Consider the following 57,671-nt stretch of genomic DNA (forward strand, 5'->3'; position numbering starts at 1 on the left):
GGCTAGTAGATGGTGCTGCGATTATGAACCAGGTAATGTTGATGGGGAACTCTTACGGTCCTTATTCAAGAGCCATGGTGAAGATTTGTAAAGAAGAATCTTTCCACCAAAGACAAGGCTATGAAATTCTAATGGCATTGTGCCGTGGTACAAAACAACAGAAAGAAATGGCCCAGGCTTCCTTAAACCGTTTCTGGTGGCCGGCTCTAATGATGTTCGGACCTAATGATGACAGTTCGCCAAACTCTAAAATTTCTATGAATTACAGAGTGAAAAGAGAAAGTAACGACAGTCTTCGTCAGAGATTTATCGACGTTACGGTTTCTCAGGCTGAATTCTTAGGATTAACCATTCCGGATAAAGATTTAAAATGGAACGAGGAAAGACAACATTACGATTTCGGTGAACTTCCTTGGGGAGAATTCATGGAAATCTTAAAAGGAAACGGTCCTTGCAACAAAAAGCGTATCGAAACCAAGAGAAAAGCGCAAAGAGAAAATTCTTGGGTAAAAGAAGCTGCGGCAGCTTTTGCAGAGAAACAACAAAAAGAAGTAATATAATAATGTAACAATATACCAATGTAGAAATGTAACAATCATTGTCATGCTGAGCTTGTCGAAGCATCTCATTGTTAAACTGGTACATTGATACATTGTTAAATTAATTTGACTATGGCAAATTTAGATATGTGGGAAGTGTTTATTCAGACTAAACCGGGATTATCTCACAAACACGTTGGAATTGTACAGGCACCAACAGCAGAAATGGCTTTGCAGAACGCAAGAGACGTTTATACAAGAAGAAAAGAAGGAACTTCTGTTTGGGTAGTTCCAAGCAAATATATTGTGACTTCAGAAGGAATTGATAAAGAAGCATTCTTCGATCCGGCTGATGATAAACTATACCGTCATCCAACGTTCTACGACATTCCAAACGACGTAAAAAATATGTAAAATAGCTAATGGCTGTTAGCTGCTTGCAATTTGCTAAAAGCTATATGCCAAAAGCCAAAAGCTAAAATAATGAACCCATTATATAATTATTTATTAAAACTAGCAGACGACAGTTTCATTATGGGACAACGTTTGTCTGCGTGGTGCGGTGAAGGTCCTTACTTAGAGGAAGATATTGCATTAACGAATATTGCATTGGATGAGCTAGGTCAGGCGAATAACTTTTACGTTTACGCTTCAAGAGTGATCGACAACGGAAAAAGTGAAGATGATATCGCATTTTTGAGATATGAGCATGAATATGTGAATGCACATTGGGTGGAACTTCCTAATGAAGATTATGCACAAACTATTCTTAAAGTATATGTATTATCCGTATACCAGAAACTGATGTATGAGGCATTATCCAATTCTGCTAATGAAGAACTTTCGGCAATTGCTCAAAAATCGTTGAAAGAAGTAAGATATCACTATACGCATTCATCATCTTGGATGAAAATCTTCGCTCAGGGAACAGAAGAAAGTCGTGAACGTTTGGTAAAAGGCATTGAAAATATCTGGGAATATACAAAAGGTCTTTTTGCTAAGACAGAAGGTGAAGACGATCTTGTTGCTTTAAATATTGTTCCCAATGCAGACGCTCTTTACGAAGAATTTCTTGCCATTACGAAGAAAGATTTTGCAGATTTCGGTTTAGAATATCCTGAAAACCCGTTCATGCAGCCAAAATCAAGAACAGGATACCATACAGAGTATTTTGGATTTATCCTTTGTGAACTTCAGTATATGCAGAGAGCGTATCCTGGATGCACGTGGTAATGAAAAATCTATGAAGCGGTTTTTGTTTTTTTTATTATTTAGTTTAATACTTACATCTTGTTCAAAAGAGCAAGGAAAAACGAAAATAATTAAAAATATCTCAGATTTAAATGATCTGTTTAATTTAAAAAACTATAAGACTCAGGTTAGGCTAAAAGTTAATGATTCTATAGATCATATAACGGCTCAATGGCATAATTTCACTTTAGCAGGTAATTTCGACACTAAAATGAATAATAGAACAGGAATCTGGACTTTGAAAAATAAATTGAATTCTAAGGAAATTCTGATTGATTATATTATTTTTAGTAAGGGTGATATCTTTAAAAATCAAATTATTTTTAAAGAACACAATAAAATTGATTCTTCAAAAAGTAAATTTTATATAGCAGAAGAAAAATCTTTTAGACATATACTACTAAAGTTCTTTTCACCTAAAATGGAGCAGGAAGTTTCAAAAGAAGCAAAAGTTGGATATAGAATATTAAGAGGTTCAAAAGTTCTAAAAGATGATTCTTTAACTTACAAAAACAATAAAGATGGAATATATCTTACTAATATAAAATTTGACTTTCAAAAGGGAGATGAACTTGCGGGCGCTTTTAGTGAATTTGTAATGGCAAAAGATCCTATAAGTAAGGATAGTCTTATAATGGGAAATAATTCAATATATTTTATAGAAAGATTTTGAAAAACCTTTTAGATTTATTAAAAACAATTCCCGATCCGGAAATTCCGGTCATTGATATCGTGGAGTTAGGAATTGTAAGAGATGCACAAGTCACAGGAGAAAATACCTGTGAAGTCATCATTACGCCTACTTATTCTGCCTGTCCTGCCATGTTTACCATTGAGGAGGATATTATCAAAATGATGAAAGAAAATGGATGGGATGCGAAAGTATTAACCAAGATGTTTCCGATCTGGACAACAGACTGGATTACTGATGAAGCGAGAGAAAAACTCCGGGTGTACGGAATTACACCTCCCGAAAAAGGAGCAGACGAACATCACATCGGGAAACCGAAAAAATGTCCGCGTTGTGGTTCCGAGCATACCAAGCAGATCAGCAGATTTGGATCTACCCTGTGTAAGGCATCTTACCAATGTTTAGACTGCCTGGAACCTTTTGATTATTTTAAATGTCATTGATGAGTTATTCATCAATCCAAAACAAATTTTACGGCTATGCAAAGCATAACGAAGGAATTGTTAGAATGTTAAATTATTAGACGGTTACGTTAATTTATATTGTTAAATTAGTGCGTTGTTAAATAATAAATTAATAAAAACTATGTATACACAACTTGATATTGAAACGCATTTTGACGGGAAGCTTAAAATCGCCTATCTTAATCAACCGGAAACCATGAACGCCCTTACCAAGCCGGCTTTAGCAGATCTTAAAGATTTTGTTAAAGAATGCAGCGAAGACGAAACGGTAAGATGTGTGGCCATTTCCGGAAGAGGAAGAGCATTTTGCTCAGGTCAGAATCTGGATGAAGCTTTTGTAGTAGGCAAAGAACACCACGATCATGACATCATCAGAAAAATTGTGGTAGACTATTATAACCCTTTGGTAATGGAAGTTACCCGTTGCAAAAAACCGGTTATTGCATTAGTAAATGGTCCTGCAGTAGGAGCTGGTGCGATGTTGGCTTTAATTTCAGACTTTGTTTTAGCCAATGAAAAAGCATATTTTGCACAGGCGTTTTCAAATATCGGATTGATTCCTGATACAGGAGGTACCTATTTCTTACCGAAGCTTCTAGGCAGACAATTGGCCAATTATTTAGCATTTACAGGTAAAAAATTATCTGCAGAAGAATCTAAAGCTCATGGTCTTGTAGCAGAAGTTTTCACAGAAGAAGAATTCGTTCCGAAATCTATGGAAATTCTTGAAAGAATGGCAAATATGCCAACAGCAGCCATTAAGCTTACGAAAAAAGCTTTTGCCAATTCTTATAACAACACCTTGAAAGAACAGCTTGAGTTGGAAGGAGATCTTCAGCAGGAAGCAGCAGAAACAGAAGATTTTTTCGAAGGGGTAAATGCCTTTTTACAGAAAAGAAAACCTAATTATAAAGGAAGATAATTAATTTGAAATGAGTTAATTTGAGAATTTGAAAATGAGAAATGACAAAGAAAATATTATTGTAAATAAGACTTTTGATTTTGCACTCAATATTATTGAATTTTCAGAAGATTTATACGAAGCGAAAAAATTTCCTTTGGCAAATCAAATTTTTAAATCAGGAACTTCGATTGGAGCCAATGTTAGAGAAGCTCAAAATGCAGAAAGTAACGCAGATTTTATTCATAAATTAAAAGTTGCAGCTAAAGAAGCTGATGAAACAGAATATTGACTTTTGCTATGCTTAAAGTCTCCATATTTGAAATCTCCAAACGAAAAATTAATATCTGATTTAAAAGAAATGCTATTAATTCTGTCTAAAATTATTTCAAGCTCAAAATTAAAATAATTTTCAAATTAACTCATTTTCAAATTTTCAAATTTAAAATATGAATGTAGGAATTATCGGTGCCGGAACGATGGGAATCGGCATTGCACAAGTAGCCGCAACGAACGGATGCAAAGTATGGGTGTATGACGCCAACGCAAAACAAGTAGAAACGGCAACGGTAGGTTTGGAAAAAACCTTGACCAAATTGGTTGATAAACAAAAAATTTCGGCAGAGAAAATGACTGAAATTTTGGCTAATATTTCCATTGCTACAGAATTGAAAGATTTCAAAGATTGTGAGCTCATTATAGAAGCCATTATCGAAAACAAAGAGATCAAAACCAAAGTGTTTACAGAGCTTGAAAACTATGTTTCAGAAAGCTGTGTGATCAGTTCGAATACCTCATCCATTTCTATCACCTCTCTGGGTGCAGAACTAAAGAAGCCGGAGCGTTTCATCGGAATTCACTTTTTCAATCCGGCTCCATTGATGCCTTTGGTTGAGGTGATTCCTTCTTTATTAACAGAAAAATCATTACCGGAAAAAATTTATAATCTCATGAAAGAATGGGGGAAGATGCCTGTTATTGCCAAAGATATTCCCGGATTCATTGTCAACAGAATCGCCAGACCTTATTATGGAGAAGGACTGAGGATTGTTGAAGAAAACATTGCTACACCAGAACAGGTGGATGAAGCCATGAAAACGTTGGGTAACTTCAAAATGGGACCTTTCGAATTAATGGATCTTATCGGAGTAGATGTCAACTTTGCCGTAACAACAACAGTTTACAAAGATTATTTCTACGATCCGAAATACAAACCATCATTATTGCAGCAAAGAATGTCTGAAGCAAAACTTCACGGCAGAAAAACTGGAAAAGGTTTCTACGATTATAGTGAAGGAGCCGAAAAACCTGTTGCTCAGAAAGATGATGCTTTATACCAACAGATCTTTTTAAGAATCATTTCTATGCTGATCAACGAAGCGGTTGAAGCTAAAAGATTAGGAGTTGCCAATGACGAGGATGTCGAACTGGCAATGCAGAAAGGAGTTAATTATCCAAAAGGATTATTAAGTTGGGGTAAAGAAATAGGGTATGCAAAAATTTCCGAAACTCTTCAGAATCTTTACGAAGAATATCAGGAAGAAAGATACAGACAAAGTCCTTTGCTAAGGAAAATGAATTAGATAATTTGAAAATGCCCCAATTTGAAAATTGATTATAAAAGGTTTTCATTTTCAAATTTTCAAATTTATTTAATTTTCAAATTAAGATTATGAATATAGATGAATTCAGAGAAGAGCTGGAGACCAGGCTTTTAATTGAGAAACAGTATTTAACTCAGGAAGCTTCCTCTGTTGATGAGCAGGAAAGACTTGAGTTATTAGGAAAGTTTAATGAAAAATATAAAGAGCTGATTAAAAGATTAGCCAACGAGAACGGAATTGATTTAAACGAATCCTATCCCTCTGAAAATTCATCAGATTCACAAAACCTTTCATACGGGCAGATCATTCTGGGGAAAACCATGAACGTTTACGACAGATTATCCGATGAACTGTATGAAGAAATAACAAACATATAATTAACAGAAATGAATCCAAGACAAGTAGCAGATTATATGTTCAATCAGGATGAGTTTTCCCAGTGGATGAATATCAAAATGATTGAAGTAAAAGAAAATTACTGTTTAATAGAAATGCCAATCAAGAAGGAGATGCTGAATGGGCTTAAAACAGTTCATGGTGGAGTTACCTTTGCGTTTGCAGACTCTGCGCTGGCATTTTCTTCCAACAATACCGGAGATGCTGCCGTGGCATTAAACTGTATCATCAATTTTACCAAAGCAGGAAAAGAAGGTGATGTTTTCAGGGCAGAAAGTATTTTGGTGAATGATACGAGAAAAACAGCTGTTTATGATATTCAGATTACCAATCAAAATCAGGAGCTGATTGCAAAATTTGTAGGAACAGTCTACAAAATCGGGAAAAAAGTAACCGACTTATAAAAAACTAAAACCAGACACCAGATTAAACAGAATGAAAAAAATAGTGGCACTGCTTTTCGGAATTTCAACGCTTCTGATCAACGCTCAGCAGAAAGTAAACGAAACTTTAAAAAAAGAGCTGGATGGAATCATGAAGGAGGATCAGGGCTTCAGAATGCTTTACACTTCTGATACAACACCTGAGAAACGAAACGAGATTCTGAAAGATTTAAATATTGATCAAAAAGAATTTGAAAAGAGAGGATGGGAAATGGTAGCAGAACATGATAGCCTGAATATAAAGACAATCGAACGTATTATTTCTCAATATGGTTATCCTGGGAAAACACTTGTGGGTGAGCCTACCAATACAGCTGCCTGGTATGTGATTCAACATTCTACCAAAATTGGAAAATATCTGCCTCTCATTAAGGAAGCCGGAAAAAAGAAAGAAATTCCTTTTACCTTGGTTGCGATGATGGAAGACCGGTATCTGATGAATCAAGACAAAGAACAGATCTACGGAACACAAGGAAAAGGCGAAATGACAAAAGATAAAGACGGAAAACAAATCTTTGTGAATTTCGTATGGCCGGTGGAAGATCTTAAGAATGTTAATAAAAGAAGAAAAGAAGCAGGGTTTGATGTCACCTTTGAAGAAAATGTCAAAAGAATGTTTGGCCCAGATTTCAAATATGAACCTTATACTTTAAAACAGGTTTTAGAATTAAGAAATAAAAACAAATAAATCTGGAATTGTTACACGGTTACATTACTGGATTATTATATTAAAATATTTATGAACAACGTATACATCATAGACTATGTCAGAACTCCCATCTCAAAACTGCAGGGAGGGTTATCAGAAGTAAGAGCCGATGATCTGGCTGCTATTGTGATTAAAGAAGTAGTAGCAAGAAATCCTGAAGTTCCTGTAGAGGAAATTGAAGACGTTATTTTCGGATGTGCCAATCAGGCAGGTGAAGATAACAGAAACGTTGCCAGAATGGGACTTTTATTAGCTGGTCTTCCTTACAAAATTGGAGGTGAGACTGTTAACAGACTGTGTGCTTCAGGGATGTCAGCTGTAGCGAATGCGTTTCGTTCCATTGCTGCTGGAGAAGGAGAAATTTATATTGCAGGAGGTGTAGAGCATATGACGCGTTCTCCTTATGTGATGTCAAAACCAAGTGCAGCTTTTGGTAGAGACAGCCAGATGTTTGATACTACTTTCGGATGGCGTTTCATCAACCCTAAAATGAAAGAATTATACGGGGTTGACGGAATGGGTGAAACTGCAGAGAATTTAGCAGACATGCACCAGATCAACAGAGAAGATCAGGATAAATTTGCCCTTTGGTCTCAGCAGAAGGCTACGAAAGCTCAGGAAAGTGGTAGGCTGGCAGAAGAAATTGTAAAAGTTGAAATTCCTCAGAGAAAAGGGGATCCAATCGTTTTTGAAAAAGATGAATTCATTAAACCTAATTCTTCTATGGAAGGATTGGGGAAACTTCGTCCGGCTTTCAGAAAAGAAGGAACAGTAACAGCAGGGAACGCTTCAGGAATGAATGATGGTGCTGCAGCTTTGATTTTAGCAAGTGAAGAAGCTGTTAAAAAATATGGTCTAAAACCAAAAGCGAAAATTCTGGGATCTTCCGTAGCAGGTGTGGAACCAAGAATCATGGGAATCGGACCTGTAGAAGCAACTCAAAAGCTATTGAAAAGGTTAAACCTTTCTCTGGAAGATATGGATATTATCGAATTAAACGAAGCATTTGCTGCACAGGCACTGGCAGTAACCAGAAGCTTAGGGCTGAAAGATGATGATTCAAGAATCAATCCAAATGGTGGTGCTATCGCTATTGGTCACCCACTGGGAGTTTCCGGAGCTAGAATTGTAGGTTCTGCCGCAATGGAACTTCAGAAGCAGGATAAAAAATATGCATTGTGTACCCTTTGTATCGGAGTTGGACAGGGGTATGCAATGGTGATTGAAAGAGTTTAATAGGAAAATGTGCTAATTTGAGAATTTGAAAATGATATTCAACATGCTTCAAATTAGCTCATTAATTTTAACATTTTACGTTTTTTGAGTAAAATGCTTTTGCATACGGAAAATATGCAGAAATATTTTCAAAAAGCTCAAAGAACCTCGTGTTAAAAATAATTTTCAAATTATTCCATTCTCAAATTTTCAAATTTAAAAAAAATGAACATCTACTCATACCACGGGATTCGTCCCATTATAAAACGAACTGCTTACATTCATCCGCAGGCAGTGATTATCGGGAATGTAGAAATAGGCGAAGAAGTCTATATTGGTCCCAATGCGGTAATTCGTGGGGACTGGGGGAAAATTATCATTAAAGACGGAGCCAACGTACAGGAAAATTGTACCCTTCACGTTTTCCCAAATATAGAAACCATTTTGGAAGAATCTGCACACATCGGGCACGGAGCAATTATCCATTCAGGACATATTGGAAAAAACTGTCTGATCGGAATGAACTCTGTGGTAATGGACAAAGCCTATATCGGTGACGAAAGTATTGTCGGAGCATTAGCCTTTGTACCTGCCAATTTCAGATGTGAGCCAAGAAAACTGATTGTAGGAAGCCCTGCAAAAGTGATCCGTGATGTTTCTGATGAAATGATTCACTGGAAAACAGAAGGAACAAAACTATATCAGGAGCTGGCAAGAGAAGGAAAAGAAGCTATTCTGCCATGTGAACCTTTTACAGAATATGTTCAGCAAATCCCAACCAAAATTGTGGATTACAGCATCTGGGATGATGTAAAATAATAGTTCAAACCTTATAGGTTTTAAAAACCTATAAGGTTTGAACTTACCAAAATAAAAACACACAAAATGAAAAATAAATGGCTAATAATACAGAAAATTTTGAATTTGAAGGTACATATCACATTTTCTCTCATGTAAATGGGATTGAAGTTATTTTTCGTGAACCATCAAATTATCAATTTTTTCTGGAAAAGGTAGAAAAATATATTCTTCAGGTCGCTGATATTTATGCTTATTGTCTGTTACCTAATCATTTTCATTTGTTGTTAAGATTTAAGAATTTTGATGATGTGAATAGTGAAAATGAACATCAGTTTTTAATGAAGCATTTTGGTAATTTATTGAATGCTTATGCTAAAGCTTACAACAAAAAATATAATAGAAATGGAGCTCTTTTTCTGAATGCGGTAAAACGAAAGAAAATATCTGATGAAAAATATTTATTGAAAGTTTTCCATTACATCCATAATAATCCAATAAATCACGGATTTGTAAATAAAATTGATCAATGGAAGCATTCTTCGTATAATTCATATTTGAATCCTAAAAAAGAAAGTAAATTGAATAGAAAGGAAATCATGCAGTATTTTGATTCGCTAGAAGTTTTTAGAAATTATCATAAGTCGACTATTGAATATGATTTTTTAAATTTTGAATAATTGCTAATAATCAAACCTAACGGGTTTTTAAAACCCGTTAGGTTTAATAAAATTAAATATGATTAAAAAAATTGCACTTGTATGCAGCATAATGTTTGCGGTGGGTTGTACGCTGTCAGCACAGACGGTTACGACAAAACCGCTTACCATAGGAGAAGTGAGGACTATTAAGTCCAAAACGTTAAATGAAGACAGAACACTGAATATTTATCTTCCACAGGGATATGATAAAACAAAATCATACCCGGTGATCTATCTGTTAGATGGAAGTATGAATGAAGATTTTATTCACGTAACAGGATTAGTACAATTCTTTAATCAAATGTATTCCATGCCGGAAACCATTGTGGTGGGGGTAGCTAATATAGATAGAAAAAGAGATTTTACCTTTCATACAGATTTGAAGGATTTACAGAAAGACTATCCTACAACAGGACATTCTGATAAGTTTATTACATTCATGGAAAAAGAACTAAAGCCTTATGTGGAAAGTCAGTTTAAAACTACAGACAAATATCTTTTCGGTCAGTCTTTGGGAGGACTTTTGGCAACAGAAATCCTTTTGAAAAAACCGGAAATGTTCAATAACTATTTTATCATCAGCCCAAGCTTATGGTGGGATGATGAAAGCCTTTTAAAGCAGGCTCCTCAATTACTTTCTAAATCTGCAGATACAAAAAAGTTTGTTTATGTCTCTGTAGGAAAAGGAGAACATCCGGTGATGATAAAAGATGCTGAAGCTTTCTATGATGTTTTGAAAAAAGCAGGAAAGAAAAACTGGACATTAGAATATAAAATGATGGAAACAGACAACCACGCAACCATTCTTCACAGAAGTTTGTATGAAGGATTGGTGAAAATGTTTCCTTATCAGGAACCGAAATAAATCAGTTTCAGTTAATGAACATTCTGAAGAAGTACTGGATCGTAATATTGATTTTTATAATCATTATGAATGTTCTTGCACTTTATCTGGTAAAAGAATCAATAGGAATTTCAGATGTTTTGGAACATGTTGAATCAGATGAGGTAATTGCTAAATTAAAGCAGAAAGACAATTTTTACATGTTGTTTGTTGAAATTGTTATCATTTTAGACGGCTGGCTGGCACTATTTATCCCTTATTTGATTATTAGAAACTTTATTAAAAAGAATAATATAAGCAAAAAGTAAAAAACTATATGGAAAAGTTAAAAAACTATATCTACGGAGAATGGGTAGAAGGTACAGGAAGCGGAGTTCCTTTGTACAATGCCGTTACAGGAGAGCAGGTAGCTGTTTCTGATACTGAAGGGCTTAATTTTGAGCAGGCTCTTGACTACGGAAGAACCGTAGGATATAAAAACCTTTCTTCAATGACTTTCTACGATCGTGGGGAAATGCTGAAAAAAGTAGCACTTTACCTGTTGGAAAGAAAGAAAAAATACTACGAACTATCATACAAAACAGGAGCAACTCACGTAGATTCTTGGGTGGATATTGAAGGAGGTTTCGGAACTTTCTTTACTTATTCCGGATTGGCAAAAAGAATGCTTCCTAATACTTCGTTCTGGGTAGATGGAGACACTCAGAAGATTTCCGCAAACGGAACTTTCTTGGGAACTCACATCTTAACACCTAGCGAAGGAGTTTCTGTACAAATTAATGCCTATAACTTTCCGGTGTGGGGAATGCTGGAAAAACTCTCTACTTCATTATTAGCAGGTGTTCCTTCTATTGTAAAACCATCTCCTTTCGGATCTTATCTTACGAATGCTGTATTCCAGGATATGATTGAAAGTGGAGTTTTACCTGAAGGTGCCGTGCAGTTAGTCTGCGGAGAGCCGGGAAATATTTTAGATTATGTACAGGACGGAGACTCTGTATTATTTACAGGTTCAGCCCATACAGGACGAAAATTGAAATCACTTCCTTCTGTGGCAGGAAATGCAGTTCGTTTCAATATGGAAGCAGATTCTTTGAACTGTTCTATCCTTGGATTGGAAGCAAAACCGGGAACACCTGAATTCGATCTATTCATCAAAGAAGTTCGTAACGAAATGACGACAAAAGCAGGGCAGAAATGTACTGCGATCAGAAGAATTATCGTTCCGGAACATTTAATAGGTGATGTACAGAATGCTTTGTCTAAAGCTTTGGATCAAACGAAAATCGGAAACCCATTAAGCAGAGAAACCAAAATGGGATCTTTGGTGGGAAGACAGCAGTATGAAGAAGTTCTGAGAAAAGTAAACATCTTAAAATCAGAAACAGAACTTGTCTATGACGGAAAACACGAACTGGTAGATGCCAGCTATGAAAATGGAGCATTTATGAGTCCAAAATTATTCCTGAACGACAAGCCTTTCGAAAAAAATATCTCTCACGATGTAGAAGCTTTCGGGCCGGTATCTACATTAATGCCATATAAAGATGCCGAAGAAGCAGCTGCATTGGCAAAAAGAGGAAAAGGAAGTCTGGTAGGATCTATCATATCTCATGACGAGAACTTTATCGCAGAAACTTCCTGGAAAATGGCTTCCCAGCACGGAAGAATCTTTGTGTTAAACAGAGATAACGCCAAGGAAAGTACAGGCCACGGTTCACCACTTCCGACATTGATGCACGGAGGTCCGGGTAGAGCAGGTGGAGGAGAGGAAATGGGCGGACTGAGCGGTCTTCATTTCTTCTTACAGAAAACTGCTATTCAGGGATCACCGGATGTACTTAAGGCAATTACTAAAATTTATCAACAAGGAGCAGAGAAGAAATTCTCAGACAAACATCCTTTCCAAAAATATTTTGAAGAAGTAGAAGTAGGAGACTCTTTAGAAACAGCAGGAAGAACAGTTACTGATGCAGATATCGTCAACTTCTCCAATGTTTCATGGGATCATTTCTATGCACATACCGATGCTACAAGTCTTACAGGGACCATTTTTGATAAAACCGTAGCTCACGGATATTTCATTCTTTCAGCGGCAGCAGGATTATTTGTTTCAGGTAAAAAAGGACCTGTAATTGCCAATTACGGACTGGAAGACTGCAGCTTCTTCAAACCTGTATACGCCGGAGATACCATCACGGTTTATTTAACAGCAAAAGAAAAAATCAACAGAGGAGTAAAAGGAAGAAACATTCCTTCCGGTGTTGTAAAATGGCTGGTTGAAGTCGTTAATCAAAGAGATGAGGTGGTTTGCGTAGCAACGATCTTAACATTGGTGGCAAAACAATCCCCTTTCATCGACCTGAATGTGAAAAATATTCAAAAGATGCTTAATGGATTAACAGAAAGTACTTCTCCACAATGGGGCAAAATGTCTCCGCAGCAGATGATTGAGCATTTGGAGCAGGCAGTATTGGTAAGTTTTGGAGAACCTGAAGCTGAAAAATGTTTCACTCCTGAGGAAAACCTTGAAAAATGGCAGGATTCTCTTTACAACCACAGAACAATGCCAAAAGAATTTACGGCTCCATTCTTACCAAAAGACGGATCTCTTCCGGAACCTACCCACAAAAACCTGGAAGCTGCAAAAACTTCTTTCATGGATAACCTGAAGAAATTTGTAATCTACTACAAAGAAAATCCACAGGCAGAACACATGAATTATGTATTCGGGAAACTGAATAAAGAAATGTGGGAATTGATGCACAGAAAGCATTTTACGCATCATTTCCAACAATTTGGATTGATTTAATTCAAAATTATAATAAAATTTCCCCTTCAGGTTCATTCTGAAGGGGATTTTAATTTGGCAGGAAATAGTTAAATTCATACATATTCTTTTAATCATGAAATCTTTAAAAATTACGTTTGTCTTTTTTGCTTTTTCATTTTTACTCTTTTTGTCCTGTTCCGGAAATCCGAAACCTGATAAAGAAGGCTATTTTTCTGAAGAGAAATTTGTTGATAGTTTGAATACTGGAGTAAAAGGAAAAACTAAAGTTGAATTTGAGAAATTCAGGCATACAGGTAACGGAGATGTATTTGTGTCAATTAATTTTTATAAATTAGAAAAGAAGTGGGTAAAAGGTGAAAAAACTGATATTGACATCTGGCGACTGACGAACGGTTTTAAATTTGATAAAGATGGAATATCTGATCTGGATGTTCAAATCTGTGACTTCAATAATGATGGTTTTAATGATATAACCTATCAAAGTGCTATCGCTGGAAGAGGAGGGAATATAGTGATGACATTATTTGTCTATGATCCGAATAATAAAAACTTTATTCACATTAAAAATTCTGAATCCTATCCGAATTTAACCTATAATAAAAAATTACACTGTATCAATTCTTTAATTTTAACAGGTACTACTATAACCGCTTTTCTGAAAATCAGGAAAGATTCTCTGGATGAATTTGCACGAGTTGATGTTTCCGATAAAATAATAATAAAAGAAAAAGATTCCACAGGTAAGTTCAAGATTCTCGAAGAAAAACCATTCAAAGGAAATGATGAAGACTTTTATAAGACTTTTAGAAACTATAAACCTTTAGAATATTAACTTTACACAAGTAAGGACTGAATAGTTCTTGATATAATAAATAAAATAGTATGGAATTACAATTTTTTAAAGACTTTGATTTTACAGGCTTCTGGGATGAAAGCAGCTATTCACAAAGAGATTATATTGAAGAATTTCCGGATGATGAAATGATCGCTTCTGTTGAAGAAGAGCTTGGCTATAAACTTCCTGCATCTTATATCGAACTGATGAGAATTCAAAATGGAGGATTGGTAGATAAATGTTGCTTTCCAACTACAGAAGGTACTTCCTGGGCAGACGACCATATTGCGATGACAGGAATTATGGGTATTGGAAGAAAGAAAACCTATTCTGTTTGTGGAGAATTAGGAAGTCAGTTTATGATTGAAGAATGGGGATATCCCAATGATGGTATTTATGTGGGGGATTGCCCTTCTGCCGGACATGATATGATCCTTCTGGATTATTCCAATTGTGGGAAAGACGGAGAGCCGGAAGTAGTACACATAGATCAGGAAGATGATTATAGGAAAACCTTCCTTGCCAAAGATTTTGAAACTTTTATCAAAGGATTAAAAACAGAGGGCGATTTTGACGATGAGTAAATGAATAGTATCTTTAAACCTCAAATCATAAAATATAAAAATAATGAACGAAAATTGGATGCAAAAGTGGGAAGAAGTAAAAGACATTTTGACTTGTCCTACAGATCTGGAAACCTATTTTACTTCTGATAAAATTATGGGACAGAAAATGGAAACGATGGCAATCGGAAATGTTTCTCTTCCATCAGGAAAAGTAATTGTAAGAGATCCGTTAGTCTTCCTTAAGGTAGGAGAGCAGCCTTATTTTGTAGAAGTTCCCAAAGGAAATTTCCCTGTAACTGTTGCTGTAGTAAAACTTGAAGAATGGGGCGATCGCTATGCTGCTGTAAAAGTAGAGTTTTCAAAAGAAAAACCTGTTGTGTACAGAGAAGCATTGATTGGTGTAGAAAAACTGGAAGACATTAATGAAGGAGATTATTTTGGATTTTCTGTAGATGCAGGATTAGGATGTATTACCGACCCTGAAGTTCTTCCATATGTGGATAAGTTTAGGAAGGAACTAAATGTAGACAATATGTATGACAACTATTTTGCAGATCTTTTTGCCAAAAGCTATAAAGAAAACCCTGCAAATCAGAGAGAGTTGGGGGATTGGATCAGCTGGACCGTTCCCCATACGGAATACCAGATTCCAATGTTTGCTAGTGGAGTAGGAGACGGGACGTATCCGGTTTACTTTGCTTATGATGCACAAGGAAAAATATGTGGTCTTTATATTCAATTTATTGATATTGAATTAGCACTGTCCGAAGAGGACGAAGAAGAGGAAGAGGAAGATGAAGACGATGAGGTTTCTGATCAGCCGGATAATTTTATCTTTTTAAAATAATTTTTTCATGAATAAAACTTTTGCAGATCAAGTCATTGAATTCAATACAACATTGAATTATTCAGGAGCTCTACCTGAAGGCTTCGAAGTCCTGAATCCGTATCTGGATAATCCTGAAACGATGGAAATCATGCAAAAGTTTTATCATAAATATTACCATGATTCCCAGAAAAGGAAATTTATTGTAGGAATCAATCCAAGCCGCCATGGAGCAGGTGTTACGGGAGTTCCGTTTACCGATACAAAAAGGCTTGAAAGCATTTGTGGAATTAAAATGCAAACGGCCCACACCCACGAAGTTTCTTCCGTGTTTATGTATGAGATGATTGAAGAATACGGCGGCGCAGAAATCTTTTACAAGGATATTTATATCAATTCTCCGTTTCCGTTGGCGATCGTTAGAAAAACAAAAAGCGGTTGGCTTAATGCCAATTATTATGAGGACAAAAAGCTGTTTGAAGCCGTAAAGGATTTTATGATCGAATCTTTAAAGAAACACATAAGTCTCAATCTGGATACCTCTGAAGTTTTCATCCTTGGTAAAAAGAATGCCGAGTTTATTTCAAAATTAAACAAAGAAGCAAAGCTGTTTGATAAGATGACAGTTCTGGAACATCCAAGATATATTCAACAATACAAGTCCAAAGAAAAGCAATTGTACATAGACAAATATATTCTGGCTTTGAAGAAGTAAACCATTTCTTCAATGACCTTCATGATCATGTTTTTTATTAAATTGACCTTATGAACGTTTTCCCCACAAACACTGCTTTTAAATACAGTTGGCGGACTTATCAACAAAAATTTCTGGATCACCTTGATGAATATCTCGTAGACAATCATCTTCACATTTCTGCACCTCCGGGTTCGGGAAAAACGGTGCTGGGACTGGAAATGATGGTCAGACTCGGGAAACCTACTTTGATTGTTGCTCCCACATTAGCCATAAAAAACCAATGGATTCAAAGGTTTTGCGAACTATTTCTGGATACAGAATCGATCCCGGAATGGATTTCCTCAGATATTAAAAACCCAGGGATTATCACTGTCACAACCTATCAGGGACTTCATTCTATTTCAGAATCTAACGAATCAGAAGAATCGTCGGAGAAATCTACGAGAATTTCTGCTGCAGAAATGCTCAAAAGGCTTACAAAGCAAAAAGTAGGCACTCTCATCCTGGATGAAGCTCATCATTTGAAAAATGCCTGGTGGAAAAGTTTAATGGAAGTGAAAAGCAACATTAACCCTACCGTTATTGCACTTACCGCAACTCCTCCTTTCGATGTTTCAGGTACAGAATGGCAGAAATATATCCAGCTAAATGGCCCAATTGACGTTGAAATATCCGTTCCCGAGTTAATGATTGAAGGAGATTTGTGCCCTCACCAGGATTTGGTTTACTTTACCCTTCCATCAGAAGAAGAACAGAAAAAAATTGAGTATTACCATACACAGGTCTCTTCTTTTTTTGAAGAAATTAAAAAAGATAATACCTTTTTAAACGCTATTGAGCAGCATCCAATCTATCAAAATCCTATAGAGCATTTGGATTGGATCTATGAAAATATATCTTCTTATACTTCCGGGCTGGTGTATCTTAATTTCAGAGGAAAAGTAATTCCTGAGATTCATTTCGAAATTATTGGCGATCAGCAAAAATATATCCCTGAATTCGATTTCTTCTGGATGGAAGAACTTCTGGATTTTTACCTGATCGTAGATGTGATAAACTTTAAAAACTTTGAAGAACATCGTACCGATCTTGGGAACAGATTAAAAAGAAAAGGCTTTTTTGAACAGAAAACGATCAGCTTTTATAATACTAAAAACCTGAGCCAAATTCTGAACTCAAGCATTGGTAAACTTCAGGGAATAAAAGAAATTACCGACTTTGAGTTTTCAGTCTTGAAGGAAGACCTCAAAATGGTAATCCTGACTGATTTTATTAAAAAAGAATATCTGAATAATGAATCTCAGAATCATCTTCTTCTCGATAAAATAGGAGCTGTCCCGATTTTTGAAAAACTCAGAAGAGAAAACACTCAAAATAAAAAAATAGGAGTGCTTACGGGCAGTCTCGTTATCATCCCCGTGAGTGCAAAAAAGATATTTGATGATTTATCTTCAAAAAAAGGAGTTTCACGTGTCTCATGCATTCCGCTTACCTGTGATGAGAATTATTTGATCGTCAGTCTTTCCGAGCAGATAAAACATGATATTGTACATATCATTACCGAGCTTTTTCAAAACGGTGAAATTCATGTTTTGATCGGTACAAAATCCTTACTCGGAGAAGGATGGGATGCGCCCAAAATGAATACACTGATTCTTGCCAGTTTTGTAAGTTCTTTTGTGCTTTCCAATCAGATGAGAGGACGAGTGATCAGAACAGAGCAAGATAATATCCATAAAACCGGGAATATCTGGCATTTGGTATGTTTCGATTCTCATAATTCCAGTGGTGGACAGGATTTGAATATCATGAAAAGGAGATTCAAAACTTTTGTTGGAATTTCCAATAAAGAAAATCCTACCATTGAAAATAATTTTGAAAGGCTGAATAGCGGTATTATCGAAAATAAAGAGCAGATTGCCAAGATCAACCGGGAATCTTTTGCTCTGGCAGAAAACAGACCTGCACTGATTCAGCGTTGGAAGACTGCTTTGGACAAAGGAGATATCTTAGTGGAGGAAATAAAAATTCCTTCAGGAAATATGACTGAAATGGATGAGATGAGAATGGATTATCTGGGGAAAATGACCGGAAATTTGAGTAAAGTGATGATCTCTTCATTTATTTTATTCTGGCAGGACCTTTTGTTAGGTTTATTGAGAAACGTACAGTCAATGGGGTCTATAAAGAGCTTTTCTATATTTGCATCTCTGTTAGGAGGAGTAGGTTTTCTGGTGTATGGAGTGAAATTCTACAGATCTTTCAAACTATATTTAAGATATAAAGATACTGCCAAACAGATTGATTCTCTGGCTGAGGTAGTTGTATCAGCACTTATTTATGAAAGAATAATCCGAACCCCATTTGAAAAACTTAAAATTGTAAGTTCCTCAGATAATCATAAAAACGCGTTCTGCTATTTGGAAGGAGGAAGCCAATATGAGAATTCCCAGTTTATCCAAACCTTACAGGAATTGATTTCCAAAGTGGATAATCCCAGATATTTAATAAAACAAAAGAGAAGACGTTTTTTTAAAGCAAAAGATCAATATTTCCCGGTACCCGAGATTTTTGCCAAAAACAAAAAAAGTGCAGATTTTTTTAAGAAATCATGGGAAAAAGCTGTTGGAGAATCTGAACTGGTATTTACAAGAACAGTGGAAGGCAGGAAAATTTTGCTTAAACTAAGATTTGAAACATTACTAAAGAGAAACGGAAGGATAGAACATTTGCACAAATGGACAAGATAAACCCTGAAAAATATCTTTCAAAACTTTAAAAAACAAGGCTGCTTCGTAATGAGGCAGCCTTTAAGGAGTTATAAATTAAAATCTTTAAATGGGGAACAAATATCGGGGTTTCTTTCCTGGTCTTAGTCTTTAATAATTTTGGTTGATTCTGTTGCTGTTCTAATGATGTAAACTCCTTTTGGAAGATCCGAAATATTGATTTCATTATTTCCTTTCTGAGTTTGTACCGTTTTCAGCATTTTACCATCCAGACTGTAAACTTTAGCTTCATTAGCTTTTTCTGTGATGATAGAAACAGGTCCATTGGTTGGGTTAGGATAAACAGCCAAGTCTTTTTTAGTGCTTTTAGCCTCTGAAGTGCCCAATACCAGATTGCTGTCTTTTACCCAAGTGAAGGCATCCAGTGCTACATATCGGAAACCTCCGTTTGCCGTAATTTGAAGCTCGTCAATAATAATGTTTGAGTAGTTTTGTCCGTTCAAATTAGTCAGATCAATCAATGTATATCCGTTGGTTGCACCTAAGCTTGTTGCAAATCCGGTTGTTTTAGTTTGTGTGAATTTTGTTATTCCACTCAATTTTCCTGTAACGGTGATGCTTCCTGTTACAGAAAGATCAAGATTCAATGCGGATAGATACATCCAGAACCTGTTTACCTTAAACAGATTGGAAGTAGTCTTAATACTGAATGATGGTGGAGATTGTGAATCATTAGAATTATCAATATATCTATTGTCATTTGCTGTTCCGCTCCAGCCCGTTCCCGGGAAGTTTGCCTGAATATCAAAAACACTTACATGAGAAATGATGTTGAACGTCACACCATTGTCAGTAAAGTTTGTGCTTCCATTTTGTTCCGTTTCAAAAGTCTCTGTAGAGGCCTGCCCGAATGAAAAAATTGAAATGAGCAGACTACAAATTGTTAAAAAAGTAGTGCTTTTCATGATTTTGGTTTTAAATGTTAGGTTATTATGATAAATATTAGCTTCTTGGAGGATAAACACCTTCCACGCAGATAATATAGTTTAAGCCAAGGTATGGTGGCATATTGTTTACGGGTATATTTTGCCCTACAAAAGCAATACTTTGACCATTAATAGCAGTGTCAGGATTGGCATTGTTTACATAGCTTGTAACAGCATTGAAATCTCTTCCTACCTGATTTCCTGTAATAGCGATAGATGTTGCCGCACTCGGAGTTGATGAATTGGCATTCTTGTTAGCCACTTTCAGTTGAAATCCGCTTCCGATACTTGGCATATTGGATGCTAAAAGTGTGTTTTGTGTGGTACCAGCCACTACTCCCAAAGGATAGAATTCGTTAGCATTTACATTTCCAGCTCCCAAGGCCATTCTTCCTTTAAGGTTGGGAACTGCGAAAGTGGTGATTCCATCACCTCCATAAGTCGTTCCTAGTATAGAAAATAAAGCGCTGTTATTGGCGATTCTTAATAAGCTTCCGTCGCAAAACATCCATCCTCTAGGGGCAAAGTTTCCTGCAAATAGCTTCACAATTCCAATGTATTCGTCCATGGTAAATTTTTTTTAGTGTATAGTTTCTTACTCTTTTCCGGCTTTTCAGATTCCGCCTTTGGTTGTTGATTTCTTTATCCAAAGGAACAAATTATCATAAAGTGATACTAGCGTAGAAAATACCAAATTAAACACTCCGTATTTCTACGTAATTTTGTAAGAGGAAGCCTAATTAATTTACAATTTTATCTTCTTTAAGTTTCTCGGAACGAGCGGTATTTCGTATTTTTGTAAGAATCCAATAAAAATGAAAATGAGCGAATTTGTAGCATCAGAAATTAAAAATAATATTGCCGAAATCAGTTTCGGAACTCCTAAAAGTAATTCTCTTCCAGGGGCTATTTTAGAAAAACTTGCCCAAACTATTCTTGAAGAAGGTGCAAAAGATGAGGTGAAAGCCATTGTAGTGAAAAGTGAAGGTGAAAAAGCCTTTTGCGCAGGAGCCAGCTTCGACGAACTTTTAGCGATTGAGGAACTGGAAGCGTCCACTCAGTTTTTCGGAGGGTTTGCCAAAGTTTTGAATGCCATGAGACAATGTGGAAAAATAGTAGTAGTTAGAGTTCAGGGAAAAACGACCGGTGGGGGAGTTGGTATTGCTTGTGGAGCAGATTATTGTTTTGCAACCAAAGATTCTGCGCTTGCTCTTACTGAAATTAATTTGGGAATTGGACCTTTCGTTATTGGTCCTTATGTAGAAAGAAAAATCGGAAAGTCTCAATTCTCAGCGATGGCTATTGATGCTGATTTCAGATCTGCAGATTGGGCAGAGCAACACAATATTTATCATTCTGTTTCAGATACTATTCAGGAAATGGATGAAAAACTGGAAGTATTTTTGCAGACATTGGCTTCCAGAAGCAGTGATGCTTTAGCTTTAATCAAAAAGGTATCATGGGAAGGAACGGATCATTTCAATGACCTGATGCCTGCAAGAATTCATATGAGCGCAAGCCTTATCTTAGAAGATTCTGCCAAAAAGAATATCGAATCTATCAAAGAAAGACTGAGAGCAAAATAATTTTCATCTCATAAAAATACAAAGCCGTTGATTTGTTCATCGGCTTTTTTGTTTTTCTAAAAATATTATTTCTTTCGAGTGATGGCTCAACTGCAAAAATTTCTTGAGAATTTTTATAAAATTATTTTGTTGGTTGATAAAAAACAATAACTTTGTAATTCAAAGTTCTTTTTATGAATTCAAAAAACTATCACGAAGACTTATCACATATCCGATCTATGATGGAACGGTCTTCAAGGTTTATTTCGCTCAGCGGTCTATCGGGAGTGGTTGCCGGATTGGCGGCTATTATTGGTGCTGTTTATGTGTATTATGTTTTTCAGAGGGAAGGGATCAATTATTTTGATGGCGACAGAAATATTTTTAAACCTGCTTTAGTCAGAGAACTTGTATGGATAGGAATCATAATTCTTATTGCAGCAGTTCTTAGTGGATATCTCTTTACGGCCAATAAAAGTAAAAAGAAAGGGTTGAAGATCTGGGATGCTACTACAAAACGTCTGCTGATTACTTTTGCAGTGCCTTTGGTTGCTGGAGGATTTTTTTGTCTGGCACTTCTTTACCATCATCTTTTTGTTTTTGTAGCACCAGCTACCTTGATTTTTTACGGATTAGCACTAGTGAGTGCAGAACGATACACCTTAACAGACCTGAAGTATCTTGGATATCTTGAAATTATTTTAGGATTAATTTCTTTATTCATCCTGGGTTGGGGATTGGTTTTCTGGGCAATAGGCTTTGGTGTTTTGCATATCGTATATGGGTTGATCATGCATAAAAAGTATAAATAGTGGGGGTAGGCTTTGTCATTGTTCTGCACCTTTTCTTATTGTCTGTTGTTGGTTTTATTGTTGGTATTGTAAGTTCGGTGGTTACTTATTTTGCTGGTAAAAAAGAAAGACGCAGATCAAAAGTAGTAGTGGCATTCATGGCACCGTTTGCCTTTTTGTATACTTTTTATATTGGCGGCCTTATTGGGGTATCAATACTTGCTGATAGGAAAAATGTTGATATAGGAATTGGAGATGACTGGCACGTTCCTTTAGAGAATAACCATATTCTTTCATTTCTGGAATTGGATGAACCGGGAGCTATTGTTGAAAAGAGTGGGAGATCTGTAGTTTGGGATGTTGTGGCAATTGAAGAAAAAGGAAATCAGGTTGTAGGGAAAAGAGAAAACAATCAGTATTTTTCTTATGACACCCAAACAAATGAGGTTCATGAGTTTAATACGGAGTCTGAACTGAAAGCAGCCAGCAATGATAAAGAAATTAAACTGATGAATGTTTCCAAATTTTATTCAGAGAAAAAAAGTGGATTGATCAGTACCTGGGAATATATATCAATTGCAGTTTTTTCATTACTGATAAGCGTTGGTGCAATTAATATGACCAAACATATTGTCTTTTTCACCGGTGAAATGTTCGCCAGGAAATTAAAATAAGCGTATGAGAAAATGGACTGTTTTTTTATCCTTATTTTTGCATGGTTTTTTCGGAAAGTCTATTCTGTGATAGAGAAAAAATTGAACTGTAACCATGATTATATATTACTGAGAATTTAAAAATAAATGATAATTTCTGCTGTGTAAATTGTCTCAATATAAATAAGATAAATTTAAAATGATCAAAATCAGCCAACTTAATAAAGAATTCGAAAGCCGTGTAAGATTGGGCATTATGTCCGTTCTTATGGTTAACGACTGGGTTGATTTTTCCGAAATGAAAGCTTTACTAGAAATTACGGATGGTAATCTGGCCAGCCATAGCAATGCTCTTGAGAAAGTAGGCTACATAGAAGTGAAAAAAGAATTTGTAGGGAAAAAACCAAGAACCTCTTACCGTGTTACACAAAGTGGAAGACAGGCCTTTACCGAACATCTGGATGCTCTGGAAAAATTATTGGGACGCTAGTCCTATATTTTTTTGAAAATTTACTTTGAATTACAAAGTGCTTTTTATTTTAAAATTAAATAATATGATGACGCAAAAACAAAAAACATGTACAGTATATGCCATTCCATTGGTTGTACTCAGTATTCCATTGCTTGGAAATCTATTTTCTAAGGAAGTTAACTCGTCTGGAGCAGATTTTCTGATTGCAGAAGTGTTGCTTTTTACAACAGCTTTTCTCATCAATCTGGTCAGAAACAGGATAAAGAAACAAAGTCAGAAAGTCTTGATTACTATTTTCATTTTGCTGGCTCTCACATTAATTTGGCCCAAGCTGGCAGTAGGTATTTTCGGAAGTCCGTTTGCAGGAAGCTAAAATTAAGTTTGCTATTAATTCTAAATAATAATGATGAAAGATTCAAAAATAATAAATCTAGGCAAGGCAGTATTCGCAGTATTTTTTTCAGTGGGAACTTTTTGCCTTTTAGGAGCATTAATTACAAAGGATGATTGGTTTGCCGGAGCAGGCTATTTTTTAATCTTTTTTGGAGCGCCAGCCAACTTATTGTGTATACTTGGACTTTTGATATATAGTGCTATAGATACATCAAAATTCAAAGAATGTATGACCGCCATACTCATTTTGACTGCCAATATTCCTATCGCATTTATTTACGCTGTTATAGGTATTAGTCTTTTCTTTTAATATCCATACTATTATGAAAAAAATACGCGTTCAGTTTCTGCTTTTTGTGTATGATAAAACTCAAAGGTTATACAGAAAATACTTTAAAAAGAAAAAAAGACAATGGCAGTTCAATGAAAAACAGCTGCTTGAATTCCAGGAAGATTCTCTGGGAAGAAAATTGGGAGAGTTCTATAAAAAACATGGGTTTTCTATGATCCCTAAAATGGAAAATCATGATGTTCATCATTTGATCACGGGTTGCGGAACCAACTTCGAAGACGAAATCGCGATGCAATATCTTTTGCTGGGGAACGGAAAGCTTAATGCCCATCTTTTGGCAGCAATTGTTTTAGGAACAGTAATCTTACCTGAGTATGTGTCAATTTATATCAAGGCTTATCGAAAAGGACAAGGCATGAGAGCTTTTCATCATTGGGATTTTGAAGGTCTTTTGTGGCAGAATTTTGATCATGTGAAAGATTTTATTTTCCAGAAAGATACTGCTGTACTTTATTAACACTGATTCTATGAAAAAAATACAATTCAGCCCGTTAGGAGAAAAAACATTTTTGATCTCCTTTTTAGCCGGAAGCTCTTTACTATTCCTGTACTGGATTACAAAGGCCAACTTTCTGGTCATAGTGGGCTTTTATTATGTCATTATTGCAGCAGTTGTTAATCTGCTTATTCTTCTATATGAACTGATGGAGTTTCTTGGCAATATATCCGAAAAGAAAAGCTCCGGAAATTCGGTTTTGCTGATGCTGGTCAATATTCCTATTGTACTGGTATACCTGAACCTGTTTTTCAGTTTTTGCTAAGCTTCATTATAATATGTCATTAACCCTTTAATTTTTAAATATTATGAAAACACATCACTATATATTTCTTACAGCCTTTCTTTTTGTTATTCTTTTCTATGATCAGGATATTGGGCTGAACCTTGGAATTCTGGGAATCATTTATGCTGTCCTGACTTTGTTTAAAACACCAAAGAAAAACAGAACCAGGTTGGTGTATATTCTTTCTGCCACAAGTATTCTTTCGGGGGCTGCTTTTGCATGGTACGGAGACTTTCCTTCTTTTCTGGCAGTGGTAAGTTCACTTCTTTTGCTTGCTTATAAATCAAAAAATAAAAGAATGAAAATCCTCCTTCTGGCTCCTGTTTTTATTGTAAACAGCTGTATTTCGCTCTGTCGCTTTTTAAATTTTGATAGTTGGCTTCCTCAAAGAAAAATTCCAGGATTGTGGCAGAAAACATTGGCTTTCATCTTGATTCCGCTATTGCTGGTTTCTGTATTCTTTGGAGTGTATTCTGTAGGGAGTAATCATTTTGCCTCACTTTTTACCGATTATGAGTTGGATATTAACCTATGGCAGGTATTCTGTCTTTTTGTTTTAGGATTTTTTATCGCTTTTAATTATTGGAATTATGCTGTAGAAAGAATGATTTATAAAACTAATCATATGATAAGCAATAATTTTCAGAAAGATTCCCAAATTCCAAAGGCTACCTATTCTTTTCTGGATCTGGATTCTGAAAGAATGAGTGGCGTAATTTCCTTTCTTTGTCTGAATATTTTATTGATTTTCTTCATCATCACTTACAATTATGAACAGTTTTATGAAGTATCTAAAACACCGGCCCAGCTTTCCGAAGAAACTCATGAAAGGGTAAAGGCGGTTATCCTTTCAATTATTATGGCCATTTTGGTAATCATGTTCTATTTCAAATCGGGCTTTAACTTCGATCCTAAAGCAGGATTGATGAAAATTTTGGCAAAAATCTGGATTTTCCTGAATGCTATTCTTGTATTATCTGCCGCAGTGAAAAACTATGAATATATCGTTCATTATGCTTTTACCTACAAAAGGCTGGGCGTTTTTGCTTTCCTTGCGTTATCGCTGATTGGTCTTGCATTGACTTTTATTAAAATTCAGAACAAAAAAACAAATGCATTTCTGTTCAATACCATGGTGTGGTATTTCTACGGAACTGTTTTGTTATGCAGCTATATCAATTGGGGAGGTTTTATCATTTCCCAAAATATGAAACGGAAAAATTTTGTGATCGATTACTATTTTTCGACCGTCAACTTCAGCGAAAAAGATTTATTGAAATATGCTGAAGCCAAGAATGATCTGCAACTTAAAAAAACGATACAGGCGAAGATAAAAAGAGAGCAAAACAAAAGAAATCTTTCCAAAATCCTTTATTATCAAACTATAGAATAGTACGGTCATGAAAAAAATAATTGGATCTCCAAGAGTCAAAATGAATATGCTGCTTATATTTATGACTTTGTTTTGTTTCAGTCTTTCTGTTTTCAGATATTATATCAGTGAAGCAAAGGTCTTTCTGTTTCTCAACTGGAATCTTTTTTTGGCTTGGATTCCCTTATTATTAAGTTCTTTTATTGTGATTTTTAAGATTAAAAGTAAAATATCTCTGGCATTCATTATCATCATCTGGATATTGTTTTTCCCCAATTCTCCCTATATCCTCACAGATCTTTTTCATTTGAGGGCAAGAAATGCAATACCGATCTGGTATGATCTGATTGTTATTCTTTCTTATGCATGGACAGGGCTTATCTGTGGTTTTATAAGCCTTAATGATATAGAAAAAAGACTCTTCAGTTATGGTAAAAAGAATGTTGTGAATGGGTTGATTATATTTTTCCTTTTTATGAGCAGCTTCGGAGTATACCTGGGAAGATTTTTGAGATGGAACAGTTGGGATGTCCTCAATAATCCTTTTGGCCTTTTTAATGATATCGTTGTCAGATTAATTTATCCTCTTGAATATACTAAAACATGGGGTGTTACCCTGCTGATGGGAGTGATGCTGAATTTTATGTACTTTACATTTAAATGGATGGAAACAGGGAATCATGATAATATGCAGCCCAAAAAGATGAATCATTAAATGAAATTGGAACAGTTTTAGCATTTAAAAGGATCAACAGAATGATACATAAACATTCTAAAAATTAATTATTATGAAAAAAAGCCTGTTGTTGATCCCATTGATTATTCTTTCATGTAAAAAAGAATCTGCCGTTCCTGAAGTATCAGGCAAAGATTCTGCTGTAGTAACAGAAATGCCGGATTCTGCTTATAAAAGAGATTCTGTAGCAGTGAGACAAAAAGATTCAATTATTAACAATGCTCCGGCTACTAAAGAAGTTTTGCGTAAAGGAGTGATGAGAAGTGAAAAAGAAGGACAAATTGTAAGAACAGCAGATGCTTCCCAGCTACCATTTACCTTAGGTGAAGCATTTACCGATGATAATCAGGAATTGGTATTGAAACTGACTCACTATGAGAAGCCCAACCTCAAAGCTAAGATTTCAACAAAAGAAAAAGATTTTAATATACGCTTCAATCAGATAAAATTGCCAAATGGAGACTATGACGGTCCTTTTGGAAGAGACATTACCTATGAAACTCCCGGGAAAGGAGAAGTATGGTTAATTATCGGAAAAAGTAATATGGCTTCAGGAAATACCAAAGGAAGCTTTACCGTAAGTGTAGAATAAGCCTGCAAAAATTTGGTACAATTTCTGCAAACTATATAGAGAAGTTTAAAATTTAAAATTATGAAAAATATCGTTCTAACAGCAGTGGCCGCATCATCTGTACTCGTAAGTTGCGGGACTGTACAGTCGCTGGTTCAGAATACGTTTCCATACACAACGAATGTTTTAGTGTCTACAGGAGTACCTGCAGATAAAGAAGTTTCTTCCACTGCAACAGCAACCAATGTGCAAACTTGGTTTGGAGGAAATAATAATGCCAAGATTAAAGATGTAAGAATCTCTGATGCCAAGATTTCTGTAGCATCACCTTCAGGAGGAAATCTAAGTGCATTCAAAACTGTTAAAATTTATGTTTCATCGGCGGGAACCAGAGAAAGGCTTATTGCTTCACGATCCAATATATCTACAGATACTTCCAGCTTAAATCTGGATCTGAATGATACAGGATTCCTGGACGAAATTGTAAAAAGTTCAGGCCTTACCATCAGAACTGTTTATGAACTGAGAAATCAAACTTCTTCTGACATGAACATTAAAGTGGCACTTAATTTCAGCAGCGTCCCTGCGAAATAATTTATAAAAACTTGTGAAAAAACGCCTTTCAGAATTTCTGAAAGGCGTTTTTAATACATTATAGTTTAGTGAACTTTTCCACAACTCTTCTTGAACCGTCATTGATATTGATCATATACTGACCAGTCGGCAATGTTGAAACATCAATTTTCTCATCCGATGAAACAGAATTTCTGATCACCGTTCTTCCCTGAAGATTTACAATTTCAAAATCCAGTTTTTTATTTTCATTACTTTGAATAGCAATATAGCTGGAAGTAGGATTAGGATAGATCTTAACCTCTAGAGCACTTAATGTGTTAACCGGTTTTACGAATTTACTTTCCAGTTGAAGGATTGCATTTTTTACATTTGGGAGAGGACCTATTTTCTGATTAGCCACCGTACCACCCTGAGGAATTCCTGTAGAAATCAAGAGGTTTTTCATGGCGGCCGGAGTAAGGTTCTGCCCCGTATTCTGACGGTAAAAAGACTGGATAAGTATCGCTGCGGAAGCTACAGTAGGCGTTGCAGAACTGGTTCCACTGAAATAATTATACGTTCTGTTGTCATCATTATCATATTTGGCATAGGATCCGTAACCTGCTGCCAAAACATTGCTTCCCCAGCCTTGTACATCTACCCGGTTTCCGAAGGTGCTGAAGCTCAGCTTTGAATGGGTTGTATTCGGTGAACCTGCCCCTACAATAATCGCCCCACTGTTTCCTCTTGCATTGTATGTCGCGTAAAAAGGGTCATCAAGGTTTTGATTTCCGTTCCCCGCTGCTGCAATGATGATAATTCCAGAATCTGTAGCCGCTTTGGTAAGATCCCAGATTACTTTATCATATTCTGCTGGACAATATTGGCCATCTTTACCACCTGTCTGCATTTCATACAATATAATATCGCCGGATTGCGAAGCATTGATGGATCTGCTTACTGCCGAAGCCCGGTTATACCCTAAAGTTGTCCATTCCAAATATCCTTTGATTTCGGAAGCACTGTAAGCCGCTCCGGTAAGTCCGATATTATCCTTTACCGACCCTAAAATACTTGTCACTGCAGTTCCGTGATCACGATAGTTATTGGCTGATAAACCAGAATTTGGACTATATCCCGGTTCCAGTTGTATAGAATTTTGATTGGCCAGCATTTCATGGGTTTTATAGAAACCATATTCTACATCACGAACCCTGATATTCTGCCCGGTAATTCCTCTTGACCAGGCATATTTTGCGTTAATTCCAGGATTGTCATTCAGATAGGTTTGTACACTTTCCAAATCTGGTGTAGCCACAAACATATTCACCAATGGTGGCTCTACCGGCGTACTGCTCATCACTGAAACATATTCTATTTCAGGAAATCTTTCCAGTGTCTGAATAATTTTCTGTGAATATTCCAGGTTTTGAAAAGGAAGCTCAGCTTTATAGATTCTTTTCAGCTTTTCTACAGATTCTCCTGAGTTACCAATGGCCTGGCTGCTTCTGGACATTTCCTCCAGTTTACTTTCCGTGAAGGCAAGATCATACGTAAATGAAATATTGTTTTCCCTTGAAAATTTTTCCAAATCGGCGTTTCTTGTGAAGGCCATTTTCTCAGAATTGATTCCTTTGGAGAAACATACATACACTGTACTGTTCATATCATTGGACTGTATGGAATGGTTGTCCTGTCCAAAAGAAAGGGTGGAAGAGAGCACAGATAATGCGAAAAAATGAATTTTTGTTTTCATATTATTTTTATTAAATGGTTGTGAATGTGTTTTGGTTTATATCAAAAATAATAATAAAAACATAATAAAATCACTTTTTCGTGAATTTTAATAAATAATTTTCATACGAAAAAATAAACCCCAAAGAGGGTAAAATCTGTGGGGTTTAAGGTGTTTATATTGTATTAATAGAGGCAGACTGGAAATGCTATTTTAATTGTCGTCAAACCAGTTCAGCCTGTTTTTGTGATAAATTACTTTCTTTTTATTCATAATCTGGTATTCGATACCGATACTGTCGTTATTGGCATTGATCAGTTTTGCTTCCTGAATGGGCAGTTGTTTTTCGTCAACATATATTTCCTGAGAAGGAGGGATTATCTTTTCTATAGTATCTAAGTAGGGATCTCTGGAAATTTTTTTCTCAAAGATTCCTTCTTTTTTATAAATCGTGATCATTGGATTAGACATTACTCCGGGGCGGCCTCTTTCTATTCTGTACGTGTCATCCAGTGCAATTTGCTGGGTGCATCCAACGGTTGAAAAATAAAGAACCATACTGAAAAAAGGAATCATCATGGGTAAAATACTCAGGACAGTCCCCGAGATCAATAACCAGAAGTAGATTCTAATACCCTTTTTTTTCCAGAACCGTATGATGATAAATAGAGTCATAGCAAGCCAGAGCCAGTTAATGATTTTATCAATATAATATCCTGAAAAGCTATAGTCAAAGAAACTTAAAACAACGTCAAAAAGAAAGATGGAAGTCATGATAAGATAGGCAACAACGATGTTTTGATTCTTCATTTTTTATGATTAGTTTTTAGTAATCGAATCCATAACAATCGTAACAGGGCCATCATTGATCAGGGATACCTTCATGTCTGCTCCAAAAATTCCGCTTTCAGTCTTCAAGCCGGATTGGGCTATTTCTTGTTTAAAATAATCAAAAAGAGGAACTGCTTTATCGGGTTTTGCCGCTTTGATGAATGAAGGACGATTCCCCTTTTTATAATCCGCGATTAAGGTAAACTGACTGATACAGAGAATTTCCCCTGCAATATCTTTTACCGAAAGATTGAGTTTACCATCTTCATCACCAAAAATCCTGAGATTTAATACTTTCTGTACAAGCCAGTCTGCATCTGTTTTCTCATCATTTTCATCTATACCCACCAGAAGCATTAATCCTTTCCTGATTTCTCCTACTGTTTTCCCTTCTACTTTTACGCTGGCTTCAGAGACTCTTTGTATGACAATCTTCATTTTTTAATAATAAACATTTAGAATTTTACTGGCCGGATCAAAGTTAAAATTGGTATAGGTTTTAGGAGGTAAAGACGTCTTGGCTCCGGATTCCGGCTGTCCTGTTCTTAATATCCATCTTGTTCCATCTTTAGGACACAGAATGGCAATATTATCCTTTACTTCCAAAGTTGTGTTGTTATCCGGGCAGATATGAGGGGCATTTCTGTCATAGATCTTGAAAGAATTACCTACACGAACAATGATCAATCCTCTGGTTCCGGACTGCTGTTCATTCACGTAGATCCAGCCGCTGTCATAGTTCAGATTGTTGTATGCCGGAAGGTTCAGATTCAAGGTTACATTAATTGGATTATTGGGAAAGCAATTCACTGTATCTTCTCTAGTGGAGCATGAGTTTATAGTTAAATTACTGAAAATCAGTAAAATGAAAATAGATAATATCAAAGAAGTTTTTTTCATTTCAATTTAAATTTTTATATATTTGTAAAAATTAAACGATTACAACACGAAAACATTGTCCGGCAAATGTCGGATTATTTTTTTATACCAAAACTAAATTTTGAAAATTATGGCAAGCTATGTAACAAAGGAGGGCCTTGAGAAAATGAAAGCTGAGCTGGAACAGTTGGAAACTGTAGAGAGACCAAAAATTACTCAGCAGATCGCAGAAGCAAGAGACAAAGGAGATTTGTCTGAAAATGCAGAATATGATGCGGCTAAAGAGGCTCAAGGGATGCTTGAAATGAGAATTTCCAAGCTGAAAGATGTAATCTCCGTTTCTAAAATTATAGATGAAAGCCAATTAGATACTTCAAAAGTTTCAATCTTAACAACAGTGAAACTTAAAAATAATGCTACCAAGCAAGAACAGGTATTTACATTGGTACCGGATAACGAAAGTGACCTGAAGACAGGGAAAATTTCCGTAAACACTCCTATTGCAAAAGGTCTGTTAGGAAAAGCTATTGGCGAAGTTGCAGAAATTGTACTGCCAAACGGAAACAAACTTTCTTTCGAAGTATTAGACATTTCTCTGTAATCTGATACTCTTTTTTATTTCTGACTTCTAATATATAACCTCTAACTTCTCTATATAATGAGCACTATATTCACAAAAATCATCAATGGCGAAATTCCCTCTTATAAAATTGCTGAAGATGAAAACTTTATAGCTTTTTTAGATGCAATGCCTTTGGTGAAAGGACATACTTTGGTAGTTCCGAAAAAAGAAGTGGATTTGATTTTTGATCTTGAAAGTGAAGAATACAAAAACCTTTGGGGATTTACCCAAGAGGTTGCCAAGAAGATCAAAACTGCAATTCCATGTGTAAGAGTAGGAGTGGCAGTCGTAGGATTGGAAGTTCCTCATGCCCATATCCATCTGATTCCTTTAAACAGTGTGGAAGATATGAATTTCAGAAATGAAAGATTAAAATTAACGAACGAAGAATATACCGAGATTCAACACTCAATTATTAATTCTTAAAAACCAGAAAATCGTAAAAAAGTAATTTTTTACGATTTTCTTTAACATATACATATAATAATATGAACTCAAACCAATGTTCTTTCTGTGGCAGAAAAAGAAGTGAAGTACAGATGCTGATCTCTGGGCAGAATGGTTTTATTTGTGAAAATTGTATAGAGCAGGCGCACGCTATAGTAAAAGACGGCGCTTCCAAAACCGAATATTCTCCTGCAGACAGTATGGCAGATCTTAAAAAGCCTAAAGAAATTAAGACGTTCCTGGATCAGTATGTTATAGGACAAGATCAGGCTAAAAAACAACTTTCGATTGCTGTTTATAATCACTATAAAAGATTGCTTCATGCTAAGGATGAAAACCGCGAGGTAGAGCTTGAAAAATCAAACATCATCATGATAGGCGAGACGGGAACAGGAAAAACCCTGTTGGCCAAAACTATTGCAAGAGAACTTAATGTACCTTTCTGCATTGTAGATGCTACTATTCTTACCGAAGCCGGGTATGTAGGTGAAGATGTGGAAAGTATTCTTTCAAGATTGCTGATGGTAGCAGACTATGATGTGGAGAAAGCAGAAAAAGGAATTGTTTTCATTGATGAAATTGATAAAATTGCAAGAAAATCAGACAATCCAAGTATCACAAGAGATGTTTCCGGTGAAGGAGTACAACAGGGACTTTTGAAATTGCTGGAAGGAAGTATTGTAAATGTGCCGCCACAAGGAGGGAGAAAGCACCCGGATCAGAAATATATCCAGGTGAATACGCAGAATATTCTTTTTATTGCAGGAGGAGCTTTTGACGGGATCAAAGAGATTATCGAAAGAAGAATGAACAAACAAGCAATTGGCTTCAGCTCTGAAAAGATTAACAAAACGGATGAAGATGAATACATATTAACAAATATTAATGCAATCGACCTTCGTTCTTTCGGATTAATTCCGGAACTTTTAGGAAGATTTCCAATCATTACTTACCTCGATAAACTCACAAAAGAGACGTTGGTAAGAATTATGAAAGAGCCTAAAAACTCGATCGTGAATCAGTTTGTGGAACTCTTCAAAATGGATGGTACGGATTTAACCATTACGGATGGTGCCATTGAGAGAATTGTAGAAGAAACTATTGAGAAAGGATTGGGTGCCAGAGGACTACGAGGAACTACTGAAAAAGTTTTGGAAGACTATATGTTTTCCATCGGAGAGGAAAAGGAAATTGTATTGACAGAAGATAATATTTTGATTAATAGATAAAATATTTTTTTTTTTTGGAAAAAAATAATACCTTTGCGGGTGAAGATTGTATTAACACACAAATAATTTATACAATGAGAAAAAGTTTATTTGCTATAGGTCTTTTAGCCGTTAGCTATTCTGTTCAGGCGCAGAATGTTCTATGTCATGTTGACACTAACGCTAATATGTATGTGAGCGAAGGCACCCTAGTTTATAGCGGTGGTGGTGTACAAACAAGAGGTAATGGTCTCTTGGATGTGCATGGTAATGTTATGGTTGTAGGTACAGCCACTGACTCTTTTAAAACGATAGATGCCGGAGGCGCAGATAAAGCTGATGGAGGAAATATCGTTTTAAGACTAAATACCCCTAGTTCCTATGCCACTTCTACGTATGGCCAGTTATATGTAGATGGATTATCCCAATCCAATATTACTGGTGTCGTTACTAAAGAGTACAGAAATGCTAAACATGGTGATGGAAATTTCTATCAGCAGATAGGTTTACCTTTTAGTGATAAAGTACTTTCTACCCTTTCTGGAGAACTTAATAAAACGTTCAGTAATACCAGATACTCCAAAAATGAAATTTTAGCATGGAATAATGCAACCGCTGTGAGTGATACAAAAACACTTACATCAACGACTGCGCCTTATGGCTACTACATGCTGGGATCAAGTAATAATAACTTGGATCTTAGTGCTCCTCCGGGAGGTGCCAATGCGGTATTTAATATCAACGGTAAGCCTTTTTCCACCCTTGCTACAGCAACTTTAATGAATGCTGCTAATGGAATCGATTTTGGAGCAGGAGGTAATAATAAAAACTCTTATAACGAGAAGTACAATACTTATCTTTGGGATCAGTTCGAAGAAACCAACAGCCTTTGGGCGGGAACTTTTGGTAAAAACATTTACGAATTTGGAAACCCATTTTTAACAAACTTAGATTTATCAAGAATCGGATATGTTGAAAATGGAGGAATTACAGATGGTAATGCTATCACCAATATTTGGGGAATTCAATATTCACCGGGAACTGTACAATATGTGAACAACGTAGGAAGTACATTTACGAACCCACTTACAATAACATTTGATATTAACACACATGTTCCTGTAGGAGACGTGAATAACCTGATCGTAAAACCAATGGGAATTTTTGTGATGAAGTTAAGAGATAATACTTCTCAGACTTTAAACTTTAACACCCTTAGAAGATTTAGTAATACAGCAAGAGCAGCTGCCACAGACTACAGCGTAAGTGCCAGCAGATCTGCTTTAAAAACAAGTAACAGTACGGTAAAACAATTAGGAGTAATTGGTTTAGATGCTGCGGGTAATGAAGTAGCTAGAGTATACTATGTTGTTACTCCAAATGCTACAACAGGTCACCAGATTTCTAATGCAACTACACTACAGGTAGCAACAGATAATAGCAATAGTATTATTACTTATGAAGAAGCTTTAAACGGAGGACAAGATCCTAACTATTCCGGGCAGTACAAACTGTACATCAACGAAGCTAACGAAAGTAACTTCCTAGGGAAAAATATCGTAATGGATAATTTTGATTACGGTACTGCAGGTCAGAGAATAGTTTCTTATAAATTTGAGATCAGAGAAAATGCTGAAATGATTGCTGCGGGAGCACATCAGCTATCTTCAGGAACTGGTTTCTACTATAAGTCGGCTACCGGAAATCCGGAAGAAGCTAAACAGGGAGCGGTAATTCCTGTAGGTTCCAAGATGTATAACCTTTACTATGGAGAGCCTGCTAAAGGTACACTGGCAACTAATGATACAACTAAAGCATTGGCTAAAACCGTGGTGGTGTATAACCCGGCAGTTAGCAACTATATAGTTAGATTTGATCCTAGCTGGAAAAAAGCAGATATTGAAGTTTATGATATGAGTGGTAAACTGATTATCTCTAAGAAAGCAGTAGACGCATCTAGGGATTTTGTAATTGAACTTGATGGTTCAGTGAAGAGTTCTTATGTTGTAAAAGTGGTTTCTGATAAAGGAGTAATTGTTAACACCAAAATCTTAAAATAATAATATGAAGACTATTAATAAACTAGTATTGACTCTTTTCCTTTTTGTGATGTCATTTGCATATGCAGAGGAAATACCTCCAGCACCAGCTTCAGCAGCTAGGGGAGGAACCGGAGGTGGTGGACCAGGTGCACCTGCATCGCCAATCGATATGTATGTATATGTACTTTCTATTGTAGCAATCGCATTCATTATATTCTATACAAGGAAGTATAAAAGCGTAAAAGCATAAAATTTTATTAAAATAATATTAAACTCTCTGATTAATCGGAGAGTTTTTTTATTTTTACTCTATGAAAAAGATTTACATGCTATCTGCAGTTTTAACTGCATTTGCTTTGCAGGCTCAATTTACAGTTACAGTTCAGACTCCTGCAGAATTTAAAGATCAGGATGCTATACTATATACATTAAACGGTTCAAAAGATATTATTGTTACCAAAGAACAAAGTAAGAATAATACATGGACCTTTAAATATCCGAGTAATTATATGGGAATGATGAAAGTCTATTTCCCATCCTCCAATAATACTGTAAGCTTTATTTCTGAAAATAAGAATATCAGCTTTAAACTTGATATGCAGAATAGCAAGATTAAAGATGTTATCTATCTTGATGAAGCTAATGATTTGATGAGCAAGCAACAGGAAGGTTCGCAAAAAAAAGAACTTATCCTTCCTGCTTTAGGCCAGATTAAAGAATATTATAAAGATAATACAGAATTTGGAAAAGCGCTGAAAATAGAGATTGACAGGCTTTCTGGTTCCGCTAATTCGATTGATGCAGCAAAACATCCGTTTATAGCTTATTATAATACCAATTACAGCAAGTTTTTAGGAAATCAGATGGATACCTCCAAAAAGGTAAATCCGGACGAAATTGTAGACTTTCTGGATAAGTCGGGAGATATGCTGGAAAGCTCATCACTACTGAGACCATTATTGGTGGCTTATTTAAATGCAGGAGGAAATACTAACGTTGCTGCTTCAGTGGATAAACTTCTTGACCGTTTGAAAGTTGAAACGCCAAGAGGGCAGACTGTTTTGTCCGAGCTGATCGATATTTTTGATGTCTATCAGATGGATGAATTCAAAACGAAATACCTTGGGCTTGCAAAGGGCCTTAAATGTACTATCAATGACAGGCTGGCTTCTACATTGAAATCTAATGCAAACGTGGAAATGGGGGCTGCTTTTCCTAATTATAAGTTCCAGTCACCGGTTAACTCTACCGCTAAGTCTCTTTATGATGTAAAAGCGGATAAAAAGGTTGTTGTTTTCTGGTCTTCTACATGTTCACACTGCGAAAGTGAACTTCCAAAACTATTGGAAAAATACAATGATCTTAAAGCGAAAAATATTCAGATTGTAGGCCTTTCTTTAGATGTGGATAAAAGCTCTTATTCTAAAAAGATTGCTGCATTTCCTTGGATCAACGATTCAGAATTGAGAGGATGGAACAGTAGTTATGTAGATACTTACAATATTCATGCAACTCCGACGTATTTTATTTTAGATGCTAACAATAAGATAATCAGTAAACCAGATCACGTTGGAGATGTTTTGGAATATTTTAAGTTAAAATAATTTTGGTAGTAAAGAAATATTTTCTATATTTGCACCACCAAAACGGCGAGGTAGCTCAGTTGGTTAGAGCGCAGGATTCATAACCCTGAGGTCACGGGTTCAATTCCCGTCTTCGCTACAAACCGCCCCTTATAAAGGGCGGTTTCTTTATTTAGCAAAAATCCATGATTATATATTTTACGAATAAAAAACACCTATAAGATATATTTTTAATAAATATTTAATTCGATAGGATTGTAATTTTTTATTGCCTCTTCTGCATTTCGTCTTATATATTCTCGATCTTCTGCATTTTCTATATATTGTTCATTTAACCTCAATTTGCCAGCAAGTCTATTTTTAAAGACTTCAGCTACTTTTTCTTTGGTCATGTTTTTGACATTGGTTGCAATATTAGCCGATTTACATGTATATTCTCTTTTTCTGAAGGTATAGAGTGTATAATGATAATCGTCTTTTGTATCATACACTTCGGCAATTAAGCCAGGTAAACCATTAAATTTATATGGCCCGAAAGTAAAAGGAATTTCCGTCGCAAACCAAGCGATCCAAGTTCTACCGTATTTTGTTGTTTCTGCTTTTTGACATTTATAGCCTGCAACGGTTTTAAATTCATTTTTAATTTTCCAATTAATACTATTGCGTTCTTGATATCCAAAATAAGAATAGTTAATTTCGTCCGTAACATATAGCTTGGCGGATGTTGTCCCAATATAACCACGAAAATCTGTATTGTACTTCATTGCTTCTTCAATTGTATTAAGTCTTTTTTCTATCATCAAAGAATCTGAAAAGTACCTTCGTAAATCTTTAAAAAAAGAAGAATTTTCATTTATAAGTAGTGCAAAAGTTGTCTCTTTTTTTGAATTATTAGAGTTTGACAATTTATAGTTTAGCTTATAGTCTGCTTCATAAACTACATCAAATTTTTTTTGTGAGAAAATGATGGTAATAATTAATAGATGAAATAATACTAAATTTTTTTTCATTGATATTTTTTGTTAATATAAAAAAGACCACCAAATATATGGTGGCCAAACATTTATAATATTTTTTAATGATAGTAGATGTGGACAGCTACCGCGCCAGAACCCGGGCAAGTTTGGCCATTTACATCACCAAGATAATTTCCGAGCTGATCTAATGACATATTATTAGCAATTGTTTGGCTAATTTGTAGAACTTTTCCACAAGAAGTTCTGAAAGGGAATGCTGAAACAACACCTGCTACCAATAAATCACCTAATAAAATTGTTTTTTTATAATTTTTTGTTTTGATAAGTAATACTTATTTTTAGTTCAATCCAAATGTATAAAATAATTATAACTAATTGATAATTAATTTTTTATGTTAAATGCTTTTATCTCTTTTGGTTATGTGGCTGTTGAGAATAGACGTATAAAAAAATAGGATAATCCGTAATGGTTAAATAATTAATTCTAAATTTGGTTATATAAATCAATTAAAATGGAAGATTTTATAAATCAGAAACTATCTGCAGAAATTGAGAATGCTATTACACAGCTTGAATATAAAATTGTTGAACTTAAAACCTTAAAGATTGAACCTGATTTGAGTTACTTAAATTCATTTTACAAGGAAAGAACCGAAGAAAACATTAAACGTCTTAATTCACGTTTAAAAGCCCCAAAACTAAGCCTTTATTTATGGGTTTCCTCTTTTGCTATGCTCATTGTTAGTTTTATGGTTTTCTTTTTTGTTTTTTCCAAAATAGAAGAAACTAAAGCAAGTTCTATAAAAGAATATAAAAATCAACTTTCTAAAAATGGCGTGATCATGTCTAAAGAAAATGCAGCGCTTTTAAAAGATATGGACTTATGGTTTAAAAGCGATCCTCAATCAACTAGTAAATTTATTCATTGGAGACAGAATCAAAAATTATAAAGTACTTCATGTGCTAAATAAGAGTCCACATAATATTGGGAATTTTTTATTTAACTTTAACCAAATGGTATTTTTCTAAAAAGCTTTTTTATACTCTTTGGCATAATTTCAAGAGACTGCAATCAAGTGATTGAGGCCTCTCTTTTTTATTAAAGATTCCTTTTAATCATACACAAAAAATGAAAGGCGGACAAGAAATAAATCTCTCTCAAATAAGAAAAAGGATAAAGACCTTTCACTCTGTTCTGATTTGTAATCTGAGTTTTTTTTAATTTAAACTTTAAAGAGTAGAGATAACTTAACTACAAATTATTTTCTTTGATAAGGAATTGCTTTATTGATCTCGATGGGATTATTCTCTTTTATCATTGCTTCTTGCGCCTGTTTCTCTAATGCTTTTAATTGGTCTTTACTCGTAATCTGTATATTTTTGTAGAAATACTTTGCTCCTGGTTGCTTGTCCAATTGAAACATGAATTCTTTAAAAGGATCATTGAATTTTTCTAATTTCTTTTTCCGAACTATTTGCTCAGTAACCTGCAGAGGTTTCGTGCCGGCATAGTTTTCTATAAAGCCTGCTGTATCGTAAGTCTTATCAAATAATTTTGATTCCACCAGGTTATATTTGAACAGACTTTTTGAATCATAGATTTGGAATATCAATCCAGGTAAGCCTCTGAACTTATAAGGACCTTCGTTGTAAGGGATCTCTTTGCAGAACCATGCCGTCCAGGATCTTCCTCCAAAAAATGTTGTAGCTTTTTGCAGAAGATACTGATCTTCCGTTTTTGTCTCGCTGCTTAAATTCCATTTCATAGGATCATCTGTTTGATAAACAAATAAGTCATCCGATTTTTCGAAATTTTTGTTTTTAAAAGATTCCCGTTCCCTTGTGATAATATTTTGAAAGCCCCATGTTCTAAAACCGTAGTTCTGATTGGCCTTATTTATTGAATCCATTCTAAGAAACTTATATTCGTAGAATTTAACATCCTTGGAGTTGATATCCAAAACCATTTTGGTTTTAATATAATCTGCAGAAGTTGAGTCTATTTTGAATTGCAGTTCGTAAACAAAGCGATGAGTTTGTGCAGAGGTGAAAAAGCAGCTCATCAGTAGTAGTAGAAAAATTCGGTTTAACATGGTATAATTGGTGTAGTTTTTATCATTCTGTATTTGTTGTATAAAAAAACAATACCCTTGAACTTCAAAGGTATTATAGTTTGTATGTAATAGCTCAATATTAGGATTGATATCCCAGTAACTTTCTGATCTGGTAGAAAAACCTTTCAATAAGCCTTAAATCCTGGGTTACGATCTCCGCACTTCCCCGAAGCTCTTTATCGAATATAAGGTTTTTATTATAGCTTGTTTTTAATCCTTTCGGCAATACAACATCTACATAGTAATTTCCTTTATCGTCGGGAATTAAAGAAATGTTCTGAACTTTTCCTTCAATAATACCATATTCCTGGAAACGGTAGTTATCAAGCTTGATCAATACTTTTTCTCCAGCTTTGATTTTTCCTGAGTTTGTAGTAGGGACGGACATACGACCCACTAATTTTTCTTTATTTTCCGGAAGTATGGATATGATAGGTTCTCCACTTTTTACAAACTGATTCTCGCCGAAAAACTGCTGAAAACTGGCAACTCCATCAATAGATGATATCACCAGGTAGCTTTGTTCCCATTGTTTTAATGATTTTCTTAGCTGTTCAAAGAGCTGTAAGGTTTGTGAAGAGTATGTAATTCTGTCTTTTTCGGTATTAATGGCTGTTCCGCTTCTTGTTTTGTTGAGATTGGATATTCCTTCCTCCGTTTGAGAGATTGAAATATTAATGTTTTCAAGATTCTGCTGAGCCTGAAGATATTTTATCTTTTCGTTTTCAAGCTCCATAGCGGAGATCACACCTTGGTTAAAAAGTTCCTGAGACCTGTTAAAGTTTTTTCTGGTAAGATCATACTTTACAGACTCCAGTTTCTTCTGTTGCAGTAAAGTCGCTATTCTTACTCTGTTTTCAGAAATGCTTTGGTTGGTTGCAATATTTTCTGGAGCATAAGGCTGTAATCTTGTAAAAAGTTCTTCATCCTGAAAAGCTTTTGCAAAACTATTATACTCACCCTGAATTTCGCCAAGCTTAAATTTTGAAGTCTGAGAAAGAGGAAAAGAATGAAGCTGATTGGGGCTAATAGAATCTACTATGTGTTTTAGTGCAAGAATATCTTTATAATTGGCGGCAGATTGCATAACCATAAGCACTTCATTTTTCTTTACCTGCTGATGGTCTTTAATGAATATTTTTTCTATCCTTGAACTTGTTCTTGCTTCAATTTTTTCCGGTGGATTCTGAGAGGTCACAATAATAGGAGCTGGCACAAATTCCGGATATTTAATAAGGTAACTCATGACCAGAATAAGCAGGAGAATAATAAATATAACGGTGTTTCCCCAGCGTATCATCCAATGAGGAGGCTGGGTAAGAATATCCTGTACGCTTTCTGAACGGAGTTCAATATTGTCTAAAATGTCTTCTTTCATTTTTCTAAGGTAAAATTTCCACCATTTTTCAAGGGGAAGTCAGATTTAGGCAAATGTGCAATGTCCGCTATCCATAAAGAGAGAGGGGTATCACTATCTGCAGAACAAGCAGAATGTTTCATATGAAATGACAACCAAATGCCAAAAAACGAGAGGATTATTATTCCTCTGCTGGCTAATGTCAGATCTTTTATTGAAAGCTTCTGTATGTTTTTCATAATCAGCATTATGCTTTTAATTTCCTACTCTATAAGCTTTTCGGATTCCGCTGTATACTCATTCTCTTCGGTTAGCTCCCCAATTCGAGTTGGTTTCTTACCAATCTGTAATATTCTCCCCTTAAATCTACCAGTTCGGCATGGCTGCCTTCCTCAACTACCTTTCCTCTGTCCAGCACAATGATTTTATCGGCGTGTCTCACGGTGGATAATCTGTGGGCAATAACGATGGCTGTTTTACCTTTAAAGAACTGCTCAAGGTTTTCCATGATCACTTTCTCGTTATTGGCATCCAATGCAGAGGTAGCTTCATCAAATAGAATATATTCCGGAGATTTGTATACTGCTCTGGCTATAAAGAGTCTTTGCTTTTGGCCGCCACTTACTCCAACACCTTCATTTCCGATCTTTGTATTGTAGCTTAATGGAAGAGTTTCTATAAATTCTTTAATGTTGGCAATTTCTACCGCACGTCTCAGTTTTTGTTTATCAATATGATCTTCACCTATCGCGATATTGTTGGCAATGGTATCGTTGAAAACATATCCTTCCTGCATCACCACTCCGCAATGATCTCTCCAATATCTGGGAGAAACATTCTTAAGATTGGTACTTCCGATTTTAATTTCTCCTTTATCAGGCTCATAGAATTTCATTAAAAGCTTAAGGAGTGTGGTTTTTCCACTTCCACTGGCTCCTACAATTGCTGTAGTCTGGCGATAAGGAATGGTAAGAGTAAGATTTTCGAAAACAGGAACATCAGAACCAATATATCTGAATGACATATCTACGATTTGAAGATCTTTCTGAGGAACATCCGTAGCATAGTGCTCGTTTTTATCTTCTTCATCATCTTTATCATGAATTTCACCCAATCTCTCAAGGGAAATTTTAGCATCCTGGGTCTGTTTGATGAAATCGATAAGCTGTAGAAGAGGACTGTTCAGCTGTCCGATAATATATTGCACGGATAGCATCATCCCCAAAGTAAGGTTTCCGCTTAAAACAAGTTTTGCTGAAAGGAAACTTACTAAAATATCTTTTATTTGATTGATAAAGTTTCCTCCTACCGACTGCCATTGTTCTAAAGAGAGAGATTTTATTCTGATCTTAAACAGTTTTACCTGTAAAAATTCCCAATCCCATCTTTTCTGTTTTTCGGCATTATGCATTTTGATTTCCTGCATTCCGTTGATGAGCTCTATCACTTTACTTTGTTCCTGAGATACCTGAGAGAACCTTTTATAATCAAGTTCCTTTCTTTTTTTCAGGAAGAAGGTGATCCATCCGATATAAGATATTGCTCCCACAAGATATACAATGAATAATCTGTAGTCATAAAGAAGTAATACAATGCTGAAAATAATAAGGTTAACCAGGGAGAACAGAGTGTTGAGTGAAGAACTCGTCAGTAACTGCTCTATTCTGTGGTGGTCATTGATTCTCTGCATGATATCTCCAGTCATTCTTGTATCGAAAAAGCTGATAGGAAGTCTCATCAATTTGATGAAGAAATCGGAAATAATTGAAATATTGATCCTTGCTGAAAGATGAAGAAGAATCCAGCTTCGGATTGTTTCTATGCCCATCCTTCCCAGGAAAAGCATGACCTGAGCCAGAAGAACCATATAAATAAAGTTGATATCCTGATTTTGTATCCCGACGTCAACAATACTTTGGGTAAGGAACGGGAAAATAAGAGAAAGTAAACTTCCCCCCAATAATCCTACTGCAAGCTGAATAACCAGCGATTTGTACTTTAGTAGATATTTGGAAAGGAAAGAGAAACTGGCCTTACTCTCTTCGCTGTCAAATTCTGTCTGGAAGAATGATGGAGTTGTTTCCAATATCAGTACAATACCTTCCTCTGTATTTTCATTGGCATTTTCCCCTATCCAGGATTTGATAAATTCTTCTCTGGAATAGGTAATCAGGCCATAACTGGGATCTGATATATATACTTTGTTATTTTTATCAATTTTATAAACTACCACAAAATGGTTTTTGTTCCAGTGGGCAATGCAAGGGAACGGAACTTCTTCTGTGAGCGTATTAAAGTCGATTTGGACTCCCATTGAACGGAAGCCCAGGTTTTCTGCAGCATCACTTAGCCCAAGGAGGCTACTTCCTTCACGTGTCGTTTCAGAGAGATTACGGATTTGTTGCAGGGATATGCTTTTACCGTAATATTTGCTTACGATTCTAAGACAGGTAGGGCCACAGTCTTTAGTGTCTGGTTGCTTATAAAAAGGAAATTTTTTCAAAACTAATTCTCATTATAAAATGCCGTCAGTAGATGACGACATTTTTAATTGTATTCAATATTCTAACTCAATGGAAAGGTTGGCTAGTAGCACCATTTGTTAATAGCTCCTTCTCCAGGTGATTGGGTTTTAGGCTCATAATAGCTTGCTTCGCTATGAATTCTCGAACATTCCCGGAGATCTTCCTCCTTTGATGTTCTTAAATCCTTTATCGAAAGTAATTTAAGATTTTTCATAATCAATAGTTTTTTAGTTGTATTAGTTTTTTGTATATCGATTTGTTTTTCTAAGATAGTAAAATTTTTAAACGAATGAGATTTATTTACTATAGTTCCTCATCATCTAGTAATTCATCAATAAAGAATAAAAGATCCTCACGGTCATACTTATCAGGGAACTGATAACCGTTAATGATAAAGATAGGAGTAAAACTTAATCCTGCATTACTGTTGTCCACGGACATTTCAACCAATGGATTCAGATCTTCTGATGTTGTAACCCCGCCGGAAAGAGCATTGATTTTACTCTCGTCTTTCGTTTCAAACCATGTTTCTATAGCATGAAGGAAATCCTTTTCATATTTATTGTGATAGATATGAGTAAGGTCGGAGATCAGTTGTGTATACTTTTCATTCGTTCTTTCAGGATTGTAGTTGAATCGCATCTGTAGTGAGACATCATTAGGATATTTTTCCAGAAGACCTTCTGCGAGTTTGTGGGCATCTTTACAAAAACCACAATAAGGGTTAGAAACAATAGAAATACGAAGTTTTGCATCTTTATTCCCAACAGAGAAAGTTTGATTATCCACAAAATTTATTTTATCATTTTGCTGTAACTGGCTTTTGAAAAGCTCATAATTTCTTTTGAATCTAAGATTTTTCGCATTTGATTTTTGAAGAGTTTCTTTTTCTGCAAGAAGAGTATTAAAGTAAATCACTGCTGAAAAAACAAGCGCCCATAGAATAATTGTTAACAGCAACGCTCCAATTCCAAAAGACAGATTTTGAAAGAATGTGATGCTCATAATAAGCTGAGCTACCAGAATTGAAATGATAATAAGACAAACTCTACAAAATGTTTTTTCTACAAAAGCTTGAATATAAACAGAATATCCAATAGCAATTACAGAAACAAAAGTAAAGCCTTTTACGAGATATGCTGTTGCTGGCAAAAATAGCCCCAATATGGCAAGTCCCGCGAAATAGATCAAAGAAAAGTCAGAGAATTTTAAACCTAAAATGCTGGTTTTATCTTGTTTGATGATTTTATCACAGGCATTTACACTTTGGGCCGCTGCATCGCCGCCGCCACAGATGCTTCCAATCACTGTAGAGGTATTCCCAAATTTCTGATTGAAAATTTCTAATGAAATATAAACTCCAGCCAACGAAAGGAGATTAAATACCGCTTCGTAGATGGTTTGGCTTATGAATGAATAGGCCAGTACAATTGCAAAGATACCATATAATATCGGCTTGAAATTGAATGCCAGTTTGCTTTCTGCATTTTCGGATTTTTCGAACAGGAGAACAAAATCGGTAGACTTTTTATAAAGTTCTTCCTTTTCAAATGTTTTGGCCTTTTCTGAATATACTGAGTAGTTACTTCCTGATTTTTTTACGAGAGAGAAAGAATTTTCGACAATAGCAATAAATTCTTCAGGCAGTTCGTCCCAATATTCTTTATCAAGTTCATAAGCATCATTTTTAACTCCCATAAAGTTCAGGGTATCACTAAAAGCCAGTGCTGACGGGTAGTTTGGATGAGAATTAAATTGGAATATGAACTCCTGTTTATCGAGTTTAAGATAGTTAATTAGTTTGTCAAAAATCATATTAATATTTTTATCTAAAATACACAGATGTTTTAAATATACAAAAATATTTTTCTTTAATTAGTGAGATATAATCAGGTGTTGGAGCATTTGATTTGACTTCCAATATTTTATTTTTCTGATGGAAGGTTTGAAAAGCTTTTATAAGAACGTTGGTATTGTTTTTTATTATCTGATTAAGGTTCTTCAAAGAGTATAGAATAGGATATCCGTATTCTCAGTCTCAGCTGTTACAATCCTGTTTTTAAATGTTTTCATTCCTATTTTATAATACTAAATCTGCTAAAAAATAATATTTGAGGAATTTCATTATGTTTTAACCCACTGAATAAATTTAGTCCTTGGAATGGTAAAATTGATTTCATTTGAAGGAAAAAGATTTAATTTTACCAATACATAATTCCTGAAATGGGATATTTTTTAATAAAAGACATTAATGCACTATAAACATAAACTATTTTTAAGCTTTCCTTTATTTATTCTGACCCTTACTCAGGCACAAAAGACAAACCTTGCGCCTGCAGTTCCTGTTGTAGATGAATATTTCGGAACTAAAATTACTGATGAATACAGGAACTTAGAAGATCTGGATAATCCTTCAACAAAAAAATGGATGAAATCTCAAACAGATTACACCAATGCTGTCCTAGATAAGATTCCTAAAAGACGTTATTACCTGGAACAGAGACTAGAGTTGGATAAAAGGCAGGGATACTCTGTCATAGATTTGAAAATAACGACTAATGATAAATATTTTTACCTGAAAAAAGGTGGACATGAAAAAACAGCTAAGCTATATTTCCGGGAAGGATTTTCCGGGAGGGAAGAATTTATTTATGATCCGGCAGATTTTAAAATTCACGGTGATAATCGTGAATTTGTAATTAATTACATAAGTCCAAGCCTGAATGGAGAGAAGGTGGCCATCGCTATGACAGAAAAGGGAAAAGAATTGTCTGAGGTCGTCATCATGGATGTAAAGACTAAAACGGTTTTTCCTGAAATAATCACCAATACAATGCCTGCTGCTATAGGAGGTATAAAATGGCTGGACGATGGCTCCGGCTTTTTCTACACCCGTTTTCCGTTAAGTGATTCCAAAGCACCGGGATTTTATGAAAATACAGAAGTTATTTTATCTAAGCTGGGTACAAACCCCGAAAGCCTAACAGAGATTTTTTCAACAAAAAATAATCCTGAATTGAAACTGGATGAAAAAAAGGCGCCCATTATGCTGGACTCTAATGAAAAGTACTATATAGGAATGTTGGTAGATAACAGTTATTACAGGCAAACATTTATAATCTCCAAACAGGAGTTGCTGGAAGGCAAAAAGAACTGGTCTCCTTTTTATGTTAAAGAAGATAAGGTAAGATCTTTGCAGCTTGCGGGTCAGGATGTATACTTTTTATCTCAATACAATGCTCAGAATTATACCTTGTGCAAAACCAATGTTGAAAAACCCAATTTCAAAAATCCGGAAATCCTTATTCCTGAAAGAAAAGATGAGGTGATTGGCCAGTATAGAGTTACGAAAGATGGAATTTACTACACAACAACAAAAAATGGAGTAGAAGCAAAGTTATATTTATTGAAAGACGGAAAAGATATATCTATAAAACTTCCTTATCCATCCGGAAGTATTAGTCTACAGGCCAGAGGAAAAGATTTTTCAGAGATATGGATCAGTTGTTCAGGATGGGTAAATGAAGAACAACGCTTTAAATATGATATAAAAACGCATTCTTTTTCTACCGAAAATATTATTCCGATCATAGAATATCCGGAATTTAAGGATATTATCGTAGAGGAAATTACAGTAAAAGCCAGAGATGGTGAAGAGATCCCTTTATCTCTCATTTACCATAAAAATATAAAAAAGAACAGTAAGAATCCTTTATTCATAGATGCTTATGGAGCTTTTGGAATCTCTCAGAATCCATTCTTTGCAAAGCTGTATATGCTATGGGCAAAAGAAGGAGGTGTTTTTGCGGTGGCTCACGTCAGAGGAGGAAGTGAAAAAGGAGAGAAATGGAGATTAGGAGGGTATAAAGAAACAAAACCCAATTCCTGGAGAGACTTAATAGATTGTACAGAATACTTGATCAATGAAAAATATACCTCGAAAGATAAAGTAGCAGCCTGGGGAGCCAGTGCCGGAGGAATCACCGTGGGAAGAGCACTCACCGAAAGACCAGATCTGTTTAAAGCCGCAATTTTGGAAGTTCCCGTAACCAACCCACTGAGAGACGTACTTACAGCGAGAAGCGATGCCGAAGAATATGGTTCTCTAAAAGACCCTAAAGAGTTCAAAGGTGTATTGGAAATGGATGCTTATCAACATATCATAAAAGGGACCAACTATCCTGCAGTCCTTATAACAGGGGGGATCAACGACACGAGGGTAAAGGTTTGGGAACCTGCGAAGTTTGCTGCTAAATTAATGTCTGATAATACATCAGAAAATCCGGTATTGCTTAAGGTGGATTATGAAGGCGGACATGGAGGAAATACAACGGCGGATCATATTTTTTCAAATTTTTCGGATATATTTTCTTTTGCTTTCTGGCAATTGGGACATCCCGGTTATCAGCCTAAAAGTAAAACCAGATAATAATTCTTAGGGGAAGTTTGTTATGATGATAATTTTTCAAATTGCATTTTTTGATCATAAAAACAGCTTCATTTGGGAACTATAAAAAAGAATAAGAATTGTAGAAATATTTTCATTAAAAATCATAATAACTCTAATTTTTTACAGATAAAAAGGATAGGATAACTGGAATATTTTGTTTTCAATCAAATAAGTTGTTTTATATTTTTTTTGTACGTTATACGTTGTTTATTTGCCGTTTTGGTGTAATGTATTGGTTTTGTTTGTGATTAAATTGAATTAGAGATGAACTCAAATAAACTTAAAAAATCATAAAGTTTTCATAAAGTTTTAAAAAAGGATAGAAATGTTTTTGTATTTATAAAATATATTGTACTTTTACATCGCCTTGAATGAGGGAACAAGTCAAGGTAATAAATTTTTTTTCATCATTTGTGTTTTTAGAATCGTATCGCCTGATACGATTCTTTTTTTATATCTATCATAGAGAAAAACGCCTCAAAAACTTCATTAATTTTTCTTAATTCTATTCTGAAAAGCGCAGATAGGTATTTGAAATCTGGATAAGATTTTAAAAGCCGACAATTGTAGATCTCTTGTATTGATCTCAAGGATTATAAAACAGATTGGAAATCAGGTAAAGCTATTTTTCGTAGTTCAAAAGAAGATCTATAAAGTAAGAATAGGTAACCGCACCTTCTTGCTGATTACTTTTGAGAAACAGATTATTGGTAAAGCCAAAAAGATCATCCAGCCAACCCTGATGATCCATGACAAATTTCTTCTCATGGGCACGGTCTCTTTTCATCGCTGGAGAATAATGACTAAGAACAGATTTTACAAACTCAGGATCTTCCTCAACAATAAATCTTAATAGACTTTTTAAGGTGAAAAATTCTGTACTGTATCTTACATCTGTATTACTGGAATTCACCCCGATCAGATACCCTATAAAATTGGCTTCCTGCTCTCTGGCAAACCCCAATTGATGAGAGCTCTCATGTGCGGTGGTAAAAGGAATAAAAGAAGCAGGCAGCTCGGAATTATATTGTGCCTCTGCGGTAAAAGGATTGTAATAACCCAAAATTCCGGTGAAATTCATAACATTTTTAAACAAGCTGGGCTTGATCGCAGAAATTTGAGTTGCGCTCTTATTTGAAATGTATGGAGGTAATTGTGCTTGCTGATGAAGGATTTCCTGTTGTACAGCTTTTAGATTGGTGATCATAAATACCCCTTTGGAGTCTTCTTGTACTTTGGCTCTTGTTGCCTTACATTTCTCAAGATAGCGAAGGGCAAGTTCTTTTGCTTTGCTAATTTCCGGCTCATTCTGGGTAGACAGTTTTTTGATAATAGGAGTCTGGAAATAGAGCATTCCCCAAAATATCTGATAAACAAAATAGAATCCGTTGATGATCATCAGGATCCTAATCATAGAACGGTTTCTTTTGTTTTTTCTGAACAAAGAAATAAGATAGAAGAACAGAAAAATTCCCAATAGAATATACAAAACATCTCCCATCGAAAATGGAAGCCAGCTGAAAAGCATTTGATGAACTCCTTTCTGAACTTCGAAAAAATGTTCAAAAAAAGAAATCATCAATCGTGATTTTGAAAAACCATAAAACAAAAGAAATTGGGCAAGTAATACACCTGCCCAAAATCTCTTTTTCTTATATATATGTTGTATATTTTTAGTGAGCACCTTCGGATTCTAAAACGTCAACGTTAATTCCTTGTCTAAATAAAGATTTTTTAGCCAGATATGCAAATAAAGTAATATAAACAAAACAGATCACAGGAATAATATATGAACTGTGAATACCAATGATGTCAGAAAGTTTCCCCTGAAGCGGTGGAATAATACCTCCTCCCAAAATCATCATTACCAGGAATGCTGAACCTTGTGCAGTATATTTTCCTAATCCTGTAATAGCCAAAGTGAAAATAGAAGGCCACATAATACTGCAGGCAAGACCTCCTGAAAGGAATGCATAGATGGCAAAATTGCCTGTTGTAAGTAACCCTGTAATCATGGCAGCACTACCAAACAATCCAAAAATAATCAATGTTACCGCTGGTTTGTTTTTGCTGATCAGAAATAATATCACTTGTATCGCTACGCAGATTGCATAAAAGTAAAGATGAGACATATCCTTCTGTGCAAGAGTGTTGATTCCAATAATTACTGAAAATGCTATGAAGGGAACAATAATAGTAGCGATAGTCTGCTGTTGTTTATTTAAGTTGAAAACAGCAATAGCACCTGTCCATCTCCCAATCATTAAACTTCCCCAGTACATAGAAATATAAGGAGCCAGATCGGAAGACTGATGTCCGCCAAATTCAGGCATACTTAGAAGTTCTCCAAGGTTACTTCCTATGGCAACTTCCACTCCTACATAAGCCAGAATAGCAATCATTCCCAGTACAAGCTGCGGATATCTCATTGCTCCCCAACCTTCAGAATTTTTCTTAGCACTGGTATTGGCAAAAACCAAACAAATAATAACAGAAAGTAAAGCTCCTCCAAGATAGATCATTCTTGTTTTTTCTAATGGATGCTTTACGGTTTCCAGTTCTACTTTCTTTTTGGTGATTTCTGTTTGATACGCTGCAACTGTTGCTGCATTTGTTTCTTTCTCGGAAGTATTTTCCAGCATTGTTATTTCACTGCCTAACTTCTCGATGGTTTTTGCTTCTTCAGAATTGTAGCTGCTGAATACAGGAATAAAAAACAGAATAACAAGTATTGTCATCGCAATAAGTGTTTTTCTTGCTTTCCCTGCTTTTTCCATTGGTTCTGTAGAGATACCGTCCGGAAGTTTTTTGGAAAAATAAAAGATTCCTGCTGCAATAAGGAAAAGCGCTCCTACCGCTGTGTACAGTAAAATAACTTTGTCTAATGCCAGATGCTTGATCTGATCATCATCTACCGTAGCAGTGGTTCCGAAAAGAGCCAGACCAACAATAATAGGCCCAATAGACGTTCCGAAAGAGTTGATTCCTCCTGCAAGATTCTGTCGGCTTGCTCCGGTCTTAGGATCTCCCAAAAGGACCGCAAAAGGGTTGGCTGCTGTCTGCTGAATAGAAAAACCTAATGCTACTACAAAAAGCCCTACAAGCATTCCGTAATACACATTGCTCTTCACAGCAATAATCATGATAGCTGCTCCAATGGCGGAGAGGAGAAGTCCGTAAACAATACTCTTTTTATACCCCCATTTGCCAATAATATCAATTCCTTTTATGGTACTGAATATAAACAGAAGCAGTGCTCCCAGAAAATAAGCAGTGTAAAAAGCAAAATCTATTAACTGGGACTGAAACTGGTCGAGAGAAAAATAGTTTTTACAGAAAGGGATGAAAATACTATTGCCGGCAGCAATAAATCCCCAGAAGAAAAATACAAGTACAAGTGTGTACAGCGCCGGGTAATTAGTCGGCTGATTGGTTTTTGACATATTTTATTGAAAATTTCGCAAACAAATATAATTAATTCTTTTAAATAGAATGCTCCAGGAGCGTTTTTTTAATGACTTGGTAAGCCTCTTCTTTGAGGTCTTTTGGAGAATCGCCGGGCTCTATTATTCCATTGAAATAAACCTTTACTCTTCCTGGATATCCTTTACCGCTTTCAAAAGGAAACATTTCCTTCAGACCTACAAAAGTGTAAACGGCAATAGGGGAGTTGTGCTTGGAAGAGAGCATAAATGCACCGTCCTTAAAATCATCCAGAATAATAGAAGTATCATCAGGTACACCTCCTTCAGGGAAGATTGCAATACTGTTGCCCTCTTCCATTTTCTCTGCACATCTGCGGTATACATCAGCACGGCTTCGGGCACTTGTTCGGTCTACCATTACGCATATCCTTTTGTATATAGTTCCGAAAATAGGAATTTTTACAAGTTCCTTTTTTCCGACAAAACAGATGGGATGATGAGGAAACAGAATGCAGGTAAGCATAATGTCCATAATAGATGTATGATTGGAAATGAAGACATAGGGTTTATCTCTGTCTTTTTTCTGTTCCGATAGCCGTATCAGGTCGTATCGGAAACCCATTCCGTAGAACATTCCAAAACACCAAAGCCTGATGAGCTTATAAGCGTATTTATAATGTTTTTTACTAAAAGATAAAATATAAACAGGGATCCCTATACTCACCGTCAGGACAAATGCCAACAGAAGCAACCAGAATCTCCAGAGATAGTTTAGAATTTTTGTCACGTCCTAACCGTTAAAAATTACTTTCTTTTTTACCGAATAATTCAGAATGGAAACCAGCAGAATAGCTGCAATTTTACTGATCATTTCCGGACTCAAGGTATAAAAAATTAAACTTATATTATCTTTAAAGATAAAACTGTAGAAAATCTGGAAAAAAGCTAAACTGAGTAAGGTTGAAAAAAAAGATACTGCCATGAAATAAGCAAATTCCTTTTTCTTAGAATGTTTTCCTCTTTCAAAAACAAACCAGATGCTTAGAAAATAATTGGTGATAATTCCGCAACTGGTAGAAAAAATATTGCTTAAAGGATAATGTATACCATGGAAATTGGTTTCCCTTGCTAAAAACTGAGGGAGATAGGTGCTGAATATTTTAAAGCTGCCAATCTCTACAATGGCGCTCAGTCCTCCTGCTATGATGAAGAACAAAACCTGTTTCTGGCGTATGAGTATTTCTTTCATTCAATGAATATAAAAACTGAAAAAACTGTTTACATATTGTAGTCATTAAGAAAACTTAATATCAGAAAAAATACCCATCAGCTTTATATCGCTTCCCGATAATGTTTTTTGTCTGTAAATAATAACGATCCTTAACAATATGAATATGCAAATTTATAACTATATGTTAAACACTGAAAAAAGTTGTTAAAATATTTTTTTAAATAAAAATTATTTCTAATTTTAATAATCAGAAAGATATGATAACGACCTGATAATAAATTCATTTTCAACTCCTTGTGTTGATGGTTTTTCTATCTTGTAATGCATGTTTGAAAGCATACTACTCCCTTATTTTATGACCAATTGATAACAATATTTGTATGAAACGTCAAAACAAATACAGAAAATTCCAGCTTCAACAGAAAAATATTGAGGCTCTTGAAAAAGAAAATTCCCGCTTCAAAAGAGTGTATTCTGAATATGAAAATATGTCCAACGAACTTTGGAATCTTGAAAACTCCAACGGTGAACCCGTGCCTGATGATTTTATTAATGCGATGGTATTACAGACTTCCTATCTGGAAGACGAAATCGAAGATTGGCTTTTGCAGTTTAACGAAAAGAAAACAAATATTAAACATTAATGATTTTAGACAGCTTCCAGCTTGTTTTTAAACGCTAATTGAAGATAAATTCATAATTTAGCATCCTTAAATTAAAATTTAAAATATGGTTGCTATTGTAGATAGTGGTTCTACTAAATCGGATTGGGTAATACTTGATGACTTTAAGAAAGTTTTCCTGAAAACTGAAACCATTGGTTTCAATCCGAATTTTATCAACAGAGAACTTATCGCTCCTGAAATACAGAAGAATAGCAATCTGATATCAGTGAAAAATTCAATTACAAAGGTCTTCTTTTATGGTTCTGGATGCGGTGTGAAGAAAAACTGCGAAACCATTCAGGAAGAGCTTATCAAAGTATTTGGGAAAGCTGAAATTATCGTAAAAGAAGATCTGATGGCTGCAGCTTATGCGGCATACAGCGGAAAACCAGCTATCGTGTGCATTTTGGGCACAGGATCAAACTCTTGTTTTTTTGATGGTGAAAACCTAAAAATAGAACTTCCTTCACTCGGTTTCCTTATCGGAGACGAAGGAAGTGGAAGTGCTATCGGTAAACAGCTGGTACGCAGATATTTTATGAAAAAATTGCCTTCTGACCTTCACAACGAATTCCAGGCCGATTATCAGCTTACCGTAGAAGATGCATTGAAAAATATGTATCATACGCCAAGACCAAATGCTTATTTGGCCAATTTTACCAAATTTGTGATCGAGAGAAAAGATCATCCTTATTTCAGAGGTATGGTTTTTGAGGAAATGAAAAATTTCTTTGAATATCAGGTGCTTCCTTATGAGGAGGCTAAAGATGCTGAAATTAACTTTATCGGCTCCATCGCTTATTATTATGAAAATATACTACGTTCTGTAGCAGCAGAACTTAATTTAAATGTGGGACATGTTGTGCAGAAACCAATTGAAAGTTTAGTAGATTACCACATTAAATATATCCTTTAACAAAAAACGAAATTTTATGTCAAGTAAAAACCATCGCGACGAAAAGACCTTTAACCAGGCGGCGTTAGATTATCATAAAGCAGAACCCAAAGGAAAAATTGAAGTAATCCCTTCAAAGCCACACTCTTCTCAGAGAGATCTGTCATTGGCTTATTCTCCGGGAGTAGCAGTTCCTTGTATGGAAATCCACGATAAGCCGGAAACTGTTTACGATTATACAGGAAAAGGAAACCTGGTAGCGGTAATTTCTAACGGTACAGCAGTACTTGGATTGGGAGATATCGGAGCCGAAGCTTCAAAACCGGTAATGGAAGGTAAAGGACTTCTATTTAAAATTTTTGCAGATATCAACGTTTTTGATATCGAGATCAATGAAAAAGATCCGGACAAATTTATCGAGATTGTAAAAGGAATTGCTCCTACTTTCGGAGGGATCAACCTTGAAGATATTAAAGCCCCTGAAGCTTTTTATATTGAACAGAGACTGAAGGAAGAATTGAATATTCCTTTGATGCATGATGATCAGCACGGTACTGCTATTATTTCAGCAGCAGCATTGATCAACTCTTTGCAGATTGCCAATAAGGATATTGATAAAGTAAAAATGGTAGTAAACGGAGCAGGAGCAGCAGCTATTGCCTGTACCAAACTATATATATCATTAGGATTGAAGAAAGAAAACGTCCTGATGTGCGACAGTAAAGGAGTAATCAATCACAAAAGAGAAAACCTTACTCCTGAAAAATTAGACTTCATCGTTGAAACAGATATTGAAACATTAGAAGATGCTGTAAAAGGTTCTGATGTTTTCGTAGGATTATCTAAAGGAAACGTAATGACTCCGGAAATGCTGTTGAGCATGAACGAAAACCCTATCGTATTCGCTTTAGCAAACCCAGATCCTGAAATTGCTTACGATCTTGCCCTTGAAACCCGTAAAGACGTGATCATGGCAACAGGAAGAAGTGATTATCCTAACCAGGTAAACAACGTATTAGGATTCCCTTATATCTTCCGTGGAGCACTAGATGTTCAGGCTACAGGAATTAATGAAGAAATGAAGATGGCAGCTGTACACGCTATTGCTGACCTTGCTAAAGAACCGGTTCCTGAAGCTGTAATCTTAGCATACAACCTGAAAAGTTTACAGTTTGGAAGAGACTATTTCATTCCAAAGCCATTTGACAACAGATTGATCACAAAAGTATCCAGCGCTGTTGCAAAAGCAGCTATTGAAAGCGGAGTTGCCGGAAAAGTAATCACCGATTTCGAGGAATACGAGCACCAACTGCTAGACAGAATGGGTAGAGACGAGAAGTTGGTAAGAATGATGCAGAGCCGTGCAAAAGCCAATCCAAAGAGAATTACCCTTGGCAATGCTGAAGAATACAACGTATTGAAAGCTGCTCAGATTCTTTATGAAGAAGGAATTGCTTATCCAAGTCTTTTAGGAGATAAAAAATACATCAAGGAACAGATGGAGCGCTACGGAATCAACCTGGACGTTCCTATCATCGATCCAAGTGATGACGATCAGAAAGAAAACAGAAAAAAATACAGAGAAACCCTTTGGAAACTTCGCCAGAGAAAAGGAATGAACGAGTACAAAGCGAAAAGATACGTTCGCCAGAGAGACTATTTCGGACCTTTAATGCTTAAGCATGGTGATACAGATGGTCTTATCGTAGGATTCTCTAAAAACTATACTTCCGTATTACGTCCTGTTTTAGAAGTTATTGAAAAAGATAAAGGCGTAGACAAAGTAGCAGCAATGATGATGATCCTTTCTGAAAAGAAACCTATTTTCTTCGCAGATACTTCCATCAACCAGAACCCAACTGCTGAAGATTTGGTGAATATTGCTAAAATGGCAGAATTCACTGTAAAATCTTTCGCTATTGAACCAAGAATTGCGATGTTAGGATTTGAAAACTTTGCAGCGATCTCTGAAACTTCTAAGAAAGTAGCTAAGGCAGTAAGCATTCTTCACGAAAAATATCCTAAAATGATTGTAGATGGTGAAATTCAGCCGGACTTTGCTATGAATGCTGATCACTTAAGCGATTATCCTTTCTCAAAACTGGGAACAACACCAGCCAATACATTCGTATTCCCGAACCTTGAAAGCGCCAACCTTTCTTACAAGATTATCAGAGGGATGAAAGTAGCACAGGTAATCGGACCAATCTTAATGGGACTGAAGCAGCCTGTACACGTACTTCAGATGCGTTCAAGCGTAGACGAAATCGTAAACCTTGCGACCGTTGCCGTACTTGATGCTCAGAGAAGAGAGAAAAAATAATTTCTCAACCTTGTAAGAAAGAAAAGCAGCCTATACAATCTGCTCAGTTTCTTATCATTAAAATCAACACTTTTATTCGTGTTTATATACAAAAAGACTCCATATTTTGGAGTCTTTTATTTTTATGTTAA

Annotated in this window: 60 protein-coding genes and 1 tRNA gene (1 of these 61 only partly in view); 46 read left to right on the top strand and 15 right to left on the bottom strand. The window is 35.5% G+C overall.

The annotated features are described in order from the left end of the window. The 22 genes from paaA to ACQ76T_RS24665 form a co-directional block, all read left to right on the top strand. Positions 1-560: the 3' portion of a 1,2-phenylacetyl-CoA epoxidase subunit PaaA gene (paaA, locus tag ACQ76T_RS24560; RefSeq protein WP_315032664.1), read on the top strand. 379 nt of this gene lie to the left of the window's left edge; 560 of the gene's 939 nt are visible here — the last part of the coding sequence; the start codon falls outside the window, past its left edge; it ends in the stop codon at positions 558-560. Positions 561-671: 111 nt separating this feature from the next. Further along, positions 672-953 carry a 1,2-phenylacetyl-CoA epoxidase subunit PaaB gene (paaB, locus tag ACQ76T_RS24565; RefSeq protein ID WP_034679196.1) on the top strand — a complete coding sequence of 94 codons (282 nt, stop codon included), beginning with the start codon at positions 672-674 and terminating at the stop codon, positions 951-953. Between the two features lie 69 nt (positions 954-1,022). After that, a complete protein-coding gene (paaC, locus tag ACQ76T_RS24570) occupies positions 1,023-1,772 on the top strand; it encodes a 1,2-phenylacetyl-CoA epoxidase subunit PaaC (protein ID WP_431345822.1) in 750 nt (249 codons plus the stop codon). Further along, on the top strand, positions 1,711-2,463 hold the full coding sequence (locus ACQ76T_RS24575) for a hypothetical protein (protein WP_431345823.1): 753 nt from the start codon (positions 1,711-1,713) through the stop codon (positions 2,461-2,463). The genes paaC and ACQ76T_RS24575 overlap by 62 nt, the downstream gene beginning before the upstream one ends. Continuing rightward, positions 2,460-2,924 (top strand): 1,2-phenylacetyl-CoA epoxidase subunit PaaD, encoded by a 465-nt coding sequence (gene paaD / locus ACQ76T_RS24580; RefSeq protein WP_431345824.1) that lies wholly within the window; start codon positions 2,460-2,462, stop codon positions 2,922-2,924. The genes ACQ76T_RS24575 and paaD overlap by 4 nt, the downstream gene beginning before the upstream one ends. Positions 2,925-3,066: 142 nt before the next feature. Beyond that, the gene (locus ACQ76T_RS24585; protein ID WP_431345825.1) at positions 3,067-3,867 is read left to right on the top strand and encodes an enoyl-CoA hydratase/isomerase family protein; all 801 of its coding nucleotides are present in this window, start codon (positions 3,067-3,069) and stop codon (positions 3,865-3,867) included. A 34-nt stretch (positions 3,868-3,901) separates the two neighbouring features. After that, positions 3,902-4,138, top strand: coding sequence for a four helix bundle protein (locus ACQ76T_RS24590; RefSeq protein WP_431345826.1), 237 nt, complete (start codon positions 3,902-3,904; stop codon positions 4,136-4,138). A 157-nt stretch (positions 4,139-4,295) separates the two neighbouring features. Beyond that, positions 4,296-5,429, top strand: a complete 1,134-nt coding sequence (locus ACQ76T_RS24595) for a 3-hydroxyacyl-CoA dehydrogenase NAD-binding domain-containing protein (RefSeq protein ID WP_431345827.1) — start codon at positions 4,296-4,298, stop codon at positions 5,427-5,429. 89 nt (positions 5,430-5,518) lie between these two features. Continuing rightward, complete coding sequence (locus tag ACQ76T_RS24600) at positions 5,519-5,827, top strand: hypothetical protein (RefSeq protein WP_431345828.1); 309 nt, start codon at positions 5,519-5,521, stop codon at positions 5,825-5,827. Positions 5,828-5,836: 9 nt separating this feature from the next. Next, positions 5,837-6,250: a PaaI family thioesterase gene (locus ACQ76T_RS24605; RefSeq protein WP_431345829.1), complete on the top strand. Its 414-nt coding sequence runs from the start codon at positions 5,837-5,839 to the stop codon at positions 6,248-6,250. A 31-nt stretch (positions 6,251-6,281) separates the two neighbouring features. Then, on the top strand, positions 6,282-6,977 hold the full coding sequence (locus ACQ76T_RS24610) for a DUF6624 domain-containing protein (protein ID WP_431345830.1): 696 nt from the start codon (positions 6,282-6,284) through the stop codon (positions 6,975-6,977). 51 nt (positions 6,978-7,028) lie between these two features. Next, complete coding sequence (pcaF, locus tag ACQ76T_RS24615) at positions 7,029-8,234, top strand: 3-oxoadipyl-CoA thiolase (protein WP_431345831.1); 1,206 nt, start codon at positions 7,029-7,031, stop codon at positions 8,232-8,234. 204 nt (positions 8,235-8,438) lie between these two features. Next, positions 8,439-9,032 carry a transferase hexapeptide repeat family protein gene (locus tag ACQ76T_RS24620; RefSeq protein WP_431345832.1) on the top strand — a complete coding sequence of 198 codons (594 nt, stop codon included), beginning with the start codon at positions 8,439-8,441 and terminating at the stop codon, positions 9,030-9,032. 77 nt (positions 9,033-9,109) lie between these two features. Beyond that, on the top strand, positions 9,110-9,691 hold the full coding sequence (locus tag ACQ76T_RS24625; RefSeq protein WP_431345833.1) for a transposase: 582 nt from the start codon (positions 9,110-9,112) through the stop codon (positions 9,689-9,691). Positions 9,692-9,749: 58 nt separating this feature from the next. Then, entirely contained in the window at positions 9,750-10,577 is an 828-nt protein-coding gene (locus ACQ76T_RS24630) for an alpha/beta hydrolase (protein ID WP_431345834.1), read from the top strand. 14 nt (positions 10,578-10,591) lie between these two features. Further along, positions 10,592-10,864, top strand: a complete 273-nt coding sequence (locus ACQ76T_RS24635; RefSeq protein WP_431345835.1) for a hypothetical protein — start codon at positions 10,592-10,594, stop codon at positions 10,862-10,864. 8 nt (positions 10,865-10,872) lie between these two features. Next, positions 10,873-13,368 carry a phenylacetic acid degradation bifunctional protein PaaZ gene (paaZ, locus tag ACQ76T_RS24640; protein WP_431345836.1) on the top strand — a complete coding sequence of 832 codons (2,496 nt, stop codon included), beginning with the start codon at positions 10,873-10,875 and terminating at the stop codon, positions 13,366-13,368. 94 nt (positions 13,369-13,462) lie between these two features. Further along, entirely contained in the window at positions 13,463-14,182 is a 720-nt protein-coding gene (locus ACQ76T_RS24645) for an XAC2610-related protein (RefSeq protein ID WP_431345837.1), read from the top strand. Positions 14,183-14,232: 50 nt separating this feature from the next. Then, positions 14,233-14,769: an SMI1/KNR4 family protein gene (locus ACQ76T_RS24650; protein ID WP_431345838.1), complete on the top strand. Its 537-nt coding sequence runs from the start codon at positions 14,233-14,235 to the stop codon at positions 14,767-14,769. 43 nt (positions 14,770-14,812) lie between these two features. After that, complete coding sequence (locus ACQ76T_RS24655; protein ID WP_431345839.1) at positions 14,813-15,598, top strand: DUF4241 domain-containing protein; 786 nt, start codon at positions 14,813-14,815, stop codon at positions 15,596-15,598. A 7-nt stretch (positions 15,599-15,605) separates the two neighbouring features. Next, a complete protein-coding gene (locus ACQ76T_RS24660) occupies positions 15,606-16,292 on the top strand; it encodes an SMUG2 DNA glycosylase family protein (protein WP_431345840.1) in 687 nt (228 codons plus the stop codon). A 50-nt stretch (positions 16,293-16,342) separates the two neighbouring features. Next, a complete protein-coding gene (locus ACQ76T_RS24665; protein WP_431345841.1) occupies positions 16,343-19,024 on the top strand; it encodes a DEAD/DEAH box helicase family protein in 2,682 nt (893 codons plus the stop codon). A 122-nt stretch (positions 19,025-19,146) separates the two neighbouring features. Here ACQ76T_RS24665 and ACQ76T_RS24670 read toward each other — a convergent pair whose 3' ends face one another. Together ACQ76T_RS24670 and ACQ76T_RS24675 are read right to left on the bottom strand one after the other, a co-directional pair. Further along, the gene (locus ACQ76T_RS24670) at positions 19,147-19,968 is read right to left on the bottom strand and encodes a T9SS type A sorting domain-containing protein (RefSeq protein WP_431345842.1); all 822 of its coding nucleotides are present in this window, start codon (positions 19,966-19,968) and stop codon (positions 19,147-19,149) included. A gap of 37 nt (positions 19,969-20,005) precedes the next feature. Next, complete coding sequence (locus ACQ76T_RS24675) at positions 20,006-20,557, bottom strand: phage tail protein (protein WP_431345843.1); 552 nt, start codon at positions 20,555-20,557, stop codon at positions 20,006-20,008. Positions 20,558-20,810: 253 nt separating this feature from the next. Between ACQ76T_RS24675 and ACQ76T_RS24680 the strand changes: the two genes are divergently transcribed. The 12 genes from ACQ76T_RS24680 to ACQ76T_RS24735 all read left to right on the top strand — a co-directional run bounded on the left by ACQ76T_RS24680 (position 20,811) and on the right by ACQ76T_RS24735 (position 28,270). After that, positions 20,811-21,575 carry an enoyl-CoA hydratase/isomerase family protein gene (locus ACQ76T_RS24680; protein WP_431345844.1) on the top strand — a complete coding sequence of 255 codons (765 nt, stop codon included), beginning with the start codon at positions 20,811-20,813 and terminating at the stop codon, positions 21,573-21,575. Positions 21,576-21,748: 173 nt separating this feature from the next. After that, positions 21,749-22,366, top strand: a complete 618-nt coding sequence (locus ACQ76T_RS24685; RefSeq protein ID WP_431345845.1) for a hypothetical protein — start codon at positions 21,749-21,751, stop codon at positions 22,364-22,366. Continuing rightward, positions 22,366-23,019 (top strand): hypothetical protein, encoded by a 654-nt coding sequence (locus tag ACQ76T_RS24690; protein WP_431345846.1) that lies wholly within the window; start codon positions 22,366-22,368, stop codon positions 23,017-23,019. Before ACQ76T_RS24685 ends, ACQ76T_RS24690 begins: the two co-directional genes overlap by 1 nt. Positions 23,020-23,197: 178 nt before the next feature. Continuing rightward, a complete protein-coding gene (locus tag ACQ76T_RS24695) occupies positions 23,198-23,488 on the top strand; it encodes a winged helix-turn-helix domain-containing protein (protein ID WP_431345847.1) in 291 nt (96 codons plus the stop codon). A gap of 64 nt (positions 23,489-23,552) precedes the next feature. Continuing rightward, the gene (locus tag ACQ76T_RS24700) at positions 23,553-23,843 is read left to right on the top strand and encodes a hypothetical protein (protein ID WP_431345848.1); all 291 of its coding nucleotides are present in this window, start codon (positions 23,553-23,555) and stop codon (positions 23,841-23,843) included. 30 nt (positions 23,844-23,873) lie between these two features. Further along, positions 23,874-24,173, top strand: coding sequence for a hypothetical protein (locus tag ACQ76T_RS24705; protein ID WP_431345849.1), 300 nt, complete (start codon positions 23,874-23,876; stop codon positions 24,171-24,173). A 13-nt stretch (positions 24,174-24,186) separates the two neighbouring features. Next, positions 24,187-24,672 carry a Coq4 family protein gene (locus tag ACQ76T_RS24710; protein ID WP_431345850.1) on the top strand — a complete coding sequence of 162 codons (486 nt, stop codon included), beginning with the start codon at positions 24,187-24,189 and terminating at the stop codon, positions 24,670-24,672. A 10-nt stretch (positions 24,673-24,682) separates the two neighbouring features. Continuing rightward, a complete protein-coding gene (locus ACQ76T_RS24715) occupies positions 24,683-24,976 on the top strand; it encodes a hypothetical protein (RefSeq protein WP_431345851.1) in 294 nt (97 codons plus the stop codon). 43 nt (positions 24,977-25,019) lie between these two features. Continuing rightward, positions 25,020-26,390, top strand: a complete 1,371-nt coding sequence (locus ACQ76T_RS24720; RefSeq protein WP_431345852.1) for a DUF4153 domain-containing protein — start codon at positions 25,020-25,022, stop codon at positions 26,388-26,390. Between the two features lie 7 nt (positions 26,391-26,397). Further along, positions 26,398-27,084, top strand: a complete 687-nt coding sequence (locus ACQ76T_RS24725) for a DUF1361 domain-containing protein (protein ID WP_431345853.1) — start codon at positions 26,398-26,400, stop codon at positions 27,082-27,084. A 73-nt stretch (positions 27,085-27,157) separates the two neighbouring features. Next, entirely contained in the window at positions 27,158-27,697 is a 540-nt protein-coding gene (locus ACQ76T_RS24730) for a hypothetical protein (protein WP_431345854.1), read from the top strand. Between the two features lie 60 nt (positions 27,698-27,757). After that, a complete protein-coding gene (locus tag ACQ76T_RS24735; protein ID WP_431345855.1) occupies positions 27,758-28,270 on the top strand; it encodes a hypothetical protein in 513 nt (170 codons plus the stop codon). Positions 28,271-28,328: 58 nt separating this feature from the next. On the opposite strand, the gene ACQ76T_RS24740 is transcribed toward ACQ76T_RS24735, so the two are convergent. The 4 genes from ACQ76T_RS24740 to ACQ76T_RS24755 form a co-directional block, all read right to left on the bottom strand. Beyond that, on the bottom strand, positions 28,329-29,987 hold the full coding sequence (locus tag ACQ76T_RS24740; protein WP_431345856.1) for a S8/S53 family peptidase: 1,659 nt from the start codon (positions 29,985-29,987) through the stop codon (positions 28,329-28,331). A gap of 192 nt (positions 29,988-30,179) precedes the next feature. After that, positions 30,180-30,776 (bottom strand): hypothetical protein, encoded by a 597-nt coding sequence (locus ACQ76T_RS24745; RefSeq protein ID WP_431345857.1) that lies wholly within the window; start codon positions 30,774-30,776, stop codon positions 30,180-30,182. A 9-nt stretch (positions 30,777-30,785) separates the two neighbouring features. Then, positions 30,786-31,235, bottom strand: coding sequence for a D-aminoacyl-tRNA deacylase (gene dtd, locus ACQ76T_RS24750; protein WP_431345858.1), 450 nt, complete (start codon positions 31,233-31,235; stop codon positions 30,786-30,788). 3 nt (positions 31,236-31,238) lie between these two features. Further along, positions 31,239-31,697 (bottom strand): hypothetical protein, encoded by a 459-nt coding sequence (locus tag ACQ76T_RS24755; RefSeq protein ID WP_431345859.1) that lies wholly within the window; start codon positions 31,695-31,697, stop codon positions 31,239-31,241. Positions 31,698-31,806: 109 nt separating this feature from the next. Here ACQ76T_RS24755 and greA point away from each other — a divergent pair, with 109 nt between their 5' ends. The 7 genes from greA (at position 31,807) to ACQ76T_RS24790 (ending at position 37,717) form a co-directional block, all read left to right on the top strand. Beyond that, positions 31,807-32,277, top strand: coding sequence for a transcription elongation factor GreA (greA, locus tag ACQ76T_RS24760; protein ID WP_422695652.1), 471 nt, complete (start codon positions 31,807-31,809; stop codon positions 32,275-32,277). A gap of 57 nt (positions 32,278-32,334) precedes the next feature. Continuing rightward, the gene (locus ACQ76T_RS24765; RefSeq protein WP_431345860.1) at positions 32,335-32,724 is read left to right on the top strand and encodes an HIT family protein; all 390 of its coding nucleotides are present in this window, start codon (positions 32,335-32,337) and stop codon (positions 32,722-32,724) included. Between the two features lie 62 nt (positions 32,725-32,786). Continuing rightward, the gene (clpX, locus tag ACQ76T_RS24770) at positions 32,787-33,974 is read left to right on the top strand and encodes an ATP-dependent Clp protease ATP-binding subunit ClpX (protein ID WP_431345861.1); all 1,188 of its coding nucleotides are present in this window, start codon (positions 32,787-32,789) and stop codon (positions 33,972-33,974) included. A gap of 74 nt (positions 33,975-34,048) precedes the next feature. Then, the gene (locus ACQ76T_RS24775) at positions 34,049-36,013 is read left to right on the top strand and encodes a T9SS type A sorting domain-containing protein (RefSeq protein ID WP_431345862.1); all 1,965 of its coding nucleotides are present in this window, start codon (positions 34,049-34,051) and stop codon (positions 36,011-36,013) included. 4 nt (positions 36,014-36,017) lie between these two features. Beyond that, positions 36,018-36,245: a signal peptidase gene (locus ACQ76T_RS24780; RefSeq protein ID WP_431345863.1), complete on the top strand. Its 228-nt coding sequence runs from the start codon at positions 36,018-36,020 to the stop codon at positions 36,243-36,245. A gap of 61 nt (positions 36,246-36,306) precedes the next feature. Then, a complete protein-coding gene (locus ACQ76T_RS24785; protein WP_431345864.1) occupies positions 36,307-37,599 on the top strand; it encodes a TlpA family protein disulfide reductase in 1,293 nt (430 codons plus the stop codon). A 44-nt stretch (positions 37,600-37,643) separates the two neighbouring features. Beyond that, positions 37,644-37,717, top strand: a tRNA-Met gene (locus ACQ76T_RS24790). 91 nt (positions 37,718-37,808) lie between these two features. Here ACQ76T_RS24790 and ACQ76T_RS24795 read toward each other — a convergent pair. Next, complete coding sequence (locus tag ACQ76T_RS24795) at positions 37,809-38,588, bottom strand: GLPGLI family protein (protein ID WP_431345865.1); 780 nt, start codon at positions 38,586-38,588, stop codon at positions 37,809-37,811. A 479-nt stretch (positions 38,589-39,067) separates the two neighbouring features. On the opposite strand from ACQ76T_RS24795, the gene ACQ76T_RS24800 reads away from it, so the two are divergent. Continuing rightward, on the top strand, positions 39,068-39,505 hold the full coding sequence (locus tag ACQ76T_RS24800; protein WP_431345866.1) for a hypothetical protein: 438 nt from the start codon (positions 39,068-39,070) through the stop codon (positions 39,503-39,505). 309 nt (positions 39,506-39,814) lie between these two features. Here the strand turns inward: ACQ76T_RS24800 and ACQ76T_RS24805 are convergent, their stop codons facing one another. The 4 genes from ACQ76T_RS24805 to ACQ76T_RS24820 all read right to left on the bottom strand — a co-directional run bounded on the left by ACQ76T_RS24805 (position 39,815) and on the right by ACQ76T_RS24820 (position 46,366). Further along, on the bottom strand, positions 39,815-40,648 hold the full coding sequence (locus ACQ76T_RS24805) for a GLPGLI family protein (protein ID WP_431345867.1): 834 nt from the start codon (positions 40,646-40,648) through the stop codon (positions 39,815-39,817). 100 nt (positions 40,649-40,748) lie between these two features. Then, on the bottom strand, positions 40,749-42,047 hold the full coding sequence (locus ACQ76T_RS24810) for an HlyD family secretion protein (RefSeq protein WP_431345868.1): 1,299 nt from the start codon (positions 42,045-42,047) through the stop codon (positions 40,749-40,751). A 289-nt stretch (positions 42,048-42,336) separates the two neighbouring features. Then, positions 42,337-44,529 carry a peptidase domain-containing ABC transporter gene (locus ACQ76T_RS24815; RefSeq protein WP_431345869.1) on the bottom strand — a complete coding sequence of 731 codons (2,193 nt, stop codon included), beginning with the start codon at positions 44,527-44,529 and terminating at the stop codon, positions 42,337-42,339. A 325-nt stretch (positions 44,530-44,854) separates the two neighbouring features. Then, the gene (locus ACQ76T_RS24820) at positions 44,855-46,366 is read right to left on the bottom strand and encodes a vitamin K epoxide reductase family protein (RefSeq protein ID WP_431345870.1); all 1,512 of its coding nucleotides are present in this window, start codon (positions 46,364-46,366) and stop codon (positions 44,855-44,857) included. A 436-nt stretch (positions 46,367-46,802) separates the two neighbouring features. Between ACQ76T_RS24820 and ACQ76T_RS24825 the strand changes: the two genes are divergently transcribed. Continuing rightward, entirely contained in the window at positions 46,803-48,980 is a 2,178-nt protein-coding gene (locus ACQ76T_RS24825) for a prolyl oligopeptidase family serine peptidase (protein WP_431345871.1), read from the top strand. A 643-nt stretch (positions 48,981-49,623) separates the two neighbouring features. Here the strand turns inward: ACQ76T_RS24825 and ACQ76T_RS24830 are convergent. The 4 genes from ACQ76T_RS24830 to ACQ76T_RS24845 all read right to left on the bottom strand — a co-directional run bounded on the left by ACQ76T_RS24830 (position 49,624) and on the right by ACQ76T_RS24845 (position 53,675). Beyond that, the gene (locus ACQ76T_RS24830; RefSeq protein ID WP_431345872.1) at positions 49,624-50,580 is read right to left on the bottom strand and encodes a DUF3810 domain-containing protein; all 957 of its coding nucleotides are present in this window, start codon (positions 50,578-50,580) and stop codon (positions 49,624-49,626) included. A gap of 94 nt (positions 50,581-50,674) precedes the next feature. Further along, on the bottom strand, positions 50,675-52,444 hold the full coding sequence (locus ACQ76T_RS24835; RefSeq protein ID WP_431345873.1) for an MFS transporter: 1,770 nt from the start codon (positions 52,442-52,444) through the stop codon (positions 50,675-50,677). Between the two features lie 40 nt (positions 52,445-52,484). After that, entirely contained in the window at positions 52,485-53,213 is a 729-nt protein-coding gene (locus tag ACQ76T_RS24840; RefSeq protein WP_431345874.1) for a lysophospholipid acyltransferase family protein, read from the bottom strand. Positions 53,214-53,216: 3 nt separating this feature from the next. Further along, a complete protein-coding gene (locus ACQ76T_RS24845) occupies positions 53,217-53,675 on the bottom strand; it encodes a GtrA family protein (protein ID WP_422695637.1) in 459 nt (152 codons plus the stop codon). Between the two features lie 362 nt (positions 53,676-54,037). Between ACQ76T_RS24845 and ACQ76T_RS24850 the strand changes: the two genes are divergently transcribed. The 3 genes from ACQ76T_RS24850 (at position 54,038) to ACQ76T_RS24860 (ending at position 57,540) form a co-directional block, all read left to right on the top strand. Further along, positions 54,038-54,301: a hypothetical protein gene (locus tag ACQ76T_RS24850; protein ID WP_431345875.1), complete on the top strand. Its 264-nt coding sequence runs from the start codon at positions 54,038-54,040 to the stop codon at positions 54,299-54,301. An 85-nt stretch (positions 54,302-54,386) separates the two neighbouring features. After that, entirely contained in the window at positions 54,387-55,238 is an 852-nt protein-coding gene (locus ACQ76T_RS24855) for an ATPase (protein ID WP_431345876.1), read from the top strand. A gap of 16 nt (positions 55,239-55,254) precedes the next feature. Beyond that, positions 55,255-57,540 (top strand): NADP-dependent malic enzyme, encoded by a 2,286-nt coding sequence (locus ACQ76T_RS24860; protein WP_431345877.1) that lies wholly within the window; start codon positions 55,255-55,257, stop codon positions 57,538-57,540. Positions 57,541-57,671: the final 131 nt, after the last annotated feature.

It is taken from the genome of Chryseobacterium sp. JK1 (assembly GCF_050632815.1).
Classification (GTDB): Bacteria; Bacteroidota; Bacteroidia; order Flavobacteriales; family Weeksellaceae; genus Chryseobacterium.

Excerpts from the sequence above, each read along its gene's own strand:
- ACQ76T_RS24860 (WP_431345877.1), top strand. The coding sequence starts at position 55,255 with ATGTCAAGTAAAAACCATCGCGACGAAAAGACCTTTAACCAGGCGGCG.
- ACQ76T_RS24620 (WP_431345832.1), top strand. The coding sequence starts at position 8,439 with ATGAACATCTACTCATACCACGGGATTCGTCCCATTATAAAACGAACT.
- ACQ76T_RS24745 (WP_431345857.1), bottom strand. The coding sequence starts at position 30,776 with ATGAAGAATCAAAACATCGTTGTTGCCTATCTTATCATGACTTCCATC.
- greA (WP_422695652.1), top strand. The coding sequence starts at position 31,807 with ATGGCAAGCTATGTAACAAAGGAGGGCCTTGAGAAAATGAAAGCTGAG.
- ACQ76T_RS24655 (WP_431345839.1), top strand. The coding sequence starts at position 14,813 with ATGAACGAAAATTGGATGCAAAAGTGGGAAGAAGTAAAAGACATTTTG.
- ACQ76T_RS24695 (WP_431345847.1), top strand. The coding sequence starts at position 23,198 with ATGATCAAAATCAGCCAACTTAATAAAGAATTCGAAAGCCGTGTAAGA.
- ACQ76T_RS24665 (WP_431345841.1), top strand. The coding sequence starts at position 16,343 with ATGAACGTTTTCCCCACAAACACTGCTTTTAAATACAGTTGGCGGACT.
- ACQ76T_RS24805 (WP_431345867.1), bottom strand. The coding sequence starts at position 40,648 with ATGTTAAACCGAATTTTTCTACTACTACTGATGAGCTGCTTTTTCACC.
- ACQ76T_RS24635 (WP_431345835.1), top strand. The coding sequence starts at position 10,592 with ATGAACATTCTGAAGAAGTACTGGATCGTAATATTGATTTTTATAATC.
- ACQ76T_RS24765 (WP_431345860.1), top strand. The coding sequence starts at position 32,335 with ATGAGCACTATATTCACAAAAATCATCAATGGCGAAATTCCCTCTTAT.
- ACQ76T_RS24645 (WP_431345837.1), top strand. The coding sequence starts at position 13,463 with ATGAAATCTTTAAAAATTACGTTTGTCTTTTTTGCTTTTTCATTTTTA.
- ACQ76T_RS24795 (WP_431345865.1), bottom strand. The coding sequence starts at position 38,588 with ATGAAAAAAAATTTAGTATTATTTCATCTATTAATTATTACCATCATT.
- ACQ76T_RS24820 (WP_431345870.1), bottom strand. The coding sequence starts at position 46,366 with ATGATTTTTGACAAACTAATTAACTATCTTAAACTCGATAAACAGGAG.
- ACQ76T_RS24850 (WP_431345875.1), top strand. The coding sequence starts at position 54,038 with ATGAAACGTCAAAACAAATACAGAAAATTCCAGCTTCAACAGAAAAAT.
- ACQ76T_RS24720 (WP_431345852.1), top strand. The coding sequence starts at position 25,020 with ATGAAAACACATCACTATATATTTCTTACAGCCTTTCTTTTTGTTATT.
- ACQ76T_RS24855 (WP_431345876.1), top strand. The coding sequence starts at position 54,387 with ATGGTTGCTATTGTAGATAGTGGTTCTACTAAATCGGATTGGGTAATA.
- pcaF (WP_431345831.1), top strand. The coding sequence starts at position 7,029 with ATGAACAACGTATACATCATAGACTATGTCAGAACTCCCATCTCAAAA.
- ACQ76T_RS24830 (WP_431345872.1), bottom strand. The coding sequence starts at position 50,580 with ATGATTTCTTTTTTTGAACATTTTTTCGAAGTTCAGAAAGGAGTTCAT.
- ACQ76T_RS24730 (WP_431345854.1), top strand. The coding sequence starts at position 27,158 with ATGAAAAAAAGCCTGTTGTTGATCCCATTGATTATTCTTTCATGTAAA.
- paaB (WP_034679196.1), top strand. The coding sequence starts at position 672 with ATGGCAAATTTAGATATGTGGGAAGTGTTTATTCAGACTAAACCGGGA.
- ACQ76T_RS24715 (WP_431345851.1), top strand. The coding sequence starts at position 24,683 with ATGAAAAAAATACAATTCAGCCCGTTAGGAGAAAAAACATTTTTGATC.
- ACQ76T_RS24785 (WP_431345864.1), top strand. The coding sequence starts at position 36,307 with ATGAAAAAGATTTACATGCTATCTGCAGTTTTAACTGCATTTGCTTTG.
- ACQ76T_RS24825 (WP_431345871.1), top strand. The coding sequence starts at position 46,803 with ATGCACTATAAACATAAACTATTTTTAAGCTTTCCTTTATTTATTCTG.
- ACQ76T_RS24680 (WP_431345844.1), top strand. The coding sequence starts at position 20,811 with ATGAGCGAATTTGTAGCATCAGAAATTAAAAATAATATTGCCGAAATC.
- ACQ76T_RS24675 (WP_431345843.1), bottom strand. The coding sequence starts at position 20,557 with ATGGACGAATACATTGGAATTGTGAAGCTATTTGCAGGAAACTTTGCC.
- clpX (WP_431345861.1), top strand. The coding sequence starts at position 32,787 with ATGAACTCAAACCAATGTTCTTTCTGTGGCAGAAAAAGAAGTGAAGTA.
- ACQ76T_RS24735 (WP_431345855.1), top strand. The coding sequence starts at position 27,758 with ATGAAAAATATCGTTCTAACAGCAGTGGCCGCATCATCTGTACTCGTA.
- ACQ76T_RS24700 (WP_431345848.1), top strand. The coding sequence starts at position 23,553 with ATGATGACGCAAAAACAAAAAACATGTACAGTATATGCCATTCCATTG.
- ACQ76T_RS24755 (WP_431345859.1), bottom strand. The coding sequence starts at position 31,697 with ATGAAAAAAACTTCTTTGATATTATCTATTTTCATTTTACTGATTTTC.
- ACQ76T_RS24740 (WP_431345856.1), bottom strand. The coding sequence starts at position 29,987 with ATGAAAACAAAAATTCATTTTTTCGCATTATCTGTGCTCTCTTCCACC.
- ACQ76T_RS24810 (WP_431345868.1), bottom strand. The coding sequence starts at position 42,047 with ATGAAAGAAGACATTTTAGACAATATTGAACTCCGTTCAGAAAGCGTA.
- ACQ76T_RS24835 (WP_431345873.1), bottom strand. The coding sequence starts at position 52,444 with ATGTCAAAAACCAATCAGCCGACTAATTACCCGGCGCTGTACACACTT.
- ACQ76T_RS24585 (WP_431345825.1), top strand. The coding sequence starts at position 3,067 with ATGTATACACAACTTGATATTGAAACGCATTTTGACGGGAAGCTTAAA.
- ACQ76T_RS24670 (WP_431345842.1), bottom strand. The coding sequence starts at position 19,968 with ATGAAAAGCACTACTTTTTTAACAATTTGTAGTCTGCTCATTTCAATT.
- ACQ76T_RS24625 (WP_431345833.1), top strand. The coding sequence starts at position 9,110 with ATGGCTAATAATACAGAAAATTTTGAATTTGAAGGTACATATCACATT.
- ACQ76T_RS24650 (WP_431345838.1), top strand. The coding sequence starts at position 14,233 with ATGGAATTACAATTTTTTAAAGACTTTGATTTTACAGGCTTCTGGGAT.
- ACQ76T_RS24660 (WP_431345840.1), top strand. The coding sequence starts at position 15,606 with ATGAATAAAACTTTTGCAGATCAAGTCATTGAATTCAATACAACATTG.
- ACQ76T_RS24590 (WP_431345826.1), top strand. The coding sequence starts at position 3,902 with ATGAGAAATGACAAAGAAAATATTATTGTAAATAAGACTTTTGATTTT.
- ACQ76T_RS24775 (WP_431345862.1), top strand. The coding sequence starts at position 34,049 with ATGAGAAAAAGTTTATTTGCTATAGGTCTTTTAGCCGTTAGCTATTCT.
- ACQ76T_RS24630 (WP_431345834.1), top strand. The coding sequence starts at position 9,750 with ATGATTAAAAAAATTGCACTTGTATGCAGCATAATGTTTGCGGTGGGT.
- ACQ76T_RS24595 (WP_431345827.1), top strand. The coding sequence starts at position 4,296 with ATGAATGTAGGAATTATCGGTGCCGGAACGATGGGAATCGGCATTGCA.
- ACQ76T_RS24800 (WP_431345866.1), top strand. The coding sequence starts at position 39,068 with ATGGAAGATTTTATAAATCAGAAACTATCTGCAGAAATTGAGAATGCT.
- ACQ76T_RS24605 (WP_431345829.1), top strand. The coding sequence starts at position 5,837 with ATGAATCCAAGACAAGTAGCAGATTATATGTTCAATCAGGATGAGTTT.
- paaZ (WP_431345836.1), top strand. The coding sequence starts at position 10,873 with ATGGAAAAGTTAAAAAACTATATCTACGGAGAATGGGTAGAAGGTACA.
- ACQ76T_RS24725 (WP_431345853.1), top strand. The coding sequence starts at position 26,398 with ATGAAAAAAATAATTGGATCTCCAAGAGTCAAAATGAATATGCTGCTT.
- ACQ76T_RS24610 (WP_431345830.1), top strand. The coding sequence starts at position 6,282 with ATGAAAAAAATAGTGGCACTGCTTTTCGGAATTTCAACGCTTCTGATC.
- ACQ76T_RS24710 (WP_431345850.1), top strand. The coding sequence starts at position 24,187 with ATGAAAAAAATACGCGTTCAGTTTCTGCTTTTTGTGTATGATAAAACT.
- paaC (WP_431345822.1), top strand. The coding sequence starts at position 1,023 with ATGAACCCATTATATAATTATTTATTAAAACTAGCAGACGACAGTTTC.
- dtd (WP_431345858.1), bottom strand. The coding sequence starts at position 31,235 with ATGAAGATTGTCATACAAAGAGTCTCTGAAGCCAGCGTAAAAGTAGAA.
- ACQ76T_RS24705 (WP_431345849.1), top strand. The coding sequence starts at position 23,874 with ATGATGAAAGATTCAAAAATAATAAATCTAGGCAAGGCAGTATTCGCA.
- ACQ76T_RS24685 (WP_431345845.1), top strand. The coding sequence starts at position 21,749 with ATGAATTCAAAAAACTATCACGAAGACTTATCACATATCCGATCTATG.
- ACQ76T_RS24845 (WP_422695637.1), bottom strand. The coding sequence starts at position 53,675 with ATGAAAGAAATACTCATACGCCAGAAACAGGTTTTGTTCTTCATCATA.
- ACQ76T_RS24780 (WP_431345863.1), top strand. The coding sequence starts at position 36,018 with ATGAAGACTATTAATAAACTAGTATTGACTCTTTTCCTTTTTGTGATG.
- ACQ76T_RS24600 (WP_431345828.1), top strand. The coding sequence starts at position 5,519 with ATGAATATAGATGAATTCAGAGAAGAGCTGGAGACCAGGCTTTTAATT.